The 50,921-nt window shown below is 41.6% G+C and carries 57 protein-coding genes and 1 riboswitch (1 of these 58 only partly in view); of the genes, 13 read left to right on the top strand and 44 right to left on the bottom strand.

Annotated features, from left to right (window positions below):
* Positions 1 to 282 precede the first annotated feature (282 nt).
* From SST62_RS0102400 to SST62_RS0102385, 4 genes are all read left to right on the top strand, one after another.
* The gene (locus SST62_RS0102400) at positions 283 to 495 is read left to right on the top strand and encodes a CsbD family protein (protein ID WP_002942806.1); all 213 of its coding nucleotides are present in this window, start codon (positions 283 to 285) and stop codon (positions 493 to 495) included.
* A 168-nt stretch (positions 496 to 663) separates the two neighbouring features.
* Positions 664 to 1,098 carry a low molecular weight protein-tyrosine-phosphatase gene (locus tag SST62_RS0102395; protein ID WP_029186168.1) on the top strand — a complete coding sequence of 145 codons (435 nt, stop codon included), beginning with the start codon at positions 664 to 666 and terminating at the stop codon, positions 1,096 to 1,098.
* Positions 1,099 to 1,229: 131 nt separating this feature from the next.
* Entirely contained in the window at positions 1,230 to 1,652 is a 423-nt protein-coding gene (locus SST62_RS0102390) for a membrane protein (RefSeq protein ID WP_029186167.1), read from the top strand.
* The gene (locus SST62_RS0102385; protein ID WP_029186166.1) at positions 1,642 to 3,441 is read left to right on the top strand and encodes an acyltransferase family protein; all 1,800 of its coding nucleotides are present in this window, start codon (positions 1,642 to 1,644) and stop codon (positions 3,439 to 3,441) included. The genes SST62_RS0102390 and SST62_RS0102385 overlap by 11 nt, the downstream gene beginning before the upstream one ends.
* A gap of 192 nt (positions 3,442 to 3,633) precedes the next feature.
* On the opposite strand, the gene SST62_RS0102380 is transcribed toward SST62_RS0102385, so the two are convergent.
* The 15 genes from SST62_RS0102380 to SST62_RS0102305 form a co-directional block, all read right to left on the bottom strand.
* Positions 3,634 to 4,287: a phosphatase PAP2 family protein gene (locus SST62_RS0102380; protein WP_029186165.1), complete on the bottom strand. Its 654-nt coding sequence runs from the start codon at positions 4,285 to 4,287 to the stop codon at positions 3,634 to 3,636.
* A 24-nt stretch (positions 4,288 to 4,311) separates the two neighbouring features.
* Positions 4,312 to 4,869, bottom strand: coding sequence for an ECF transporter S component (locus SST62_RS0102375; protein ID WP_029186164.1), 558 nt, complete (start codon positions 4,867 to 4,869; stop codon positions 4,312 to 4,314).
* 59 nt (positions 4,870 to 4,928) lie between these two features.
* Positions 4,929 to 5,264: riboswitch (FMN riboswitch) on the bottom strand.
* 49 nt (positions 5,265 to 5,313) lie between these two features.
* Positions 5,314 to 5,859: a tRNA (cytidine(34)-2'-O)-methyltransferase gene (locus SST62_RS0102370; RefSeq protein WP_029186163.1), complete on the bottom strand. Its 546-nt coding sequence runs from the start codon at positions 5,857 to 5,859 to the stop codon at positions 5,314 to 5,316.
* 376 nt (positions 5,860 to 6,235) lie between these two features.
* The gene (locus tag SST62_RS0102360) at positions 6,236 to 8,011 is read right to left on the bottom strand and encodes an oligopeptide ABC transporter substrate-binding protein (RefSeq protein WP_029186162.1); all 1,776 of its coding nucleotides are present in this window, start codon (positions 8,009 to 8,011) and stop codon (positions 6,236 to 6,238) included.
* 647 nt (positions 8,012 to 8,658) lie between these two features.
* Positions 8,659 to 8,898: a membrane protein insertion efficiency factor YidD gene (gene yidD, locus SST62_RS0102355; protein ID WP_029186161.1), complete on the bottom strand. Its 240-nt coding sequence runs from the start codon at positions 8,896 to 8,898 to the stop codon at positions 8,659 to 8,661.
* On the bottom strand, positions 8,895 to 9,629 hold the full coding sequence (locus SST62_RS0102350) for a pseudouridine synthase (protein WP_029186160.1): 735 nt from the start codon (positions 9,627 to 9,629) through the stop codon (positions 8,895 to 8,897). Before SST62_RS0102350 ends, yidD begins: the two co-directional genes overlap by 4 nt.
* Positions 9,619 to 10,188, bottom strand: a complete 570-nt coding sequence (gene scpB / locus SST62_RS0102345; protein ID WP_029186159.1) for an SMC-Scp complex subunit ScpB — start codon at positions 10,186 to 10,188, stop codon at positions 9,619 to 9,621. The genes SST62_RS0102350 and scpB overlap by 11 nt, the downstream gene beginning before the upstream one ends.
* On the bottom strand, positions 10,172 to 10,891 hold the full coding sequence (locus tag SST62_RS0102340) for a segregation/condensation protein A (RefSeq protein ID WP_029186158.1): 720 nt from the start codon (positions 10,889 to 10,891) through the stop codon (positions 10,172 to 10,174). The genes scpB and SST62_RS0102340 overlap by 17 nt, the downstream gene beginning before the upstream one ends.
* Positions 10,891 to 11,622 carry a site-specific tyrosine recombinase XerD gene (gene xerD / locus SST62_RS0102335; RefSeq protein WP_029186157.1) on the bottom strand — a complete coding sequence of 244 codons (732 nt, stop codon included), beginning with the start codon at positions 11,620 to 11,622 and terminating at the stop codon, positions 10,891 to 10,893. Before xerD ends, SST62_RS0102340 begins: the two co-directional genes overlap by 1 nt.
* The gene (cbpB, locus tag SST62_RS0102330) at positions 11,619 to 12,077 is read right to left on the bottom strand and encodes a cyclic-di-AMP-binding protein CbpB (protein WP_029186156.1); all 459 of its coding nucleotides are present in this window, start codon (positions 12,075 to 12,077) and stop codon (positions 11,619 to 11,621) included. The genes xerD and cbpB overlap by 4 nt, the downstream gene beginning before the upstream one ends.
* On the bottom strand, positions 12,074 to 12,601 hold the full coding sequence (locus SST62_RS0102325; RefSeq protein WP_029186155.1) for a metallophosphoesterase: 528 nt from the start codon (positions 12,599 to 12,601) through the stop codon (positions 12,074 to 12,076). The genes cbpB and SST62_RS0102325 overlap by 4 nt, the downstream gene beginning before the upstream one ends.
* The gene (locus tag SST62_RS0102320) at positions 12,574 to 13,575 is read right to left on the bottom strand and encodes a nucleoside-triphosphate diphosphatase (RefSeq protein ID WP_029186154.1); all 1,002 of its coding nucleotides are present in this window, start codon (positions 13,573 to 13,575) and stop codon (positions 12,574 to 12,576) included. The genes SST62_RS0102325 and SST62_RS0102320 overlap by 28 nt, the downstream gene beginning before the upstream one ends.
* Entirely contained in the window at positions 13,572 to 14,366 is a 795-nt protein-coding gene (gene racE, locus SST62_RS0102315; RefSeq protein WP_029186153.1) for a glutamate racemase, read from the bottom strand. Before racE ends, SST62_RS0102320 begins: the two co-directional genes overlap by 4 nt.
* 89 nt (positions 14,367 to 14,455) lie before the next feature.
* Positions 14,456 to 14,692, bottom strand: coding sequence for a YneF family protein (locus SST62_RS0102310; protein ID WP_024402640.1), 237 nt, complete (start codon positions 14,690 to 14,692; stop codon positions 14,456 to 14,458).
* A gap of 102 nt (positions 14,693 to 14,794) precedes the next feature.
* Positions 14,795 to 16,042 (bottom strand): diaminopimelate decarboxylase, encoded by a 1,248-nt coding sequence (locus SST62_RS0102305; protein ID WP_029186152.1) that lies wholly within the window; start codon positions 16,040 to 16,042, stop codon positions 14,795 to 14,797.
* Between the two features lie 134 nt (positions 16,043 to 16,176).
* Here SST62_RS0102305 and pepC point away from each other — a divergent pair, with 134 nt between their 5' ends.
* Positions 16,177 to 17,508: an aminopeptidase C gene (gene pepC, locus SST62_RS0102300; RefSeq protein WP_024391151.1), complete on the top strand. Its 1,332-nt coding sequence runs from the start codon at positions 16,177 to 16,179 to the stop codon at positions 17,506 to 17,508.
* 49 nt (positions 17,509 to 17,557) lie between these two features.
* On the opposite strand, the gene SST62_RS0102295 is transcribed toward pepC, so the two are convergent.
* Genes SST62_RS0102295 through SST62_RS0102285 form a run of 3 tightly spaced genes read right to left on the bottom strand, consistent with a single transcriptional unit; the run spans position 17,558 to position 19,550 of the window.
* Positions 17,558 to 18,259: a Bax inhibitor-1/YccA family protein gene (locus tag SST62_RS0102295; RefSeq protein WP_009910586.1), complete on the bottom strand. Its 702-nt coding sequence runs from the start codon at positions 18,257 to 18,259 to the stop codon at positions 17,558 to 17,560.
* A 21-nt stretch (positions 18,260 to 18,280) separates the two neighbouring features.
* Positions 18,281 to 18,763 carry an HD domain-containing protein gene (locus SST62_RS0102290; protein WP_024405584.1) on the bottom strand — a complete coding sequence of 161 codons (483 nt, stop codon included), beginning with the start codon at positions 18,761 to 18,763 and terminating at the stop codon, positions 18,281 to 18,283.
* Positions 18,764 to 18,809: 46 nt separating this feature from the next.
* Positions 18,810 to 19,550 (bottom strand): TrmH family RNA methyltransferase, encoded by a 741-nt coding sequence (locus SST62_RS0102285; RefSeq protein ID WP_029186151.1) that lies wholly within the window; start codon positions 19,548 to 19,550, stop codon positions 18,810 to 18,812.
* A gap of 130 nt (positions 19,551 to 19,680) precedes the next feature.
* Here SST62_RS0102285 and SST62_RS0102280 point away from each other — a divergent pair, with 130 nt between their 5' ends.
* Positions 19,681 to 19,962, top strand: coding sequence for an acylphosphatase (locus SST62_RS0102280; protein ID WP_002942735.1), 282 nt, complete (start codon positions 19,681 to 19,683; stop codon positions 19,960 to 19,962).
* A 66-nt stretch (positions 19,963 to 20,028) separates the two neighbouring features.
* Positions 20,029 to 20,943, top strand: coding sequence for a membrane protein insertase YidC (gene yidC, locus SST62_RS0102275; RefSeq protein ID WP_024399634.1), 915 nt, complete (start codon positions 20,029 to 20,031; stop codon positions 20,941 to 20,943).
* Positions 20,944 to 21,400: 457 nt separating this feature from the next.
* Here yidC and greA read toward each other — a convergent pair whose 3' ends face one another.
* From greA to rsmH, 24 genes are all read right to left on the bottom strand, one after another.
* A complete protein-coding gene (greA, locus tag SST62_RS0102270) occupies positions 21,401 to 21,883 on the bottom strand; it encodes a transcription elongation factor GreA (RefSeq protein ID WP_029186150.1) in 483 nt (160 codons plus the stop codon).
* A 73-nt stretch (positions 21,884 to 21,956) separates the two neighbouring features.
* Positions 21,957 to 23,774, bottom strand: coding sequence for an endolytic transglycosylase MltG (mltG, locus tag SST62_RS0102265; RefSeq protein ID WP_029186149.1), 1,818 nt, complete (start codon positions 23,772 to 23,774; stop codon positions 21,957 to 21,959).
* A gap of 71 nt (positions 23,775 to 23,845) precedes the next feature.
* Positions 23,846 to 24,331 carry a GNAT family N-acetyltransferase gene (locus SST62_RS0102260; RefSeq protein ID WP_029186148.1) on the bottom strand — a complete coding sequence of 162 codons (486 nt, stop codon included), beginning with the start codon at positions 24,329 to 24,331 and terminating at the stop codon, positions 23,846 to 23,848.
* A gap of 55 nt (positions 24,332 to 24,386) precedes the next feature.
* Positions 24,387 to 25,718: a UDP-N-acetylmuramate--L-alanine ligase gene (gene murC / locus SST62_RS0102255; protein ID WP_024378795.1), complete on the bottom strand. Its 1,332-nt coding sequence runs from the start codon at positions 25,716 to 25,718 to the stop codon at positions 24,387 to 24,389.
* A gap of 1 nt (position 25,719) precedes the next feature.
* Complete coding sequence (locus SST62_RS0102250) at positions 25,720 to 26,382, bottom strand: hypothetical protein (RefSeq protein WP_029186147.1); 663 nt, start codon at positions 26,380 to 26,382, stop codon at positions 25,720 to 25,722.
* Between the two features lie 78 nt (positions 26,383 to 26,460).
* The gene (locus SST62_RS0102245) at positions 26,461 to 29,553 is read right to left on the bottom strand and encodes a DEAD/DEAH box helicase (protein WP_029186146.1); all 3,093 of its coding nucleotides are present in this window, start codon (positions 29,551 to 29,553) and stop codon (positions 26,461 to 26,463) included.
* 139 nt (positions 29,554 to 29,692) lie between these two features.
* Positions 29,693 to 30,001: a hypothetical protein gene (locus tag SST62_RS0102240; protein WP_024408236.1), complete on the bottom strand. Its 309-nt coding sequence runs from the start codon at positions 29,999 to 30,001 to the stop codon at positions 29,693 to 29,695.
* A gap of 1 nt (position 30,002) precedes the next feature.
* Positions 30,003 to 30,341 (bottom strand): hypothetical protein, encoded by a 339-nt coding sequence (locus SST62_RS0102235; RefSeq protein ID WP_029186145.1) that lies wholly within the window; start codon positions 30,339 to 30,341, stop codon positions 30,003 to 30,005.
* Positions 30,342 to 30,419: 78 nt separating this feature from the next.
* Positions 30,420 to 31,730, bottom strand: coding sequence for a ribosome biogenesis GTPase Der (der, locus tag SST62_RS0102230; RefSeq protein WP_002942705.1), 1,311 nt, complete (start codon positions 31,728 to 31,730; stop codon positions 30,420 to 30,422).
* An 18-nt stretch (positions 31,731 to 31,748) separates the two neighbouring features.
* On the bottom strand, positions 31,749 to 32,462 hold the full coding sequence (locus SST62_RS0102225) for an NADPH-dependent oxidoreductase (protein WP_029186144.1): 714 nt from the start codon (positions 32,460 to 32,462) through the stop codon (positions 31,749 to 31,751).
* On the bottom strand, positions 32,459 to 33,358 hold the full coding sequence (gene dnaI, locus SST62_RS0102220; protein ID WP_029186143.1) for a primosomal protein DnaI: 900 nt from the start codon (positions 33,356 to 33,358) through the stop codon (positions 32,459 to 32,461). Before dnaI ends, SST62_RS0102225 begins: the two co-directional genes overlap by 4 nt.
* Entirely contained in the window at positions 33,358 to 34,509 is a 1,152-nt protein-coding gene (locus tag SST62_RS0102215; RefSeq protein ID WP_029186142.1) for a replication initiation/membrane attachment protein, read from the bottom strand. The genes dnaI and SST62_RS0102215 overlap by 1 nt, the downstream gene beginning before the upstream one ends.
* Positions 34,496 to 34,987 carry a transcriptional regulator NrdR gene (gene nrdR / locus SST62_RS0102210; RefSeq protein WP_002938341.1) on the bottom strand — a complete coding sequence of 164 codons (492 nt, stop codon included), beginning with the start codon at positions 34,985 to 34,987 and terminating at the stop codon, positions 34,496 to 34,498. Before nrdR ends, SST62_RS0102215 begins: the two co-directional genes overlap by 14 nt.
* 71 nt (positions 34,988 to 35,058) lie before the next feature.
* Positions 35,059 to 36,189 (bottom strand): AI-2E family transporter, encoded by a 1,131-nt coding sequence (locus tag SST62_RS0102205; protein ID WP_024394981.1) that lies wholly within the window; start codon positions 36,187 to 36,189, stop codon positions 35,059 to 35,061.
* Positions 36,190 to 36,278: 89 nt separating this feature from the next.
* Positions 36,279 to 36,968, bottom strand: a complete 690-nt coding sequence (locus tag SST62_RS0102200; protein ID WP_012027645.1) for a response regulator transcription factor — start codon at positions 36,966 to 36,968, stop codon at positions 36,279 to 36,281.
* Between the two features lie 81 nt (positions 36,969 to 37,049).
* Positions 37,050 to 38,477, bottom strand: a complete 1,428-nt coding sequence (gene gndA / locus SST62_RS0102195; RefSeq protein ID WP_029186141.1) for an NADP-dependent phosphogluconate dehydrogenase — start codon at positions 38,475 to 38,477, stop codon at positions 37,050 to 37,052.
* 96 nt (positions 38,478 to 38,573) lie between these two features.
* Positions 38,574 to 39,113, bottom strand: coding sequence for a YceD family protein (locus SST62_RS0102190; RefSeq protein ID WP_029186140.1), 540 nt, complete (start codon positions 39,111 to 39,113; stop codon positions 38,574 to 38,576).
* A gap of 9 nt (positions 39,114 to 39,122) precedes the next feature.
* On the bottom strand, positions 39,123 to 40,040 hold the full coding sequence (gene trxB / locus SST62_RS0102185; protein WP_029186139.1) for a thioredoxin-disulfide reductase: 918 nt from the start codon (positions 40,038 to 40,040) through the stop codon (positions 39,123 to 39,125).
* A 13-nt stretch (positions 40,041 to 40,053) separates the two neighbouring features.
* Complete coding sequence (locus tag SST62_RS0102180) at positions 40,054 to 40,278, bottom strand: DUF4059 family protein (protein ID WP_029186138.1); 225 nt, start codon at positions 40,276 to 40,278, stop codon at positions 40,054 to 40,056.
* Positions 40,279 to 40,295: 17 nt separating this feature from the next.
* Complete coding sequence (locus SST62_RS0102175; RefSeq protein ID WP_029186137.1) at positions 40,296 to 41,639, bottom strand: DEAD/DEAH box helicase; 1,344 nt, start codon at positions 41,637 to 41,639, stop codon at positions 40,296 to 40,298.
* Positions 41,640 to 41,855: 216 nt separating this feature from the next.
* Positions 41,856 to 42,854, bottom strand: a complete 999-nt coding sequence (gene mraY / locus SST62_RS0102170) for a phospho-N-acetylmuramoyl-pentapeptide-transferase (protein ID WP_002937990.1) — start codon at positions 42,852 to 42,854, stop codon at positions 41,856 to 41,858.
* Between the two features lies 1 nt (position 42,855).
* Entirely contained in the window at positions 42,856 to 45,105 is a 2,250-nt protein-coding gene (gene pbp2X / locus SST62_RS0102165; RefSeq protein WP_029186136.1) for a penicillin-binding protein PBP2X, read from the bottom strand.
* Positions 45,105 to 45,428, bottom strand: a complete 324-nt coding sequence (gene ftsL / locus SST62_RS0102160; RefSeq protein ID WP_002937992.1) for a cell division protein FtsL — start codon at positions 45,426 to 45,428, stop codon at positions 45,105 to 45,107. Before ftsL ends, pbp2X begins: the two co-directional genes overlap by 1 nt.
* Positions 45,429 to 45,438: 10 nt before the next feature.
* Positions 45,439 to 46,389, bottom strand: a complete 951-nt coding sequence (gene rsmH / locus SST62_RS0102155) for a 16S rRNA (cytosine(1402)-N(4))-methyltransferase RsmH (protein WP_029186135.1) — start codon at positions 46,387 to 46,389, stop codon at positions 45,439 to 45,441.
* A 270-nt stretch (positions 46,390 to 46,659) separates the two neighbouring features.
* Between rsmH and SST62_RS0102150 the strand changes: the two genes are divergently transcribed.
* The 6 genes from SST62_RS0102150 to SST62_RS0102125 are packed head-to-tail and all read left to right on the top strand — an operon-like array spanning position 46,660 to position 49,344.
* Positions 46,660 to 46,848 carry a helix-turn-helix transcriptional regulator gene (locus SST62_RS0102150; protein ID WP_002942681.1) on the top strand — a complete coding sequence of 63 codons (189 nt, stop codon included), beginning with the start codon at positions 46,660 to 46,662 and terminating at the stop codon, positions 46,846 to 46,848.
* Positions 46,849 to 46,863: 15 nt separating this feature from the next.
* The gene (locus SST62_RS0102145) at positions 46,864 to 47,082 is read left to right on the top strand and encodes a hypothetical protein (protein WP_029186134.1); all 219 of its coding nucleotides are present in this window, start codon (positions 46,864 to 46,866) and stop codon (positions 47,080 to 47,082) included.
* Between the two features lie 3 nt (positions 47,083 to 47,085).
* Positions 47,086 to 48,168, top strand: coding sequence for a DUF3278 domain-containing protein (locus SST62_RS0102140; protein WP_029186133.1), 1,083 nt, complete (start codon positions 47,086 to 47,088; stop codon positions 48,166 to 48,168).
* Positions 48,169 to 48,180: 12 nt separating this feature from the next.
* On the top strand, positions 48,181 to 48,519 hold the full coding sequence (locus SST62_RS0102135; protein ID WP_029186132.1) for a hypothetical protein: 339 nt from the start codon (positions 48,181 to 48,183) through the stop codon (positions 48,517 to 48,519).
* Positions 48,516 to 48,863, top strand: coding sequence for a hypothetical protein (locus SST62_RS0102130; RefSeq protein ID WP_029186131.1), 348 nt, complete (start codon positions 48,516 to 48,518; stop codon positions 48,861 to 48,863). The genes SST62_RS0102135 and SST62_RS0102130 overlap by 4 nt, the downstream gene beginning before the upstream one ends.
* A gap of 52 nt (positions 48,864 to 48,915) precedes the next feature.
* Positions 48,916 to 49,344: a NusG domain II-containing protein gene (locus tag SST62_RS0102125; RefSeq protein ID WP_029186130.1), complete on the top strand. Its 429-nt coding sequence runs from the start codon at positions 48,916 to 48,918 to the stop codon at positions 49,342 to 49,344.
* Between the two features lie 41 nt (positions 49,345 to 49,385).
* Here SST62_RS0102125 and menA read toward each other — a convergent pair whose 3' ends face one another.
* Together menA and SST62_RS0102115 are read right to left on the bottom strand one after the other, a co-directional pair.
* Positions 49,386 to 50,342 (bottom strand): 1,4-dihydroxy-2-naphthoate polyprenyltransferase, encoded by a 957-nt coding sequence (gene menA / locus SST62_RS0102120; protein ID WP_029186129.1) that lies wholly within the window; start codon positions 50,340 to 50,342, stop codon positions 49,386 to 49,388.
* Positions 50,335 to 50,921, bottom strand: the 3' portion of a protein-coding gene (locus SST62_RS0102115; protein ID WP_029186128.1) for an FAD:protein FMN transferase. It continues 463 nt past the right edge of the window; 587 of the gene's 1,050 nt are visible here — the last part of the coding sequence; its start codon lies beyond the right edge, outside the window; the stop codon is at positions 50,335 to 50,337. The genes menA and SST62_RS0102115 overlap by 8 nt, the downstream gene beginning before the upstream one ends.

Here is a 50,921-nt window from a genome sequence, read left to right as displayed (position 1 = left end):
TCGGGAAAAAGTACGCATTTTTGATATAAAAAGAAAACCTCTCTAAACCCTTGATATGCATAGGGTTAGGGAGGTTTTTGTCGTTTCAAACTGTCAAAGACGGGATTATTATAAATAAAAGAAGAAAAAATTGCAAGAATTATCCCTCATCCTCCTCTGACCTATTGACAAACAAATCCCTTGCTATATTAACTTATATACGTTAGACTAGTAAGTAAGAATAGTATGTGATTTTCTTTTTAGAAAGTCATCGCCCCATCTGTATATATAAGGAGGGATTTTATGTCAGAAGAAAAATTTGACGCAAAACTAGAACAGCTATCTGGCTCTGCAAAAGAGGTAATTGGTAAGCTGACCGGCGACAAGGAAATCGAAGTTGAAGGACTTGTTGAGAAAGGAATTGGCAAAGCAAAAGAGCTAGTCGAAGATGCAAAAGATGGGCTTGAAGGTGCCATTAACGGCATCAAAAATGCTTTTGACAAAGAAGAGAAATAAGCAAAGAGTTCAATATAGGTAGGATTCTCGTGCACTGTTTGATAATGAACATTACACTCAATTTGGTCTTTTACCTGTAGCCCGAACAAAAATATGCAAGAGAGGGGAACTCAGGCATTTACCTGTCGAGTCTGCCCTCTCTTTTCTTATGCCACGAAAGGAGAATCTATGAAAAAAATCGTTTTTGTCTGTCTTGGAAATATTTGTCGTAGCCCTATGGCTGAATTTGTCATGAAAGATTTGACAAATCAATTTCATATTGAAAGCCGTGCTACTTCAAACTGGGAACATGGTAATCCTATCTACCCTGGAACTCAGAAAATTTTCCAAAAGCACAACATTCCCTATGACCAAAATAAATCATCACAGCAAATGAGCCAGACAGATTTCGAAGCATTTGATGTCATCATTGGTATGGACAGCAATAATATCCGAGATTTACAGAAAATGGCACCAGCACATGCTCAAAATAAAATTTTTCAATTCGCAGAAAAATCCGTACCAGACCCTTGGTATACTGGAGATTTTGACGAAACCTACGAAATGGTAAAGAAAGGTTGCCAAGACTGGTTGGACAGGTTACAGGCATTTGACCAAGAATAAGATTTTTTATGTAATATTTTTGTAATATTTGTAAAAAAATGGTAAACTATTTCTGACTGAACTGATAATTTCTTACTGTATTCTAGAAAGAACTGATTAGCGTCGGTCAAATCCTATGAAAGAGTAAAACAATGAAAGAGTTCAAATTACCTAGTATAAAATGGCATGATATAACAAGTCATTTCACCCGTCCAAAACTTGAAATCCTCTCCCTTATTATCATCCTCATCTGTGCCCTCTCTGTATTTACAGGGCGAATTGCCAGCAAGCAAACCATGACTTTCAATAATGGCGCCCTGCAGTACAACGGTTATGTGGTTGCAAATAAAATGAATGGTCAAGGAAAATTGACCTTTGATAATGGAGATGTCTACGAAGGACAATTTACAAATGGAATTTTCCACGGTCAAGGAACCTACACATCTGCAAGTGGGTGGGTTTATACCGGGCAATTTAAAAACGGCTATGCCGATGGAAAAGGAAAATTGACCACCGAAGGACAAGCTACCTACGAAGGAACTTTTAAACAGGGGATTTATCAATATGAAAATTAAATGGTTATCCGTTATACGTGTGATTGGATTAGTCTTTGTCCTACTCTATCATTTCTTTATCAAATATTTCCCAGGTGGCTTTGTAGGGGTTGACCTCTTCTTTACCCTGTCTGGATATTTGACAACCGCCCTTTTGATTGATGAGTTTGCAAAACATAAAAAAATAGATATTGTCAGCTTTTTCAGAAGAAGATTCTATCGGATTCTCCCCCCTCTGGTTTTAACGATTCTTTTGGTTCTTCCACTTGCTCTGCTTGTCCGCAATGATTTCATTGCCAATATCGGCAATCAGATAGCCGCTGCGCTCGGATTCATGACAAACTTCTTTGAAATTCTATCAGGTGGTAGTTACGAGAATCAATTTTCACCTCATCTATTTGTGCATACTTGGACCCTAGCCATAGAAGTTCAGTATTACCTTGTCTGGGCTGGTTTAGTTTGGTATCTGACTCGCATCTCCAAAAGTGTGGGGCAACTACGTGGATCAATTTTTCTAACATCTATAAGCCTCTTCTCGCTAAGTTTTTTAGCAATGTCTATCTCAAGTTTCTTTGTGGATAATTTCTCAACCATTTACTACTCAAGCTTCACACATACCTTCCCATTCTTCCTCGGAAGCATTCTCGCAACCATCGCTGGTATCGGAAATACAACAACTGCCTTCCAGCAACAAGTGAATACATTGAGTATCAAACAAGCTATAGGTCTGTTTCTTGGAGGACTAGGAGTAGAACTTCTTCTTCTCTTTACTCTTCAATTCAGTTCCATCTGGACCTATCTAATTGGTTTTCTTCTATCCAGTTTAGCTACAGCAACTATGATTTTTGCTGCTCGGGTACTTCACGAGAAAACCGAAGATGTCAAAGAACCTGCAATTATCCTCTTCTTTGCAAGTATTTCTTATGGTATCTACCTCTTCCATTGGCCCTTGCTCATTATCTTTACACAACTGACAAATGCCTCTATCGCTGCGGGATTATCCTTTGTTTTTTCTACTATCCTATCAACTATCTCCTTCTATATTCTAGAACCATATATTGCTGGTAAAGTAGGAAGTTTGTTTGGATTACCAATGGACTTAAAACCCTATAAAAAATGGCTTCTTAGCAGCTTTGCTTGCTTGACTGCAATTAGTTTAGGTATCTGTCTGTTTGCACCAAAATTAGGAAGTTTTGAACAAGAGAGCATGGTTAGCAATCTTTACCAAGCTCAGACCCAACTAAATACAACACGATCTGCTGCTGAAAATGCTAAAGCTACTAGTTTTGAAATTCAAAAAGGAGTTATTATCTTTGGCGATTCTGTTACTGTTCGCGCAAGTTCTGCCATACAGACCGCGCTACCAGATGCACAGATTGATGGAACTGTCAGTCGAAATCTCTCTGAAATTGCTAAATTGATAAATCTTTATAAGCAAAATAATAGCTTGAAAGAGACTGTAGTTGTAGCCCTAGGTACAAATACTACGGATAATTATCAGGAACTACTAGACCAACTAGTCAAAGATTTTCCTAAAGGACGTCGCCTTATTTTTGTCACTCCTTACGATGGAAACTTCACTCCAAGCGAATCCATTTCCTATCAAACAGGTCAATACGAGAAAGAATTGGCTGAAAAATATGATTACATTTCCATTGCAGACTGGTATCAAGTTGCAAAGGATAATCCACCAATTTGGTACAATACCGACCTTGTTCATTTCAATCTTGAAAGTAATGGAGGCGAAGTCTTTGCCCAAACGATAAAAAATGCTGTCGAAGCCGTTGCTGATGGCCCAATCAAAAACTAGATTTATACATCATCATCCTCTGAGAATTTCTCGGAGGATTTTTGCACTATTTTCCGAGAAGTCCAGCGCGAACTCTAAGAAATGACCTGTGCCTAAGCTCAGTCTCAATAAATCTTGCGAAATAAGCCACTTCTACAAAGGATGACAAATTAAAACTCCTACCTTTTACAGTAGGAGTTGGTGTCAAATTGACTATTTTTGCTTACTTTGGAAACGCCATTCAAAGCGTTTTTGGTCATAAAACGGATACATCATTTGTAAAAGAGTGACGGCAAGTAGCCAACCGCCGATAATATCTGTCGGATAGTGAACCCCAATATAGATACGGGATACAGCTACCAGGACAGCAAGTAGAATCAACACGGCTTGTAGCACAAGTCTAGCTATGCCTTTCTTCATCCTCTGGTGAACAATAATAACAACTGCTCCTGCAATCATCATAGTTGATGCAGTATGCCAGCTAGGAAATGAATAACCGATGGTATCAATCAACCATTCAATACTTGGACGCGGACGTTGGTAGACATATTTCAGGGCTGTGGATGCCACACCCATCGCCGCAAAACTAGCAAGTAGGAAATAAGCTTCTATCTTCCATTTTTTATAGTAGTAAAAGATAGCAGCTAGAATCAAGGTAATAGCTAAAATAATAACCGTATTTCCTAAAACAGTAATAGAGGTCCAAAATTGACTGGCTCCACTTGGTAAATTTCCACGAATGGCTGACTGGACAGGCGAGTCAAAACCTGCTAGGGTAGTAGGATAAAATTTTACTACATAGCCCAATATCACAAAGGCCAGAGCAAAAAAAGATGCGTTTCGTAAATGGATTTGTTTATTCTTCATACAATATAGTTTACCTTATAAAGGTTAAACTTTCTTTAAAATAGGTTGGGCTGCTTTGTAACAGATATAAAATATTGCTGAAAGCACAATCCCTTGTAAAAGATTAAAAGGAAGTACCATCATCAAAAGATAGTTAGTCAGACCCAAGATTTCTTTAATATCAAAGTTTGCAAAGGCTGCATAGACAGGCACCGCATAAACGTAATTTAATACCAGCATCACTGCAGTCGAACCAATTGTCGCAACAGCGGCTGCTTTTAAATAATTTTTTATCGCTTGGTCATTTTTCCAGAAATAAGCTACTGCTAAAATGAAAACTGACATAGCTGCAATATTCATCGGTAAGCCAATAATTGTCGATGGTCCCTGATTATTTAAAATCAGTTTGAGAAAAGTTCGTACCAAAAGGATAGCAAAACTAGACTTCATATCTAGAATAAGCAGACCAAATAAAATCGGTACGAGAGAAAAATCCACTTCCAGGAAACTGGCTGTTGGAATCAGCGGAAATTTCAAATACATGAGCAGAAAGGATACTGCTGAGAGAATGGCGATAATCGTCATTTTGCGTGTGTTTGTCATAAGGTTCCTCCAATTTTTGAAAATTGAAGAAGCGTGGAAGAGCAGGCAAAAAGCCTCCACTTCGTCTTCTCCCATCCAGACTTTACTGTCGGTTGTGGAATTGCACCACATCAGCTTTCGCTCGCAGACTGTACGTGTCTTTCTTTCTATTTTATGGCTTCGTTAAGTCGGCTTGACATACCTTAGTATAGTCTGCACCTCCTTGCCTAGCCCTAAAATGAAACAAAAACACTTTTTTTGAGTGTTGCTTAAGATTTTTCTATCAGTCTAGGCGACAAGGCGAAGGCATAACTGGAGTTAGGCGAGCCTGGTCAACGACGAATGAGAGAAAAAGAAAAGCAAGAATCAAAAAAATCACTGCCGGTCGGGAATCTCACCCTGCCCTGAAGACTATTTCATCATACCAAAAAAGCCTTGCATTTGCAAGAGCTTGGTAAGTTTTCACTATTTTAACTTGTCCCCCTCATAGGTGTGAACCAAATCTAGACCAGCGAACTGTTGCTGCCGAAGAGCCTCATATACAATCATACACGCTGTATTAGAGACATTAAGACTACGCACATGTTCATCATTCATTGGAATACGGATAGCCTTCTCTGGATGTTCACGCATAAAATCTTCTGGCAAGCCCTTATCTTCACGGCCAAATAAGAAATAATGAATGTTCCCATCATTATAGTCTTCATCCGAATAGGTTTTATCAGCAAATTTAGATACTAAGTGAACACGTCCTTGTTTGCTGGCATAATCCATAAATTCTGCTAAATTGTCATAAAAGCGAACATCTAACTTATCCCAATAATCTAGTCCTGCACGTTTCATCTTACGGTCATCAATTGGAAATCCCATAGGCTTAATGATATGGAGAGGACTATTGGTTGCAGCACAAGTTCGAGCAATATTGCCTGTATTCTGTGGAATCTGTGGTTCAAATAAGACAATGTGGTTTTTGGCTGTTTCTTCTATATACTCTAATGTTTCAATATTCATAAGGACCCCTCTGGTGACATTTCACTAAATACGAATACCCTTCGAAAATCAAATCCAAACCATGTCAGCTTCATTTTGCCGTATACCATGCTTGTTTTCTAGTTTCTTTTTTTGATTTTCATTGAGTAAAAAGACTCGATTGTCTCCTATGGTAAGAAAGACAAAAAAATAGCCACACTGCCCGGAGTCAAGCTCAGCAAACAGCATGGTGAATGATGATTCATTCACTTAACTCACAACAGGTTTGAGTTAAATCAATGAAATCGTGATACTATTGTAGCTTAAAGAAGGCTGAAAATCAAGAGTTTTGCCCCATTTTTTTCAAATTTTCATAGAAAATGAAAAAGGAGAGCAAATAAACTCCCCTTTCTTACATTTATTCTGCTGCAATCCCTTTTTCCGCAGTCAACTCAAGATTTTCATGGCCTGATTTACTGTCCGAACCGATATAAACGTCGTAATATTTAACGCGTTTGTTAACGGCAGTAATACTTTCACGTTCAAAGGTTGGAATTGCAAAGGCTTGTTCGAATGCATATTCTTGCCAAGCTTTGTAATTTTCAATATTTTTCTGTTCGTCAAATGACTCAGCAGAGGTAATTTTATTTAAAAGTGCTGTGTTTTCATCTGAAACGAAGCGAGTATAGTTGTACATCGCTTCAGGTCCCCACAATGATGTCGGGTCTGGATCTAGGCCGGCAATCCAAGCTGCAAGATAGACATCAATCCCCTCATCATTGGCAGCAATTGATTCATAGAAAGTATTGTACTCAATAGTTCTTCCTGTATAGAGTTCCACATTCAAACCAATTTCTTTCCACCATGTAAGGTATTGCTGTACCATAGTTTCTTGCGTTTCGGTTGATTTCTGTGCTGCAACACTGATAGTAAGCGATTTTCCATCAGCATCTTCACGCATACCGTCTCCATCTACGTCTTTATATCCTGCCTCATCGAGAAGTTTTTTAGCCTTTTCAGGATTATAACTATAGCCAGCTAGTTCTGAATCGTGAACATCTCCAAAGAAAGAGATAATTAGTGAGTTTGTCGGATGATACAAGCCGTTATATAATTTCTCTCCAATCACCGCATTGTCCAACGCATATCCCATTGCTTGACGCAATTTAACATTATTCATCTTAGCATTAGGATTGGTCACATTCTTACCACTAGCATCATCGTACTTACCAAGATTGAAGCCAATATAATTGTAAATACCATCCAGACTACCTAGCAAAGTAATATTTGATAAGTCCTTGTAAGATTCGTACTGGTCTGTTGGCATATCAGCAATATCATAATTGCCTGCTCTCATTTCTGCAACAATCGTATCTGGTGAAACAATATCAATCCTGTAACTGTCTAGCTTAACTTTCCCTTTAAAGTAGTACTCATTTGGTACATAGGTCACCGACTCGCCATTGACAATTTCCTTGACCTTATAAGGGCCCATACCGACAACTTTTGCCGTACGAGAATACTCACTTGATTCCCAATCTTTGACTGCAATGTCTTTAAAAATGTGTTTCGGCATGACTAAATAAGGTACTCCCCCACCAGCATACATCATGGATGGAGACATGTCTTTCACTGAGAGAATTACCGTATAGTCATCAACCTTCTTAACACCTGAAATTTCACTTGCTGTTCCAGCCTGAAATTCTTCAAAGCCAATGATATTTGTATAGGTAGTGTCTGCACGAACCCCTGTATAGTCTGGACTAGCTAGTTGTTCGATTGTGAAAATATAATCATCGATGGTGAAGGCTTGCCCATCGGACCACTGATAGTCCTTGCCTGTCAAACTAACGGTAACTGTCTTTGCGTCTACATCAAACTCTGCCTTAGCAAGGCCTGAATCGTCTAACTTACGAGCTGAATCATATCCAAACATAGAAATATCAACCATGTCTGCAAAGGTTGAATCTACCGCCGTTTGTGATAATTCATCAATTAAGATACCAGTCGAAGGCGCCGAAGCTACCAAGGCATATTTGAGACTCCCGCCTTCAATAGTTTGTCCTTCGTTTGTCACTTCTGAGTTAAATGTCAGAGCAACATCGCTCGTCTTTTCTTTAGTTTGACAAGCTGTTAACGCTGCAATAGAAAGCAGACCGATACCAGTTAAAGCGATGTGTTTCATTCTTTTCATATCTCTACCCCATTTATTTATTTTGAATAGTATAGCACGATTTAGCATAAATATGCAACTATCTGACCAAGAATATTCGCATTTGAGTACGCTCACTTTCTTCCATTCTAACTAAAAATGATCAGGTATGAAGGTCAAGGCGAACTCCCCCATCCCTACTGCTTCTTAGTTTTTAATGATAGTCCACTAAACTCATAACTCAGTAAACTAAGCTAGGTATCGTTTTTTCTCTGATGATAAAGTATTATATAGTCATTAATTTATCTTTGATTCCTTCGAAGAGCGGAGGCTGAGCAAAAAGACCAACCTCGCTTCTCAGAGTTCGTGTCAACATCTGAGCGCAGTGGTTGATTGGCTTTAACAGTCCAGTGGACTGTTAATATTGAGGTGAACTTGTTTCGGCCTATCTCCAGCCTTCAAAGGCTCCCGAACCTTTGAAGTGAGTACTAAAAACAAACTAATACTCAATGAAAATCAAAAGTAGCCTAGAAAACGAAGTCGAAGATAGAACTCTGTTACTTTCTTATTTCAAGGTAACAGGCTGAAAACTTCCACTGGAGCTTTTCACTCATCAAGGCTCTTGACAACGGATAATTTTGATTTTCGAAGAGTATAAACAACTAGAAATAACAAAAAAGTAGGTTGCCCTACTTCTGCCTATTTCTTTTCAGACTAAACCTGTCCGGCACAGGATCTTCCCCACCTTCCACAAAAGGATGGCAACGCCCAATACGAGCCAGGCCCATCAAAAAGCCCTTGAGACCATGTTTTTGCAAGGCCTCAATCATATAAGTGGAACATGTCGGCTGATAGCGACAGGAGGGCGGAAAAAGGGGAGAAATAAATTTCTGATAGAATCGGACCAAGCCAATGAGTAGCTTTGTCATTTTTTCTTGACCGGCTTGGTAACTGCTAGCGTATGCAGTTTACTGATGTCTTTTTTGTTGAGCTTGCGGTATTCTCCTGGACGTAGGCCGGTCAAGTCCAAATTCCCAAAGCGGGTACGAGAGAGTTTGTCCACCTGTAAACCAACTGCCTCAAACATCTTCTTAACTTGGTGATTGCGTCCCTCATGGATGGTCAACTCCACCACAGAACGATTTTTTACAGGGTCTACCTTGATGATCTCGTAAACAGCTGGTTTGGTTTTCTTGCCATCAATGACAACACCACGGGTCAAGGGACGCAGGACTTCCTTGTTAGCAACCCCTTTGACACGCGCCAAGTACACCTTATCAATCTCATTACGAGGGTGAATCATCTCATCCGTAAAATCACCATCATTGGTCAAAATCAAGACTCCAGATGTATCCCAGTCCAAACGACCAACAGGATAAATCCGCTCTTTGACAGTTGGCAACAAATCCACAACGGTCTTTCGTCCCTTGTCGTCTGACACACTGGAAATAACACCTTTCGGCTTATGGAGTAGGTAATACACTTTCTCCTCGTTGTAAATCGGCTGGCCTTCTACTTCTACCTTGTCTCCCGACTTAATGGTCGTTGCCAATTCACGAACAACTTGACCATTAACAGTTACCAAGCCTTGCTTAATCAATTCTTCTGCCTTACGACGACTGGCTACACCAGCGTGGGCAATGTATTTGTTAATTCTCATCTTCTAACTCATTTCTTTCTATGAATAGCTCAGTTTCTTGCTCAACCAAGTCGATTTCAGACACATCTGGCAATTCTTCTAGGCTATTAATTCCCATGTAATCCAGGAAATAATCCGTCGTGACATAGAGATTGGGTCTACCAAGAACCTCTTTCTTCCCATTCTCACGGATAAGGTCAAAGGCCTGTAACTTACTGATGGCACCGCTGGAATTGACCCCACGAATCTCATCGACTTCAATCCGTGTAATAGGCTGTTTGTAGGCAACAATCGACAAGGTTTCCAAAAGAGCTCTGGACATGGTCTGGTTGATGGGTGTCTTAGCATAAATCCGCAAAAGGTCGGCATACTCTTTCTTCGTGACCAACTTGTAGCGGTTGGAAGATTCTAAGAGAGCCAAACCTGAGGCCTTGTCGGCCATGTATTTTTCACTGAGTTTTTCTAATTGCTGGCTGACAGCTGTGGGCTGCAATTCCAGCATCTCTGCCAAATTGCGTAAGCTCAAGCCATCCTCACCTGCTACAAAGAGCAGGACTTCGATTTCAGCTAAGCGATTCATTTTCACTCCTTACTAGATAAATATCTCCAAAGGTTTCTGCCTGTTCCAGAACAATCTCATGAACCTTGACCAATTCCAAGGTTGCCAGAAAAATGGTAATGACCTCATTGATGTCCTGGCTTTCCTTGAAGAGCTGACCCAGTTCAATCCGTGAACTAGCTTGAAAACGACTGCGAACAAAGTCCATCATGTCTTCGATTTTATACTCATCACGGGCAATGGTCGCATGGGACTGACGGAGACTGGCCTGTTTTTCAGCCATGACCTTCGAAAAGGCTAGGAAAATATCAATAACTGTCTTGTCTTTGGCTAGCTGAACATCTTCATAAATCAAGTCCAGCTTGGGTTTTGAAAAATAATTGGCCCGTTCATCATGCTGTTCCCCCATTTTTTCACTGAGAAGCTTGAACTTGCGGTATTCTTCCAACTGGTCCAAGAGGTCCATTTCTGGGTCATCTTCAGGGTCTGTCTGCTCGACAACTTTTGGTAAGAGCCTACGGCTTTTGATGACCATCAACTGACTGGCCATGACCATATACTCTCCTGCCACCTCCAAACGCATGGCCTGTAAGGTGGCAATGTAGGCAAGGTATTGCTCAATGACCTCTGTAATTGGAACCTCGTAAATATCCATTTGATACTTGGACACCAGGTGAAGCAAGAGATCCAGAGGTCCTTCAAAATCTTTTAATTTTATATCCATTATCTAAATTTTTCCAAACTCATGCTTGTTTTTAGTCCCAACTGCTTGGCGATTTGGTCCAAGGATTTGCCCTCATCTATCTTGCTCAGAATGTACTGTTCTCGTAATTTTTGAGCTGTCCAATCCGGCTTACCGATGGACCGGACAAATTCTGTCAGACGATTGAAAAACCACTGACGAGAATAGGTCTGCCCTTTTTTGTCAAAGACATACATTCCAGTCAGATGCCCTTCCAAATAAACAAGTAATTCCTTGGGCAAGGTTAGGACACGCTTAGTCGCCCCTTTCTCAACTGTCAGGACTTGAAAATCCAGATTGACCTGCTGGCTAGTCAGCTCTGCTATTTCACTAGGAGTCAGCCCTAGTAAGGCAATCAAAAGAGCAATCAATTGCCCATCAAGCCTAGAACTGTCTTGAAAGAGGAGAGAAAGATCCTCACGCTCCAGCTTTTTTTTGACACTGGCTGGACCTGTAAGAGCCTGCAGCTTGTAAAACCTGTCCAAACGACCTCTTTCATAGAGAAAGTAGAGAAATTGATTGACCGTTGAGAGTTTTCTCTTCTGAGCAGTAGGTTTCAAGTCTAGAAGTGACTGCTGATAGACCAAAAGTGACTGCTGATGGATATCCCCCTTAGTTTGCTCCACAAATTGCAGCAGGTCATAGGTATAGGATTTTTGACTATTGACACTGACCTTTTTACTCTGGATAAACGCTTCTATGGCCTGCTTCATTTCTTACCTTCTTTTGATGGTAGGGGGAAATTATGCAAGAGAGCATTGATTGCCTTTAAGATGGATTTTCGTGTAATGATTCCCATAAATTCTCTATTTTCCCCAAGGACGGGTAAGAAAGATTGATCTACTAGCTTGCGCATCACTTCTGTCAAATCATAATCCAGACCAACAGTCTCTTCATCTGTCTTTACAATCACAGAAATATCTCTGTTTAACTCATCATCCGATAGTTCATTTTCAGCTTGATATTTAATGATTTCCGTCAAGCCAATGGTGCCGAAGAAACGACCATCTTCTGTTACCACAGGTACGCGAGAATAAGTCATGTGGCTGAGTAACAGCTTGGCATGGTCAATATTATGCGTATCAATAATTACTGCCAATTTATCTGCTGGTGTCAAGAAAGTTTCTTCCTGGTCCAATAAAAAGGCTTCAAATTCTCTTGCAATCATCTTGAAATATCCTTTGTCAATGCTGGGTAAAGTTGGTGCTGTCGATTGTAGTAATCCACATGGAAGTGATCATCATAGATGGTCACAAGAGCATAGAGGCATTCTCTGACCAAACCACGAGGTTGACTAACGGAGCCAGGATTGAGGAAGAGGGTCTTGCCACGCACTTCGGCATCAGGCACATGCAGATGCCCATACAAACAAATATCCGCATCAACTTCCTGAGCCCAATAATCCAACCGCTGCCAGCCGTAATTAATGCCATAAAGATGACCATGGGTCTGAGCAATGGTCACATCACCCAATCGGGTAATGAGCTGGTCAGGGTAGCCACCAAAGTAGTCGCAGTTGCCATTGACCACTTGAATATCATCCCACAAGCTATCTTGACTATCTAACTCTGAATCGCCATTGTGAAAGATAGCGTCTACCCTGCCAAGATAATGGTTTTTAATCTCTTCTACAATCTGTCTATCCCCATGAGAATCACTCATGACTAGGATTGTTTTGCTTTCTCCTGCCATACTGGAAATGCCTCCACTAATTTTTCTAGTGCTTGTGCACGATGGGAAATCTTATTTTTTTCTTCTAGGGTCAATTCTGCCGAAGTCTTGCCTGTTTCGCCTACGAGGAAAAGCGGATCATATCCAAACCCGTTTTCCCCACGGAGTTCCATACCGATAAAGCCTTCCCAGTCCGCTTCGACAACCAAACTCTCACGATTTGGTGCTGCCATAACTAGAGTACAATGGAATTGTGCCGAACGATTTTTCAAGTCGAAGACCATGGCCAACTCGTGTAAGAGCTTGGCATTATTGAGCTCATCTGTGGCATCCGGTCCTGAAAAACGTGCAGACCAAACTCCTGGCAAACCACCGAGAGCATCAACCTTCAAGCCTGAATCATCAGCCAAGACCATCTTGCCAGTCAGCTCTGCTATGGTTTCAGCCTTGAGCCGTGCATTTTCCTCAAAGGTCATACCTGTTTCTGCTACATCTGGCAGGTCAGGATAGTTGTTGAGGTTCTCAACCTGGTAGCCAAAACGCTCAAAAAACTTACGGAATTCCTTGGTCTTACCTTCATTTTTAGTGGCAATCAAGATGGTATCTCCCACGCTTACCAAGCCCTTGTCTTGACCGAAGAAATCAGACATAGCCACACCATCCTTTGGTAAATGAACCAAGAGCAATTTGTCAGCTTCTGTCACCAGAATAGCTCCTTGGTGTTGGAGAACCTGCAAGTCACGACCTGTTTCTGTCTTGATGATTTCCACTATAAAGCGAAAAAGCTGGAAATCAGATTGTTTCCTTACGATTGTCACATCATAGCCCGAAAGAACTTCATTATCAGTTGGAGGGTTTAGGCGAGTCAAAAGCCTATTGAGGTAAAAATGTTCTTCATCACTCACATTTCCAATACCAGCAATCGAGTTAAAACCCTCCCACTTTCCAATAAACCAATTGTGCTCATCTCTGTATTCGTATATCTTGTCTGTCATAGTTCTACATGCTCCACATAAATATCGATGCCCATCCAGCTTTCAGCAATTTCCTTGAAAGCTGCTGGACTAGCTGTTGTGTAAAATCTGTGCTGAATATCCTTTTCGGTTCGGCTGCGGTTGATTTGAAAATAATTTAATAAAACAGAAATATCACGCGCACACTCTGCACCACTATCGATCAACTTGACATCCTTGCCCATGGCATTCTGGATGATAGGGCGAAGCAGGGGATAATGAGTGCAGCCCAAAACCAAGGTGTCCACTTTCCCAACAAGTGGGCGAAGTGTCTCATAAACAACCTTTTTAGCAAGACTGGATTGGTGGCTATTGGACTCAACCAGAGGGGCAAACTTGGGACAGGCCAGACTGTCTACCTGCGTTTCTGGAGAAAGGGCCTGAATTTTTTCACGATAGATATCAGATTGAATAGTCATAGCCGTTCCTAAAACACCAACCTTACCAGTTTGCGTTGCCTTAATAGCTGCCGATGCTCCAGGCAAGATAACTCCCAAAACAGGAATATCCAACTTTTCCTTGACTTCTTCCCAGGCTACCGCTGTTGCCGTATTGCAGGCAAAAACAATCATTTTAACATTTTTTGTCAAAAGGAAATGGACCAACTGCCAAGTATATTCTCTGATTTGTTCTGCTGGACGGGGGCCATAAGGTGCCCGTGCCGAGTCTCCGATATAAACGATTTCTTCATGGGGAAGTTGACGCATTAACTCACGCGCAACCGTTAATCCCCCCACACCTGAATCTAAAAAACCTATTGGTCGATTATCCATACTACTGAGAATAGCCAGAAAATCTGACTAGCCTTTCTTTTCTACTCAAAAAATGGGATCTGGGAATGAATATCCCAGTCCCAGTTTGATTATTTTTTCTTGCTTGCCACTTTTTGTTGGCTCTTGATTTGGCGAAGTACTTGTTGTACTTTTGCTTCGCTTGGTTTTTGACCCATTTGGCTCATCATCAAACGCAAAGCATTTTCATCCAAAACTGGCTTGTCAGCAATGTAGTTTTCAACTTGTTTGCGTGACAAGTAAATACCCAAGGCTACACCACCTGCAAATGCCAATACAATTAATAAAATAGCTAAACCGATGTTCATCTGTCAATCTCCTGACTCTTCTAAAAATAATTCATTCGGAATTGCCCTACGACAATCTCTTAATGAATCTATTATACCAAATTCAGCAGTCTTTTCCAAGACTTACCTGTCAAATTCAAAACCGTAAATAGTTGCGAAATAGTCCTCAGGAGTTTCAGCTCGACGAATCATCCGCGCTGTGCCGTCTTCCTGCAAAAGAATTTCTGAAGAACGCAGACGACCATTGTAGTTGTATCCCATAGAAAAGCCGTGGGCACCACTGTCATGGATGACCAAGGTGTCTCCTACTTCTGCGCGTGGTAATTCACGATTGACTGCGAACTTGTCGTTGTTTTCACAGAGGGAACCAGCCACATCCACCACTTCGATTGGGGCATCTGGGCGCGTGATGTTGGTGATATGGTGGTAGGCACCATAGAAGGCTGGGCGCATGAGGTTGGCAGCTGATGCATCGACACCGATATAGGTCCGATAGGTTTCCTTACGATGGAGCACCTTTGTAATCAAGTGACCGTGTGGCGCCAACATAAAGCGTCCCAATTCCGTAAAGATTTTGACGTGTCCCATACCAGCTGGCGTGAGAATTTCCTCGTAAACCTTACGAACACCCTCACCAATGACAGCAATGTCGTTTGGTTCTTGTTCAGGACGATAGTTGACACCAATCCCACCTGACAGGTTGATAAAGTCCAAGGTCACACCTGTTTCCTCACGGATTTCCAAGGCCAATTCAAAGAGTTGACGAGCTAAGACAGGGTAGTAATCATTGGTAACAGTGTTTGAGGCCAGAAAGGCATGGATCCCAAACTGCTTTACACCCAGTTCTTTTAGCTCCTTATAGCCTTTCATCAACTGTTCCTTGGTCATCCCAAATTTAGACTCTTCTGGGTGGTCCATAATGTCCGTTCCCAGCGAGAAGACTCCTCCTGGATTGTAACGGAGGCAGACCGTCTCAGGAATCCCAGCAACATTTTTCAAAAATTCAATATGCTCATAGGCATCCAGGTTAATGGTCGCCCCAACTTTTCTGGCATAGACAAATTCTTGCGCTTGGGTATCATTTGATGTAAACATGATGTCTTTAAAGCCCAATTTCTCACTCATCAACACTTCTACATCCGTTGCACAGTCCACTCCACAGCCTTCTTCTTGAAGAATTTTCAAAATAGCTGGAGTTGGAGTCGCCTTGACCGCAAAATATTCCTTAAAGCCCTTGTTCCATGAAAAAGCCGCATTGAGGGCACGGGCCTTCTCACGAATACCTTTTTCATCATACAAATGGAAAGGTGTCGGAAATTGCTCCGTAATGGTGTCTAAAACTTCTTTACTAACAAATGGTGTCTTGGTCATCTCTCTACCTCATCAAATATTTTTCCTATTATATCACAAATATGTGAGGAACTGTAGCTTTCAACTCCACCAAATACTTGCAAAATAAATTATGAGCGCTATAATGTGAATATCATTAAAAAAAGGAGTAATATATGTCAACATTAGATTTTGATTTTACAGAACGCTTGTATGCCAACTATCTAGCTAATCCAAGCCTACAGGCAACCGAAAATGCCGTGAGCCACAACGGACTTTTGAAATCCTTAGAAACACGCCAAAGCGCCATCGACAATGACTATGTCTTTTCAATCGATTTGACCAAGGACGCTGTTTCAAACCAAAAGGCTTCTGGACGTTGCTGGATGTTTGCTGCATTGAATACCTTCCGCCACAAGCTCATCTCTGACTTCAAACTGGAAAATTTTGAGCTATCACAGGCCCATACCTTCTTTTGGGATAAATATGAAAAGTCCAACTGGTTCCTCGAACAAATCATTGCCACAGCTGACCAAGAAATTGGTAGCCGTAAGGTAAAATTCTTATTGGATACCCCGCAACAAGATGGCGGTCAATGGGATATGGTTGTTGCTCTATTTGAAAAATATGGTGTGGTACCGAAATCCGTCTATCCAGAATCTATCTCATCCAGTGCCAGCCGTGAACTTAATCAGTACCTTAACAAATTGCTCCGTCAAGATGCACAAATCTTGCGAGACCTCCTTGCCAAAGGAGCTTCCTCGGAAGAAGTTCAAGTACAAAAAGAAAACTTACTTCAAGAAATCTTTAACTTCCTAGCCGTCAACCTTGGACTCCCTCCACGCAGCTTTGATTTTGCATATAGAGATAAAGACAATGTCTATCACCGTGATACAAATGTAACACCTCAGGCATTCTACGAGAAATACGTTGGTTTGAAACTATCTGACTATGTCTCTATTATCAACGCTCCTACAACTGACAAACCCTACAATAAATCTTATACAGTCGAATTGTTGGGGAACGTTGTTGGCGCCCCTGCTGTCCGCTACCTCAATGTAGAAATGAACCGGTTTAAAGAACTGGCTATTGCCCAACTCAAAGCTGGTGAGTCCGTTTGGTTTGGTTCCGATGTCGGTCAAAGTAGCAACCGTCAAACTGGTATTATGGCAACCAACACCTACGACTTCTCTTCAGGTCTGGGTATCCATTTCCATCAAGACAAGGCCGGAAGATTAGACTACTCCGAAAGTTTGATGACCCACGCTATGGTCTTAACTGGTGTTGATTTAGACGATAATGAGCAACCTCTCAAATGGAAAGTAGAAAACTCTTGGGGTGACAAGGTTGGTGACAAGGGATACTTCGTCGCATCAGATAGCTGGATGGACGAGTATACTTATCAGATTGTTGTCCGAAAAGAATTCCTCACACCAGAAGAACTAGCAGCTTATCAAGCTCAACCACAAGTCCTTGCCCCATGGGATCCAATGGGAGCTCTAGCATAACAAACGACATATAAAAAAAGAGGGCACCCCTCTTTTTTATATGTCATAATTAGTCTCTACTCAAACCACCAAAGATACGGAGTAAGTTGAGGAAGAGGTTGATGAAGTCAAGATAGAGCTGAAGCGCCATGGATACGACCCAACCTTGGCCAACATTACCACCAGTTTGTTCGAAAACATTGCGGATACGTTGGTTATCATAAGCAATCAAACCTGAGAATACCAAAACAGAAATGATAGACATCATAAAGCTTAGACCTGAGCTACGAAGGAAGATATTAATAACACTTGCAATAATAATTCCCCATAGAGCTGCACGCAATGCCTGGGCCATACCAGAAAGATCTTTCTTCGTTGTCATCCCAATTACAGCCATGATAGCAAACATGAGAGCCGCTGACACGAAGGCGAGCACAACTGTTTCGCTAGTATAGAACATCAAAATCATGCTGATGGTAATCCCATTTGTTACTGAGTAGGCAAGAAACATTGGTAGAGCCATTGGGCTATTTTTAGCTGCCATTGCTGAAGCAGAAACAACCAAGGCAATCTGACCAATCATAATCAGCATCATGATGATGGAACCTGCACTCAGCAGACTAAGCAATAAAGATTGAAAGACGGTCACAGCCAAGAAAGAAACTAAAGCTGATAGACCAATTCCCATGGCAACCACACCATAAATTTTACCGAAGAAACGGTTGAGGGCGGTATTATCCACCTGATTAATAATAAATGAATCGTTATTCATACTATTCTCCTTTAAATCATTTTATTGAAACCGAAAGACCTTACGATTTTTCCACTTGTGTTGTAAGGGCAGACTCCACTCTCTCACAGCCCAATACTTATCCACACATGTCACAATCCAAGATTCCTTGTAGCGAGGAGGAGCGATTGTCGCACCAAACATATGCTTCACAATGATGTCTTCTTCTAGTTTATTGAGTTGAATGAGTTTCTGAGCATTGCGTTTAGCAATTCGTGGATGAACCCAAGCATGGCTCTTGTTGAATTTGGTATCTCTCCAATCATAGAAGAATAAATCATGCAATAGACCACCACGGGCTGTTGACTTGGCATCCCAACCAAATTTTTTCGCAATCTTATAGCTTGTATAAGAGACATTGATGGAATGTTCCAAGCGCGTGGAGTAATAATGATGAGGGATTTTCCCCAATTTTTGCACCTTGGGTGTGGCAATCAAGTGCCCCACATAGTCCATGTATTCTTTATCTTGTTTATATGCAACCATTCGTTAACCTCGTTGGAATATTATACCACACTATAGTACACTTGGCTTAAATAAAGCTAAACAATAAAATTCCTGCTGCAATCGCCACATTGAGGCTTTCCGCCTGCCCTGGCATGATAATATGGACAAGTTGATCCGCCTCATCGGCTACAAAAGTTGAAATTCCTTGACCTTCATTTCCCATGACCAAGGCAAAACTCGGATTTGGCGTAACTTCCTTATAGTCAACCGACTGACTAGAGAGGGTTGTTGCCAAGATTTGTATCTGATTGCTTTTTAAAGCAGAAAAAATAGCAGTCATCGGCATTCGATAAACTGGCAAGTGGAAATGACTCCCTTGCATGGAACGCAGAACTTTCATATTGTAAATATCTGCCGACTTATCCGATAGAAATACTCCATCAAAACCAGCTGCATCAGCTGTACGAATCATGGTACCAACATTTCCAGGGTCCTGCACATCCTCCAGAACCAAAAATTTTCCTGTTAAGACATCGGGTAAGGTCTGATTTGGTAAGGACAGTTGAGCTACTACCCCTTGCGGTGTCCGTGAGTCTGCCAAATCCTGCATAATATCTGAACTGACAACTGTTACATTGGATAAGCCAGCAACCCGATGAACATATTCTTCTGATACCAAAATATGTTCAATAGGTACTTTGGCTGCCAAAGCCTCCTCCAACAAATGCCAACCTTCAATCAAATAAGAAGAAGTACGGTATTTTTTCTGTTGTAATTTCTTAACCTGCTTGACCAAATGATTGGCCTTTGAGCGAATGATCTCCATGAATGCCCCTTTTTCTTTTACTGCTCAGCAACTTCAATTTTCCAACGGCTAAATCAATTATCTTGATTTTTGAACAGTCTTACCCAACCATGATATAATAAAGTAAATGTCTTGTCAAAAGGAGAAACTTATGCGAAAGGTAAAAATGATTGCATCTGGTCGTGTGCAAGGAGTCGGCTTTCGTTGGTCTGTTCAATTTTTAGCTGTGGAAATAGGCGACATCTACGGCAGAGTTTGGAATAATGATGATGGAACTGTCACCATTTTAGCCCAGTCAGATAATGCTGAGAAGCTCAGCCATTTTATCCATGAAATTCGGAAAGGGCCTTCTCGTATGGCCAAAGTCACCTATCTCGATGTCACCCTAGCCAACTTCGAAGACTATAAGGATTTTCAGGTGGCTTATAGATAAAACTTGTATATTTTGAACAAAAAAAGTAAAATAGAATGTATCTTGTAAAAAAAGGAATGTATCATTTTGAAAAAGAATAAACGAATTTTATTAACAGGTCTAGCCCTGTCTACGCTAGTATTTCTATCAGGATGTGTGCAGACAAAGAACGGTGTTCCTACTGGTGAAGGTTGGGTCTACAACTTCCTTGTTGCCCCAATGGGAAACCTGATTAAATTCTTCGCGGAAAACCAAGGACTCGGTTTCGGTGTTGCTATCATTATCGTGACATTGATTGTTCGTCTCTTCATCATGCCACTAGGTATTTACCAATCTTGGAAATCAACCTATCAGTCTGAGAAAATGAATTACCTCAAACCAATTTTAGGTCCAATCCAAGAACGCATGAAAAATGCAAGTTCCCAAGAAGAGCAATTGGCTGCCCAACAGGAATACTTTGCTGCTCAAAAACAATATGGTGTCAGCGTATTTGGTGGAATGGGCTGCCTTCCTATCTTGATTCAAATGCCATTCTTTACGGCACTCTTCTATGCAGCTCGTTACACGGAAGGAATCTCAGAAGCAACCTTCCTTGGCATTGATCTCGGTTCTGCAAGTCTCATTCTAACAGCTATTGCTGGTATCCTCTACTACGCTCAATCACTTCTGATGCAAGTCGGTATGGACGAAGAACAGAAGAAACAAATGAGAGCTGTGGCAATCATGAACCCATTGATGATTGTTATGTTCTCTTGGTCTTCACCTGCTGGTGTTACCCTCTACTGGGTAGTCGGTGGATTTATCGGTCTTATTCAACAAGCTCTTACAAACTTCATCTTGAAACCACGTATCCGTGCTAAGGTTGAAGAAGAATTCAAAAATAATCCTCCAAAACCATATAAATCAACTATCAAGGATGTAACTCCTAAAGCATCCGCTATCATCGAAGAAAAAACTTCTAAGAAATCAAACCGTAACGCCGGTAAACAACGTTCTAGATAAAAAATCGCAACCATCTGTTTCAGATGGTTGTTTTCTTATATAGTATGTTTAGTTTACTTTTTGAACTTGCTCCAACTATCTGGGAAATAGTTGGAGGTTGGAAATAGGGAGTGGGAAAGATCTCAAGCATTCATAGAAGAGTTTGTCAACAATTTTTCTTTTTAAGTTGTTGATACTCATTTAAAATCAAAAATAGCCACCTACCACTCAAAGTGGATATGGAGCGTTTCGATTTTGTTATTTTTTTAGAAGAAAACAGCTACTTGAAATCCACAATCCTCAACTCAAACTTATAAATTAAGGTTTCACATGTTATAAGTAGCTTAGACTTGCTATTTTTGATTTTTATTGAGTATGAGCTGAATCGAACTCTGTTCGCCTCAGTGCTCGTCGAAGGAATCAAAGATATACTAAACGACTATACAAAAAGAGAGAATCTTTCGACTCTCTCCACACCTTATTTCGTTTTTTCAACCTTCAAGATTTTTACATCATAGCTACCAGCAGGTGTTTCAATTGTTGCAACATCTCCTGTTTTTTTACCAATCAAAGCATGGCCAATTGGGCTTTCATTTGAAATCTTGTTTGCAAAGGCATCTGCACCTGCAGCACCAACGATATGATAGACTTCTTCTTCGGTCTCACCAATTTCTTGAACAGTCACAGTCTTACCAATTGCCACTTCATCCGCAGCAACTGCATCACTGTTTACGATTTCAGCATAGCGAATTTTTGTTTCGATTGTTGAGATTTGACCTTCAACAAAAGCCTGTTCATCTTTAGCTGCTTCGTACTCAGAGTTTTCTGAAAGGTCTCCGTAAGAACGAGCAATTTTAATACGTTCAACAATTTCTGGTCGACGAACTAGCTTTAGTTCCTCTAGTTCTTTTTCTAGTTTTTCCTTTTCTTCCAAGGTCATTGGATATGTTTTTTCTGCCATTTGTCTTTCCTTTTCTTTTATTTTTCATGAAAACAAAATTATGTGGAAAACCACATAATTTTGTTGTAAGAATTTACTCATTATTAAGATGTGCATTTACATACTTAGCAACGTTTTGGTTATGTTCATCAATATTATTTGTAAAGTAAACAATTCCAGTTGTAACATCTGCTACAAAGTAAAAATAGTCTGTCGTGTTGGCATTAATCACTGCCTCGATAGCCGAAAGGCTTGGACTATCCACTGGTCCAGGCAGCAATCCTGGTGTCCAATAAATGTTGTATGGTGACTCAATTGATGTATCAATCGCTGCATCTTCTGCCAAAGTTGTTTCTTGACCAAGTTTACCCTGAGCATACAAGATTGCAATATTGGATTGTAGAGGCATTGCTGCATTCAAGCGGTTAAAGAAGACACTTGCAATGTTTCGACGATCTTCATCAGTCGAACCTTCTTTTTCAACCAAAGATGCCAAGGTAAGAACTTCATTTACAGTCAAATTCTTAGCAGCAATCGTTTCATAATATGGTTGTAAACGATTATCCATCGCGGCAATCATTTGCTCAACGAGCTCTTCGATAGTTGTTTCATCGCTGTATTCATAAACCGCTGGGAAGAGGTAACCTTCCAACTGATAAATAACTCCACTATCAGCAGCTGGTAAGCTGGCAAACAATTTTGGATAAGTAGCAACCATTCGATTAATAAAATCTTGGTTGGTCACAGTAGCCATAAATTGTTCTGTGGTAAATGGTGTTTTATCATTTTTATCTTCTGTCTTGGTATTATCTGTAATAGCCTGAGCAATTTGTGTCAGTGTATATCCTTCGACAATCAAAATCTTACCTGCGGCTTCTTTTTGAGCTGTCGGAGTGCCACTTTCTTGAAGTGCTTTGGCGATGTCATCCACAGACATATTTTGTTTTAAATTATAAAAACCACTTTGGAAATTATTATAGCTCTTAATTTTAGAGTAGTAATTAAAAATAGTAGCATTCTTAATCAACTTGTTATCAACTAAAATTTTACCAATTTCTAAAGTTGAAGAGCCTTCTGGAATCTCTACCTGAATTGCTTCTGTAGCTTTGGTATTGACTGGTTCTAGACTAGATTTTACCCACATATAGCCAGTAAGACCTGTCACTAGAACCGCCACTACAATAATCGACATGATAACAGAGACAATGCGTTTAGCAGCTTTATCCTGTTTTTTACGACGTTGCTTGTTTGCTCTGTGCGACGATGATCGTCTAGACTGCGTTGGTTGCATCTGCTCTTCTGTCGCTGCAACTGGAGCTACTGCCTTCGTTGCAACAATTGTTTCTTCCAGTGAGATAACCTCTGTATCACCCGTTACAGCTGATACATCTTCCGTTGGAAATTCCAAAAATGTATCTTCCAAAGAAGACTTCTCTGAAAGAACAGGCTCAACTGGTTCGGAAACCAACGAACTTGATGGAGCCTCATCAAATTCTACAGTATTAGCCGCTACAAGGTTTCGTAGCTCTTCCAAGTTCCGCTCCACCGTATCTTGAGGAACCGGACTTGAAATGACTTCTTTTTCAATCACAAAAGTCTCTGGAGTAGCCAAAGTTTCTGATGTTGGCTTTTCAATACTTTCCGTCATCACTTCTGATTCTTGCTGTTCTTCTGGCAAGTATGAATCAGGGAAAGCAATACCTTCTACTTTTACAATTTCAGTCTCTCTATGGGGGGCTTTTTCTTCGGCAAGACTAGGCTGGAGCTCGTTGATAACTTCATTACGCTTATCAACAAGAACTTCCGCTGATTGTTCCGCCAAACGTTTCACCTTCAATTCTTCCAAATCTCGTAAAATTTGATCGCGGAAGCTTGAAGACTGCGTGTTTTTTTCATTCGTATCCTTTGTCACGCTGTTACTCCTTTCACACAGTTACTATACATTATATCTTAAAGGCTTATGAATTGCAAGAACTTCCCTTTCTACAAGGCTTTCCAGTACATATCACTCCACATTTGTCCTCCAAATTGCGACAAGGAGGGGCCAAAGTCTTCAAACTGGTTCATTTCATAGTAGCCAATCAAATACTCCTTACAGGTCAGGGAAACTCCTTCAAATCCTCCTGCTAAAGCCACTTCTTTTATGGCTGCCAACAAAAGAGTCCCCACTCCCTGTCCCTTATAGGTATCCGCTACGGATAGACTGGCAATAGCTAGGTGACTGCCTGTCGGCATGTCACTCTCTGTCAAGTAAAAAATATCGTCTGTAACAGTCTGCGAAACAGAAGGACAGGACAATAAATATCCTGCTATTTCCCCATCGTGTTCCATTATTAAACAGGTTTTACTCAAAGCATTCAGATAAATGGCGAGAACAGACTCAGCTATCTGTTCTCCTTTGGAAAAATTGGCATTTTCAATCAAAACAACTTGTTCTAAATCCGAAGGAGTAGCAAAACGAATTTCCATAATTTTCTCCCTTATATAGCGGAAAAACAGGGGCCATAGGCCTCCGTCTTTCTTTTTATTGGACGTTATTTGTAAGATTTGACAAGAGTCTTTCGAAGGAATATTCATAGGACTGAATATCACCAGCTCCCATAAATACATATACTGCATTGTCATGGTCTAAAAGTGGTGAAGTATTTTCAACTGTAACAAGTCCACCTTTTTTGTTGATTTTAGCCGCCAAATCTTCTACCTTTACCTGGCCATTGTCTGTTTCACGCGCTGATCCATAAATTTGAGCAAGGTAAACTGCATCTGCTCCATTCAACGCATCTGCGAACTCATCAAGAAGCGCAATGGTACGAGTGAATGTATGTGGTTGGAAGATGGCTACCAACTCCTTGCTAGGATACTTCTGACGTGCCGCATCAATGGTTGCAATAATTTCCGTTGGATGGTGAGCAAAGTCATCAATGATAACAGTATCATTGACAATTTTCTCCGTAAAGCGACGTTTGACACCTCCAAATGTCTTCAAGTGTTCTGCAACCAGTTGCAAATCAAAGCCAGCAATATAGAGATTGGCAATAACAGCTGTTGCATTCATCACATTATGCTTACCAAAGGTTGGAATTTGGAATTCTCCCAACTCTTCTTCACCATGGCGAACTTTGAATTGTGAACCACTTGTAGAAGGCTTCAAGTCATAGGCAACAAAATCATTATTATCTTCCAAGCCATAATAGTAGATTGGAGCATTTGCCGTGATACGACGAAGTTGCTCATCTTCACCAAAAACGAAGAGAGCTTTTTTTACTTGCTTCGCATAATCATTGAAAGCATTGAAAACATCCTCTAGACTAGTGAAATAATCTGGATGGTCAAAATCAATATTGGTAATGATGCTGTATTCAGGATGGTATGGGGCAAAGTGACGTTCGTATTCATCGGATTCGAACACAAAATACTGAGCATTTGCCGAACCGCGACCAGTACCATCACCAATCAAGAAGGAAGTATCTGTGATATTGCGCATAACATGTGCCAATAATCCCGTTGTAGAGGTCTTACCATGGGCACCAGCAACACCGAGGCTCGTAAAACCTTTCATAAATTCACCTAGAAATTCATGGTAACGTTTGTAGGTATAGCCCTGGGCATCAGCATAAGCGATTTCCACATTGTTATCTGGACGAAAAGCATTACCAGCAATCAATTCGACATCTGCTGTAATATTTTTCTCATCAAATGGTAAAATCTGAATCCCAGCTTGTTCAAGCCCGCGTTGTGTAAAGTAGTATTTCTCTACATCACTACCTTGAACCTTATGCCCCATTTGATGCAACATAAGAGCAAGTGCGCTCATACCTGACCCCTTAATTCCGATAAAATGATAGGTTTTTGTCATGTTATTCCTCTTCTATATGTGTCAAATTCAATTCTTGTGCCACTTGGCGATCTCGTTGTTGTCTGCGCTCAGGATAATTATAAACCTGACTCTTTCTTAAAAAGTCATACGAATTTTTCTTTATAACCTGTTCCTGTTCTCTATCTTCTTTCTTCAAAGAATAGACAGCTGGCATATCAGCGAGAATATAGTCTGTCTGACGTAGGTTGTCCGCCAAACGTGTCAACCGACCTGCCTTAGATTCAGTTGTTGCAACGACAGGAGGTTTCACCACAACTTTAGCTGGTGCTGGTTTTTCATCTCTTAAGTAGGTTGCTGATCGTTTTTTCTTCAAGTCTTCTCTAGCCTGTTCACGAGCCAATTGCCCCTGTGTTTTCACTGGAGAAGGCTTCGTTTTAGTCAGTTGCTGAAGGCGTTCCTTGCGAGAATAATGGCTTGGCTTAGCTTCAAACAGAGGAGGCAGGAGCTCATCTTCCGTTTGTGCTACTGGTTTTGTCGACGCAACTCGCTGTGAATCGGTAGACCAGCTAAATTCCTTTTCTTGATAAGGTCCCCTGATATTGCTAATCAGGTCGCTCTCATCATATAAACTCATAATTGGATTTTCTCCAACTAGTACCTCATCATCTGCGACTAGTGGAAATCTTTTTTCATGTCTAATCATAAGTCATCCTTTCGAACCCTTATTATACCATACTTAGGCCTTATTTCCTAATTCTACGCTGAGTCAACTGATTCCGTATCACTCAATCCCTAAAATCTCGCGAATGTCCTCAACCGTCAAATTCGCTCGGCTTTCATTGCCATCAAGGACCGTTTTGACAAGGTTCTTTTTATTTTCTTGCAATTCTTGAATCTTCTCTTCGATTGTCCCTCTAGTAATCAGGCGATAGCATTCAACCTTTTCAGTCTGCCCCATGCGATGAGCCCGACTGATAGCCTGAGCTTCCACGGCAGGATTCCACCAAAGATCGACTAGGATGACTGTGTCTGCACCTGTCAAATTCAAGCCAACGCCACCTGCTTTCAAGGAAATGAGAAAGGCATCTCGACTTCCTGCATTGAAGGCCTGTGTCATGTCTTGGCGTTGGTTAGCAGGGGTTGAACCAGTCAGAGTATAGGATGTCATCCCAATTTCTTTCAGCTGTTCTTCTATTTTTTCCAGCATATTTCTGAATTGGGAGAATATCAAGACCCTGTGTTCACCTTCTTTTAGCTGCAAGAGTAATTCTTTCAAACTATTAAGTTTGCCACTCTCACCACTAAACTCTTCCATGAAAAGGCTGGGTGTATCGCAGATTTGACGTAAGCGAGTAATTCCTGATAGGATTTCTATCTTGCTACGATTGATTTGAGCATCATCTGCGCCAGCTATTTGAGTCCGCATTTGTTGAAGCTGGGCTAGGTAGATGGCTTTTTGTTCATCTGTCAGTTCATTAAGTACATTGACTTCTATCAAATCAGGCAATTCCTGAAGAACGTCTTCCTTATGACGTCTGAGAACGAAGGGTTGAATGGTCCGCGCAATGTCCTTGGCTGCTAATTTACCGAAGTCTTGTTTGCCTGGCAATAAACCTGGTAAGACAATTTGGAAAATGGACCAGAGTTCCGTCAAATGGTTTTCAATCGGCGTACCTGAGAGGGCAAAGCAATTCCCAACCTCAAACTCACGCAGTAGCTGTGCAATCTTAGATTGGGCATTTTTCATGACCTGCGCCTCATCTAAAATGAGGTAGTCAAAGCGTTCCTGTCTATAGAGCGCGACATCCTGTCTGAAGGATGGATAGGAGGTAACTAAGACTTGGTGACCATTGGCAATGATCTCTTCACGCTGTTCCTTGTTTCCATGGACAACTGCCACATCTAAACTTGGAGCAAACCGCTTGCACTCATCTAACCAGTTATAAATCAAGCTGGAAGGTGCCAATATTAAAACTTTGGAATCTTTTGTCATTCGACTGGACAGAAAGGCAATAGTTTGCAAGGTCTTTCCAAGCCCCATGTCGTCAGCTAAAATTCCACCAAAACCATACGTATCCAGCATAGTCAACCACTTAAGCCCTGTCTGCTGATAATCCCTAAGCGACGTTGTTACTTCCACATCAGGAAGCGGGAACAAATCTGGCTGAGCTAGATAGCTTGCCATTTCCTCAAATTCCTTGGAGAAACTGACTTGGTTAAATTGTGCCAAGGATTGAGCCAATTGGTAACCGGCAAGAGCATGGACTTGTACCTGCCCCTCCTTACCATGACGGACCCGCAGATAGACTAGGGTTTGACTGATTTTCTTGGTTTCCTCATCAAAAACAAATACCTTACCACTCGGGCTAGTATAGTGGTCCTCTTGATTCAGCAAGGCTGTAATCGCCTGATCGATTTCAGATTGTTCAATACCTGATAAGTCAAACGAAATATCCAAAAGTGAGCCGTTACGCACAATTTCTAATTGAGGTTTGGCTTCAATATATAAAGCCTGGAGCCTTTCTGCTAGATAAACCTGCCCCATTTTTTGTAATATAGGCAATTGTTGTTGGAAAAATGGATAGAGCTCCTGCTGACTAAGAGCCGCTCTCTGGGCATGATATGCCCCCCTAAAGCCAGCTAGACGAATAGCCTGATAGACCCTCTCCAAATGTTGGAAATGGCTGGCAAAAGGCAGGAGAGCTAAATCCTCCTCACTCCTTACCTTACGTCCATCAAAATCCAAAACCAATTGGAGTGATAAACTTTCATTTGTCTCCATCTGAATATGAAATTCTGGCTTGAAATCATGAATGATGAAGCGTTTAGGTGCCTTAACAGTCCCAATTGTCTGCAAATCCAGCAAGCTTAAAGCCAAACGATTTTGGTCAGGGAAATCTACCTGCACCTTTCTCAAACCTGATTCAGTTGGAACAAGTTCGGAAATTTGGTAAATCAGATGTTCTTGATGGCGATTGACACTATAAACCGTGCCATTTACTAAGAGATAACGCCCATGAAAAAGAGGTCGGACTGGTTTTTCGTGAATAACCATTTCAATCATCTGCGTGTGAACGGTCACCTCAAAATGATAGAGTCCTTCCTCCCCTGTCAACGGAAGAACTATCAAGGAGGAATAGGACTGCTGTTGATAGGAAAAGTTAAAATGTTCTAGCTGATTTAACAGCTCCAACCCCTCCTCAAAATAGGCTTGTGGCAGACGAAAATGTCGTCCAAAATGAGTAAGAATATCCGAATCTATACCAACTTTCTCTGGTACCAAGGCCCAGAGAAAATCCAGGAGAGCCTGACTTGGTTCATCAAAATTTTCATAAGTAACTTGCTCATAATAATTTTTCCCTATTTGATAGTGACCGTTGGCTTTCACAATGCGCAAAAAAGCTCCGATGTCCCGCACAATGTACGAACGTGTATCTGGCAAGCGGGTAATTTTCAAGGTCCAATCTATCTGACGATCATAGGGCAATAAGTTCCCTTCAACTGATAACTGATACTTAAGCCCCAGTTCTGGTTCTGGTCGCAAAATTTCATCTAAAAAGAGACCGCCAAAATAAGTCCGACGGACGGTTTCCTTATGTTGTTCACCATCTTCTTTCAAAGACTGCTTCATATCCTTGCCTGAGGCATCATTTTTTAAAAAATACTCCGTGGCAGCTAGGTGTTGACAGTAGCCCTTACTTTGAAATAACTGGCAACTACACTGTAAATCGCTATCTGCATCGCCGTAAGTGAAGCGCTCACCAGCAATATCCAGCACCATCTTTCCATTCTCACTATGAAGAACAGTCAGTTTCCCAGCCTCGTACAAATCAATTCCTTCTTGGCGAATCCGCCCTGGCATCATGCGACCCATTCTAACTCCTTTATCCTTCAACCAATCATCAGCTCTTCTGTAAAATGTATCTAAAATGTTATCTTTTCATTATAGCATATTTTCAATTTGAATTGTTTAAATAGGTATCAAAAAAACACCAGCTGGTAAACTGGTGTCTCTAATGAATAGCTAAATAATAAATCGTTGCTTGCCACATTTTCAAGATTGTTTTTCCGCTTTTCCAAAACCAAAATAGAGCAAATAGCAGGAAAACAACTGCCACTACTACGTTAATCAAGCCTTTTCCATCCAAGAAAAACTTGAAAAAGAAGACAGTCACACAAGTAAGCAAGGCAAGGAGTAAGACATGAATCAGAACTCCCAACCAACCTAGCCAATAGCGAATTCCAAAGGGAGGGTGTTTCTTTTCATCGAAGTCTGCCAATCCAGTCAAAAACTCCACTAGCAGCTCACCAAAAAATTCCATACTAGCCTTCCTTTCCGACCTGTCGGTAATACTTGGTTCGTCGAATTAAGGTTTTGATAGCCCTAGCCAGTAGAATCGTCAACACACTTGCTCCAAATACCAAGAAAAGAAAGATGCCAACCAAGAACCTGTCAAAATGGTTGAAAACCATGATGGATCCAGCTGCGTAGGTTACAAAATAAACCAAAAGAGTCACTAAAAATACCAATATACACGCAAAGACTCCAAACCAGTAACGAAGACCAAAGGGCTTGTACTGCTTATCTTCATAGTCTACTAGTAGAAGAGCAGGAACTGTTAGAAATGCAAACAACATTAGAATGACATTGCCCGCTATCATGGAATCACCTCCTTTTTTTCATTGTAGCATTTTTTACATGGCATGCAAAGAAAAAAGAGGTTTCCCTCTTTTCATTTCTTACTTCCGTTTTCGTGCAATCAAATGAATTGGTGTTCCTTCAAAGACAAAGGCCTTGCGGATTTGATTTTCCAAGAAACGCATATAGGAGAAGTGCATGAGCTCTTCTTCGTTGACAAAGACCACAAATGTTGGTGGCTTGGTCGCAACTTGTGTCGCGTAGAAAATCTTGAGGCGTTTACCTTTATCAGTCGGTGTTGGATTGATGGCAATGGCATCCATGATGACATCGTTAAGAACAGCCGACGGAATGCGGGTATTTTGGCTTTCACTAATAGCCTTGATCATCTCAGGCAATTTGTGCAAACGTTGCTTGGTCAAGGCTGACACAAAGATAATCGGTGCGTATGACAAATACTGGAACTGGTCACGAATATCATCTTCCCACTGCTTCATGGTGTGGTTGTCTTTTTCAAGCGTGTCCCACTTGTTGACCACGATAATCATTCCCTTACCAGCCTCATGGGCAAAACCAGCGATGCGTTTATCGTACTCACGAATGCCTTCTTCGGCATTGATAACCATCAATATGACATCGGAACGTTCAATGGCACGCATGGCACGCATAACAGAGTATTTCTCCGTATTTTCATAGACCTTACCAGACTTGCGCATCCCTGCGGTGTCAATCATGGTAAATTCCTGACCTTCTGGGTCTGTAAAGTGCGTATCAATAGCATCACGAGTCGTTCCAGCAACAGGCGAAGCAATCACGCGCTCTTCACCCAAAATAGCGTTAATCAAGCTGGATTTACCAACGTTTGGACGACCAATCAAGCTGAACTTGATAATATCTGGATTTTCTTCTACTTCCTGAGCTGGTAGGTTTTCAATGATAGCATCCAAGACATCCCCTGTTCCGATACCATGTACAGAAGATACTGGATAAGGATCGCCAAGTCCGAGTGAATAGAAATCGTAGATATCATTACGCATTTCAGGGTTATCGACTTTATTGACAACCAAAATAACTGGTTTGTTTGTCTTATAAAGGATACGCGATACATACTCGTCAGCATCCGTCACACCTTCTTTGCCTGATACGACAAAGACGATAACGTCCGCTTCATCCATGGCAATCTCAGCCTGATGCTTGATTTGCTCCATGAAAGGTGCATCCACATCATCAATACCGCCTGTATCAATCAAGGAAAATTTACGATTCAGCCACTCACCAGTAGCATAAATACGGTCACGGGTCACACCTTCAACGTCTTCTACGATAGAAATACGTTCCCCCGCAATACGGTTAAATAAGGTTGATTTACCAACATTGGGACGTCCAACGATGGCGATAGTTGGTAGAGCCATAGCTCCTCCTCTTCTAGTTTACAATAATTTATTTTTTTCTAATAGAGCCCTCGTTTCAGGCTGCTCTGGCTGACCAAACTGGGCAATCAAACGCTCCGACCAGGTTTCTGTCTGACGGGCACCTGCATAGTCTGTCTGAACTTGGTCGTAGGCTTGAATGACTTCCACACCTTGCTCCACATATTCTTCTTGGAAAACAATAACTTCACTTGCCAAACGTGGTTTGACAGGATGGTTTTGGGCTGGTCGACCCAGGGCAATACAGAAAATTGGATAGGTATAATCTGGCAAGTTGAACAGCTCTGCTATTGCCAAGGCCTTATGGCGAACCATACCGATAAAGACGCCACCGTAACCTAAGCTTTCCGCTGCCAAGAGGGCGTTTTGCCCTGCTAGGCTCGCATCAACAGAAGAAATCAGGAGATTCTCTGTTCCTTTGACATCAAAGTCTGAACCATGGAGTTGAGCCGCCTTGCTGGCACGATTATGGTCGCCCACAAAAACCAGAATGGCCTGAGCCTGCAAGATAGCTGGCTGAGGTACCAAATCGTAGAGAGCCTGTTTTTTCTCCTCCGACTGCACCACAATGATGGAATAAGACTGGAAATTCTTCCAGCTAGATGCAGCTCGTCCTGCTGAAATAATAGCTTGCAGATGTTCCGTCTCAATGGGCTCTTCCGTAAAACGACGGACGGAAGTATGGTTCAGCATCAAATCAATGGTTTCATTCATCGGCGGTTATTTCCTTTCAAATGCAAATCGCGAGCCAGATAGCGAATCCGCTCCATAACCCGTTTGGCCTGCCAGGTCTCATCACCAGACTTACCAGAGGCGAAATGACGCTCCAAATCATCAAGGGAAAAATTGGACGTAAAGAAGGTCGGTAAATTCTCCTGCATACGGTATTGCAGAATGACCTGCAGAACATCGTCACGTACCCACGGACTATGTTGCTCCGCTCCAATGTCATCTAGCACCAAGACCTGAGCCATCTTGATTTCATCAATCCGCTCCTTGACAGAACCATCCTTGATGGCATTTTTTATATCGACAACAAAGGTCGGATAGTGGAGCATGGTGGTAGATTGAAGATGGGTCTTGGACAACAAATTGGCTAAATAAGCCATCAAATAACTTTTACCAATACCGAAATTGCCATAGATGTAAAGACCTTTTGGCTTTTCTTCAAAGCGTTTGACAAAATCCGCAATGGCCAACATGACTTCCACACGATTTTCATCACTCTTATCAATATCCGCCACGGTTACATTTTTCAAACTTGCCGGCATGTTAATGAGCTGGATACGGTTCTTGATAGCTTCCAAACGACGGTATTCGACCAATTCTTCTGTCTCAAGATAGGAAACATCCGCGTAGCCCTCATTCATAACCAAAACTGGTTGATACCCCTTAGCAATATAGGATTCATCCTGTTTGACAAAGAGGCCCCGCTGGCTGATATATTCCAAAAACTTAGAAATGGAGAGGGTGATTTCCTGCTGGGTCAAACCTTCTTTTTTGATAAAAGCAGCGACTTCAGGATCATTCACTATCTCCTTATAGAGTTGCTGATAAGATTTTGGACTTGGATTGGTTGTTTGCGACAACCTGTCTTGAACTGATTTCATCAGCTACCTCCTTTGTTTTCCATTTCTTCTAATTCGCGATAAAGAGCAGCTAATCTAGCTTGACCTTCCGCCGTTTGTCCTTGTTGAACCTCTTCCTTACTCCACTCAGGCACATTGGTTTTGGTTTCTGGCTTGGGTCTACTTTGTGGTTGACCAGCTTTCAAATCCCTGAGATAGACAACAGCTGCCTCTGCACTACCAATTCCCTTGTAGGAAAAATCATTGCCCAGCTTCATTGCGTATTTTTCATTCAGATTGGCTGAGTCCACCTTGTTAAAGGTATAGAGAACCAAGACATTGATAACTTCATCAAGCAGACCCAAATTGGCCAAATCCGTCAAACATTTTCGTTCTGTTGCGGTCACCGCTGCCTTCCGTTGCTCCTTGATAAAGGACAGGAAGGTTAGGCTGGATTTTGATTTCGCTTCACGAACAATAGCTTGTTCTTGGGCAGTGAGGCTGGCGTTTTCTTTTGGCAATGACTGGCGTGATTGCTGCAAACGTTTGGTCGAGATTGTCTGTCCAATAGCTGTTGCTTTAGCCTGACGATAGGTTTCCAACCAGGTCCACTCTGCCTGCTCTGCTATGTAACTAAGCGCAATAATATCCTCAGCTTCATCCTGAAAAAGAAGCTTGTCCTTGGCCATCAAGGCCTTGAAGGCAGACCAGTCAAAATCATGTTTCGGTTCAAAAACAACTGGAGCCTGCCCATCCATTGTAAAGACCTGAGAAAATGTTTTTGAGATATTCTGTTCCTGATTGGGTAGGTAAACAAGCAGATTCTCCATACTTGACTCCCCAATCTTCCTTGCCAACAAGTTCTTATACAAGGGTTTCGCTAGAAAACTTTTTACGGTCAGAGGGGCTTGTAGCACCAAACCTGTTAATTCATCTGCACGATAGAGTTCTAGGAGCCCCATGGCAGTCAGAACATCCAGAGCCTTCTCCAAACGATGCATCCCAAAATCCATGTGATTGAGAATGACAGTCCATTTGTAACGGCCTTGCTCTTGATCGGCAAAACTATAAAAGTAATAATAAAGCGCTAATGCATCAAAACCGATAATCGGCTGGTAGCATTGGCTAAGACTGACAATATCAGGTGTAAACGGGCTGATTTTTATATAGGCAAATAAATCATTTGGTTTCATCTTTTTTTCCCGGTTTTACCTTACTTCCTTTGGAAATCATCTGCTTAAGCAAATTTTCTAGCTCTCCAACATCTTTGAAAGAACGATAAACCGATGCAAAACGCACATAGGTGATTTCATCCAATTCGACCAATTCTTCCATTACCAAATTCCCAATGACATCGGATTCTATTTCACTATCACCTTGTGCTCGAACCTTCTGTTCAATCCGATTCACCACTTCATCAATATCATCGGTTGACACAGGGCGCTTTTGAGCAGAACGAATAATCCCATTGAAAATCTTTTCACGTGAAAACTGCTCTCTAGTTCCGTCTTTTTTCACAACGACTAGAGTTTTCTCTTCAATCCGTTCATAGGTGGTAAAACGTTGACCACATTGATCGCAGGAACGACGACGACGGATGGTATTGCCATCTTCAGCCTGACGACTATCAATGACACTTGATTTCAAACTCTGACATTTTGGACAACGCATACTCTTTCTCCTACATAAACTTTATCACTTCAGTATAGCATAAAAATGACAAAAATAAAAGAAAGCGAGAATTACTCACTTTCTACCAATAATTCACCTTGCTTCTTCAATCGACTGGCAACCCATTCACGAACCAAGCGGTAGACAACCGCAAAAATTGGGGTAAAGAAGACCATACCAAGTAGGCCAAACAAATTACCACCAATCAGGGCTGCAGCCAGAGTAAATAGGGTAGGAAGACCAACTGATTGACCAACCACGCGCGGATAAATCACATTCCCTTCAATCAACTGAAGAATCTGGAAGAGTACGATAGACCAGAGTGCCAAGAGCGGATTTTGTACCGCCACAAAGAGAGCGCTAATCAAACACGCTGAAAAGGGACCGATATAAGGTACAAACGATAGGACCCCAGCTAAAATACCAGCCATGCTGGCATAAGGAATTCCTGAGAGCGAATAACTAACAAAGACAAGTGTCCCAATAATACACGCCTCAACAATCTGACTCATCAAGAATCGGTCATAGGTATCAACAATAACTTCTCCAATATAGTTCACTACTCTGACAGCCTTCTCTGGCAAGGTAGCCTGCAAGAACTTTCTCGTCATCGCCTGCAAGTGTTCCTTGCTCCCTAAAATCGCTAGAGTGAAGAAGAAAGCCATTATCAACGTCATAGTGTTCGAAAAAATCCCCGTCACATTGGACACCAAGCCAGATAAAATCGGTGTGACCAAACTTGAAATAAGTGTTAAATTCTTCAACTGATCCAAAAAGCTGGCAATCTGGTCTCCGATTTGTCCCGACAAAAGACCATTTGATTCAAGAAAATTAGTTAGGGCATTTACCGATTTTGGAATGGCTGTGCTACTAACCGAAACCAGTTCTGAAACAGTCGTCACCAATGTAGGAAGAACAATCACCACCAGTCCTGTCACAATTAAAGCAAATCCAATTAATACTCCAACAATTGCCAAAGACCGCTTGGATTTCTTTAAAAAAGAAATTTTTTCAAACTGATCTTCTAATTTTTTCATGGGAACATTGAGGATGAAGGCAAAAATAGCTCCAATAAAAAGCGAATTCATACTGCCTAATAATTGTTGAATAGCCCCATAAATACTTGACCAGTTGAGAACAGCTAACAATGTCGCTCCAGATAAGAGTATCAATATGACTTTTTCTTTAAATGATGTATTCATAACTTTTCCATTCTTACTTATTGGCTATTATTTTATCACACGCTTATAGAAAAAGAAAGAGGGAAAGCTTCCCTCCTCTCTACTCTAAATCAATCGCGCATGGCATATCCGACACCACGAACCGTTTTAATATACGAATCTTGATGTGGCAAATCCAGTTTACCACGTAGATAGCGAATATATACATCGACGACATTGGTCTCAGAAGCCGCTTCATATTTCCAAACACGCTCAAGAAGTTGTTCTCGACTAACAGGCTCTGGGCTATTCATTAAGGTCGCCAACAGATCATACTCTCGGCGGGTCAAATTAATCAATTCATCACCTCGAGTCACTGTTCGATTTTGAAAATCAACCTTCAAATCACGATAGGCCGCATGCATGTGAACCTGTTTACAGTTATTGTCAATAAAATCACGACCACGAAAAATCGCAGAGATTTGCTCCACTAAATCACTGATGACGAAGGGCTTCACTACGTAGGAAACAGCATAAGAGAGGACTTCTTCCCCATATTGACTAACTTCTGTCGGCTCAACTACCACAATCATGACCGTGGCTGGTTTTATCGCTAACAGTTCCGTGGCCAATTCCTTACTGGACATGTCTGAAAGCTGAAAACTCATCAGAATCAAGTCAAAATCCGTTTCATGTGCCAAGGACATAGCCTCTTTCCCTGTCGATGCATAATCAACAAGATAGTCTTTTTTCTGCAATTCCATGGAAACAAAATGCGAGAGATTGCGTTCTTTACCAGCAATCAAAATTTTCTTAGCCATTGTCCATCCTTTTCTATTCTTTCAAATGGTGTAGGAATCGTATTATGACTAGAAAGAAGGGCGCTTCCACGCCCATCTTTTCTATTTTGATTCGCTATACCAGTCGTAATGGAAGATTCCTTCTTTATCTTTACGGTTATAAGTGTGAGCACCAAAGTAGTCACGTTGTGCTTGAATCAAGTTCGCTGGCAAGTTTTCAGCACGGTAGCTATCGAAGTAGGTAATAGCTGCTGAGAATGTTGGTACAGGAACTCCTGCTTGAACTGCCAAGGCAACGACATCACGAACTGCCTGTTGATACTTAGCTGTTACATCAAGGAAGTACTCATCCAAGAGCAAGTTTGCCAAGTCTTCATCACGTCCGTAGGCATCTGTGATTTTTTGCAAGAAGCGAGCGCGGATGATACAACCCGCACGCCAGATTTTTGCAATTTCACCAAATGGCAAGTTCCAGTTGTTTTCTTTTGATGCTACGCGCAATTGTGCAAAACCTTGTGCATAAGACATGATTTTTGAGAAGTACAATGCTTGACGAATTTTTTCTACCAATTCAGCCTTGTCGCCTTCGTATGCAAACGAAGCTGGTTTTGGAAGAACCTTACTTGCTGCCACACGCTCATCTTTGTAGGTTGAGATATAGCGAGCAAATACGGATTCTGTAATCAATGACAATGGCACACCCAAGTCAAGTGATGATTGGCTTGTCCATTTACCAGTTCCCTTGTTACCAGCCGCATCCAAAATGTAGTCAACGATTGGTCCATCTTGACCTTGGTCGTCTTTACGTTTCAAAATATCTGCTGTGATTTCAATCAAGTAGCTATCCAATTCGCCTTGGTTCCACTCAGTGAAGATGTCAGCCATCTCATCAACTGACAAGCCAAGCAAGTGTTGCATGAGGTCATAAGACTCCGCAATCAACTGCATATCGCCATACTCGATACCGTTGTGGACCATTTTCACGTAGTGACCAGCTCCATCTGGACCGATATAAGTCACACATGGTGCTCCATCTTCTGGTGCTTTTGCTGAAATCTCTTCCAAGACATCTGCCACCAATTCGTAGGCTTCTTTTTGACCACCAGGCATGATAGATGGACCTTCAAGGGCACCTTTTTCACCGCCAGATACACCTGTACCGATGAAGTTAATACCTGAGTTTGCCAATTCTTTTGAACGACGAATAGTGTCTTCGTAGAAGGTATTACCACCATCGATCAAGATGTCACCTTCATCCAAGTGTGGCAAGAGCGCTTGAATGGTTGCATCTGTACCAGGACCAGCTTGAACCATAAGCATAATGCGACGTGGTTTTTCGATAGATGCCACAAAGCTTTCCACATCGTAACTTGGTACCAAGTTTTTACCTGGGTTGCTTGCAACAACATCTTCTGTTTTATCAGCAGAGCGGTTGTAAATGGCTACTGAATAGCCACGTGATTCAACGTTAAGCGCAAGGTTGCGGCCCATAACGGCCATCCCTACAACACCAAAATTTGCTTTAGTCATTTGTTTACTCCTCTAATTTGTATCTCTTTTATTATACACCGAAAGCTTAAAATTGACAAGAATTTTCAGATAATTTAACTATCTTGCCAATCTGAGTTAGTCCTCATCTCCAAATAAGCCTTGTAATTGGGCAAAAGGACTATTGGCTTCTTTTTTCTCTTGAGCTTTTTGTTGAAAATCTTCCTCAGTCATTAAAGCCCAAGCTTGACCAGATGGTAGTTCCTGTCCAGCTTCTTCTTCAGGTGTCAAGACTTTGATTGGTATAGCCAGTAAAATATTATCTGCTACACTCTCATCAAGGACAATGTGGTCATCTTCTACTACCAGCACCATATCCTCATCAATCAAATCTTGTTCTTTAAGAACTGCTTCATTAGCAACGAAGAGTTCATTGACGTTTTGGACCTCATGCAAAACAACTGGTTGCAGAGAACGACTGGATGCCAAGGTAATATCATAAGTCATCTGATAGTCCAAGAAAAAGAAACCTGATTCAAAGCGGATATTTCCAGTGACTTGGACTGGCGACAAGCCTAGAACTTCACCATTTCGAGCCTGCAATTCTTCCTGTAAGTCTAAAGTTTTCTCAAAAGAAATTCCATCTGGATTTTTCTGAATATCGTAAATATGAAACATTGAATTCCCCTATTCAGCTAGTTCTGTGATGTAGTTATAGACTTCCTGACCAGCAACTGCTCCATTTCCAACAGCAGTCGCAATCTGACGGAGTTGATTTTGGCGGATGTCGCCAATGGCATAAATACCAGGCTGGCTGGTTGCCATTTTTTCATCAGTGATAATCCATCCCGCTTCATCTGTAATGCCCAAATCCGCAACGGAATCTGTCATCGGATCCAAACCAACGTAAACAAAGACACCACCAAAGTCCAATTCACTGACTTCCTCTGTTTTCACGTTTTTAATTCGGACACTTTGAACCCGTAAATCATCTCCCTTTATTTCTTCAACAACGCTGTCCCAAATGAAATTGATTTTTTCATTGGCAAATGCACGGTCTTGGATAACTTTTTGGGCACGGAGTTGGTCACGTCGGTGAACAATGGTCACAGATTCTGCGAATTGTGTCAAGAAAAGGGCTTCTTCTACCGCTGAATCACCGCCACCTACGACCAAGAGTTTCTGACCACGGAAGAAGGCACCGTCACAGACCGCACAGTAGGAAACACCACGGCTATTGTAAGTATCCTCTCCAGGAACACCCAACAAACGGTGTTTAGCTCCCATAGCTAAAATGACTGTTTTGGTTTCCAGTACACCGTCTTCTGTAATGATTTTCTTAATCGGACCATCTTCTTCAATTCGCACCAAGGTCCCAAAAATATGATCTACTCCGAATTTTTCCAGAGGTTCAAACATCTTCTCAGCCAAGGCAGGACCTGAAATATGGTCGTAGCCAGGATAGTTTTCAATTTCCGCGGTATTGTTCATCTGACCACCATAAATACCACGTTCCAAAAGAGCTACCTTTAAATTGCTACGCCCTGCATAAAGAGCTGCAGTCATCCCCGCAGGACCCGCACCAATTACAACTGTATCGTACATATACTTTTTCCTTCTACACTTTAAACATTAATAAGATTCCCACCACTCCAAAGGCTACAATGGGAATTGTCATCACATTAATCATCAACAAATCAAACAAGAAATCTTGTCGTTCTTGCAAGGTTTTATCCACACCCTTTGTCGCACGCCAGATAAACCAGACCAGACTAGAAGTGATAATCAACAGGGAAGCTATTAGCAATCCTTGTAAATAAAAACTTAGAATGTTTTGTAACATCTTTTTCCTCGATTACTTTAAAAGGTTTGACGCTTGGCTTTACGTTCTGCACGACCTTTTGCACGCGCTTCAACTCGCTTGGTCTTGCGACGTTTTTCATCAACAGCCCATTGAATTTTCTTCTTGTAGCCCGGTTTGACTTTTTTCTTTTTCTTCTTGACCAAGCCAATCATTTCCAAATCTAGTTTTTCACGAGATTTTTCACGGTTAGCACGGCGGTCACGGTCGTAGGTATCGACAAATTCGCCATTTTTCATTTCTTTTGGCAAGAATTTGATATTGAGTTTTTCTAGCTCTCGAATATCTGCATCATCGCTTGGCTGATAAAGGGTAATGGCAATGCCTGATAAACCATTACGACCTGTGCGCCCCACACGGTGAACAAAGAAGGAAAGGTCCTGAGGAATGGCATCATTGATGACATGGCTGACACCTTCAATGTCAATACCACGTGCTGCCAAGTCTGTCGCTACAATATATTGATAATCCAAGTTCTTCACCTGGTTCATAATCCGCTTGCGTTCACGTGGAGGAATGTCCCCATGAATCTTTGCAACGCGTAGACCATTCGCAGTCAAATAGCTATGCAATTCATCTGCACGTGTCTTTGTATTGACGAAAATCATGGCCAAGTAAGGTTGCATGAGCTTGGTTACTTCCAAGATTTGAGCATTACGGTCACGCCCCTTGGTTGAAATCAACCAGTTTTCAATGGTATCTGAAATCACCGTATGGGTCTTGATTTGTTCCATGACTGGATTGGATAAGTACTTTTTCAAAAACGGTTGGAGTTTCTGCGGAATGGTCGCTGAAAAGACCATAAATTGCAAGTCTTTTGGCAGGCTGCCAGCAATCTTATCAACTGTTTCTAAAAAGCCCATGTCCAAGGTCATATCTGCCTCATCCACCACAAAGGTTTTGGCTTTATGGATAGCAAGGTCACCTGATTTGACCAAATCATAGATACGCCCCGGTGTCCCGACAACAATATGAGGTTGACCAGCTTGGAGCTTGTCAATCTGACGGTTCTTGTCTGTACCACCAACATAATTGGTCACACGAACTTCCATGTCCGAATGACTAGCCAACTGACGAGCCGCTTGATAAATCTGAGTAGCCAGTTCTCGTGATGAAGCTGTAATAACAGCCTGAACTTGGTCCAATTCTTCATTTAATTTTTGGAAAATCGGGATCAAGAAGGTATGGGTCTTACCCGAACCTGTTTTTGATTCCCCAATCAAGTCTCGCCCTGACAAAACAACAGGAATCAATTTCTCCTGAACCTCTGTCGGCTGGACAAAGTTAATTTCTTTCAAAGCCTCCTGAATATAAGGCTTGAGTTTCATATCTGTAAATTTCATAGTTCCCTCTTTGGAAGCTGTATTCACAAGCAAAGTGCTTATATAAGAGATCATTTTCGCTAATAAAGTCGTTTTACCGATTGTACTTTGAAAAAACTAACGATGAGTAGTTTGAAAACTAGTCCTATATGGAAACCTTGAACTGTGAATACAGGTTCTTAATTATACTGCCTTCTATTATAGCACAAAAACAGCATTTCTGCTGTTTCTGACATTTTATAGATAAAGAATAGCTAGGGTAATCAAGCTCATGATGAGACCGACTGACCAGAGGAAAAAGTCAACTTTCCACTCGCTCCATTTTTCAGCTTTTCCGGTCAAACCTCCAAGCTCCAAATGGTGATGAAAAGGAGTCATACGGAAGATACGACGACCTTCTCCAAAGCGTTTTTTGGTGTATTTAAAATATGAAACTTGCAACATAACAGAGGACGTTTCAATAACATAAACCAGACCGATTAGAAGAAGTGTCCATTCTTGACGGAGGGCAATGGAAATAGTCGCTAGCATGCCACCAAGTGCCAAACTTCCCACATCACCCATAAAAATCTTCGCTGGTTTACGGTTATAAACAAAGAAACCGAGCAAGCCACCAATCATGGTCACACAAACTAGAAGAATATCAAATTTTTGCTCATTGAAGGCGATGACAGAGTAAGCTAGAAGGCTGATAACAACTGAGATAGAAGCCAATCCATCAATACCATCTGTCAAATTAACTGCATTTGAAAAACCGACCAGCCAGAACAGAACAAATGGGAAATAAAGAACTCCCAAATGTACCATGTGACCAAATACATTCAATTCTCCGCCACCTGCTCCTCTTACGTGTACAAAGTAGAAGACAATACCTCCTAAAATTTGTAGAGCAAGCTTTTGTTTAGGATTAAGACCTTCATTTATTTTACGGAAAATTTTTAAAAAGTCATCCAAAAATCCTACTACACCATAAAGGGCAAGGATGAAGAGGATGGCAAGGACACCACCCGTCAACAGTTGAAAGGCCGTTGCAAACAACAAGCTGACAAGAATCGCAACAACGAGAAAAACTGTTCCCCCCATTGTTGGTGTACCTGCCTTAAACTGATGTTGTTTCACATCTTCGTGCATCTGTTGCCCCTCGATGCGTTTGGCTTGATAAAATGTAATAAATCGTGGGATTAAGAGAACGGTTGCTAGAAAAGCTACCAATCCCGACATAAGTGCGAATTGCATGTTAGTCTCCTAAGGTTATTGTTATTTTCTCGGTTTTATTCAAAGCGGTACCAACCTCTACACTTTGGTCGACTACTTTTGAACCCGTTCCTTTATAGGTCACTTCGATACCAGTCCATTCAGCAAATATATCCATATTCTCTTTGGTGATTGCGTACAGGTCTGGCATTTCTTCGAATTTATTTGTCAGGAGTAGAACCTGTTGGTTGGCGATTACGTTACTTCCTTTTTCGACTGAAACTTTTTTAATTTCAGCACCGTTTCCAAGGATAACTGGTTGAACTAATTGACGGCGAAGTTCCTCAGCCGACTCGCCTGGTGCCTTACCAATGAGGTCTGGCAATTGATACTCTGTCTCATTAGCAACCCGGGTCAATGCTGGCGCAGGTGAATCCAGATTCAAATTGTCTTTCAACAGCATCGCTTCTTTCAATGTAGGACTGACAATGTCACGCCAAGACAGGACATTTAATACTTCCGGTTGGCGAATGGTCACATACATGATAAATTCAGGGTCCTCAGCAGGGATCATGGCTACTACAGAGTTGATGTAGGCACCTTTAATATACCCTTGACCATCTTCGCTGGCAATTTCCGCCGTACCTGATTTAACTGCAATGTCATAGCCATCAACTTGAATTGCAGGCCCCTGTAAGTCATGTGAGTAGAGCGTACCATAAACAGGGTCCGTACCGACATTAATCATATAGCGAAGTGTATCATCGGCAGCTTGTTCAGAAACTGGATTTCCCACTTCTTCTTTCGAAGAAACTCTAGCTGTATCTGTATTAGGATTATAAAGAGCTGAGATGAATTTAGGCTCTAGCATAATACCGTTGTTCGCAATGGCGGTAAAACTACGAAGCATCTGTGCCTGGTTTGCAGAAATACCCTGACCAAACGATGACATGGCGATAGAAACAATGTTGTCCCCTGGTACCATTCCTGGCGCCTCGTCCCCCATACCAAAACGCGTTGGGTAGCCAAAGCGGAATTTAGCGAGGTAATTTAGCCATTTTTCATCTCCCATCTGTTGCTGCAATAAGGTCATCCCAACGTTACTGGATAGGGAGAAGCCTTGCGCATAATTGAGAGTCACAGCTGAATAACCTGCATTGAGGGTCCAGTCATTGATTTTCGCGTCTGCGATAACGTACTCATTATTGGTATAATAGGCATTTGGGTCAAAGGTTCCATTATCGATAGCTGACGCTACTGTTAGCACCTTCATTGTTGAACCAGGCTCAAACGCTTCTTGGTATAAGAGTGACCGCTCTAGCAGTCCTTCTTGGCCTAGACCTTCTTTGGTATCTGAATCATAGCTTGGCCTTTGGGTCGTCGCCAGTATTTCACCCGTCTTGGCTGAAACCAAAGTTGCATTCGCATATCGCCCTTTGGCGTTATCAAAGAAGGTATTCATATTGGTTTCAAGAGAACGTTGCAGATCGGCTGAAATTGTCGTATAGACATCCTGCCCATTTACTGTCTCCGTTTCAACCTTTTCTGTTCCAGGTAGGACACGGCCTTGGCTATCTTTCTCGTAGATAACCTTTCCATCTTGACCAGCCAGAATATCATTCAGATAATATTCCAAACCACTCACACCCTGTAAACTATGACTACCATCCTTGTTTTCAACCGGATTAGCTAACCCGACAAAAATTGAAGCAAAATTTCCATTCGGATACATCCGTCCTGGACTAGCGTTAAAGGCAATCCCTTCAATACCTGCCGCCTTCATCTCTTCTTGGATTGAAGACATCGTACTATAGGAGATGTTCTTGCCTAACGTCCCAAAGTATACCTGCTTCAGTTCAGGTTGATTCAGCTGCTCCATAACATAAGCCGTCTCCATTCCGAGATGCTTTTTAAAGATTTCTGCTACTTTGCTGAACTGAGAAGACTGCACATACAAAACTTTTTTCAGTTCTGACACATATTCTGTGTCAATGATGGCATAGACTGTATAGGTCGTTGAATCTTCTGCAATAGGAATTCCTGTACGGTCGTATATCGTCCCCCGTTTAGCTTGAACGGTAACTTCACGCTGGTGTACCGCATCAGCTCTTTCTGACAAATCCACCCCAAATTTACTATCGGTTCCGATAATATAGGCAAAGTTAATTAAAAAGAGAAAAAAGACGAAAACCGTCAAAAGAAGTAGGCTCTGTCCTACTCTTCGACGATTTTTTGACGGAACATATCGTTTTTTCAAGACATACCGCAAGAGTTTATTATTTCTTCTGGGCATTATTCGGCTACTCCAATATTGTCATTATTAAAAGTTAATCCAGCTTTTTCAGCAATTTCCATCAATCGAGCTGAACGTGTCAATTCATTGACAGCTTGCTTTGCATCGTTGATTTCAATCTGTTTTTGGCTAATATCTTGATTGACTTTGGCCATCCCAGATTGAAGCTGCAAAAGCCGCGTTTGCATAAAGATAATTCCTATGGCAAGGGCTAATCCAGATAATACGATGCTTGAATAGAAGGCTTTTTCTACACGTGTGAAGGTTCTAATTTTATCACCGATAACCCGCATAGTGGCTTCTCTACGTTTTTCTTGCAACATAGACTCTCTCCTATTTATGTACTTTCTTAGCTACACGCAGTTTGGCTGAATGCGCGCGATTATTTGCCTCTAATTCTTCTTGACTAGGTAAGATAGGCTTACGATTGACCAATTCAAGTGGCGCCTTCAAGTCATCTGGAATAAATGGCAAGCCTTTTGGAACATCAATCGTACTGGCTTCTTTGAAGAGTTGTTTGGTCAAGCGATCTTCTAAAGAATGGAAAGTAATAACAGAAATCCGTCCATCCAAAGCCAATAAGTCAATGGCCTGCTGGATAGATTCGTCTGCTGCACCTAATTCATCGTTGACTTCAATCCGAATAGCCTGAAAAATCTGCTTGGCAGGGTGGCCCTTCTTCTTAAGTTCCTTGGCTGGCTTAGCAGATTTGATCAGTTCTGCCAACTCAGTTGTCGTTTCAATAGGTTTGATGGCACGTGCCTGTTCAATCTTACGAGCAATCTGCTTGGAAAATTTATCCTCACCGTATTTAAAGAAAATCCGTACCAAATCATGATAGTCATAGTTATTGACCACATCATAGGCCGTCAAATGTCCCTCACGATTCATCCGCATATCAAGCGGAGCATCTTGTTTGTAAGAAAAGCCACGCTCCCGCTCATCCAACTGCGGACTAGACACACCAAGATCGTAACAAATCCCATCAATCTCTGTCACCCCAAGCTCTGCCAAGCGAGTCTTGAGATTGCGAAAATTGTCCTTGATGAAGGTTACTTGCCCCTTTTCAATGTAGGTTGCCAAGCGAATGTGGGCATGGTCGATGGCCGTCTGATCCTGGTCAAAGGCATAGAGATGCCCTCCTTCCGTCAACTGACTCAAAAGGTACTCACTATGACCTGCCCCACCCAAGGTAGCATCTACATAAATTCCATTTGGTTTGATGTCTAACATATCTACTGTTTCGTGCAAAAGCACAGTAGTGTGATTAAATTCCTTGCTCATATCTTATTTATTGTACCACAAAATAAATCAAAAAGTTGTTGCAAACTTTTTACAAAAAATGTGTCAAATATAGTTGACAAGCTTTCTTGATGGGTATATAATAACATTACAGAAAAGTGTCGGATATAATTGACATCAACAGGGAGGGTTCCCACATTTTTTTACAGTTGTATGTCAGATATAATTGACAATCATTTAAAAGGATAGCCAACCTATCCTCTCATTTTTAGTCAAATGTGTCAGATATAGTTGACATAGAAAGGAGGGCACATGAACCGTGTCAAAGATTATCGCCTACTACTAGGAATTTCCCAGCTGGATTTGGCCAAGGCCATCGGCGTATCCAGGCAGACCATCAACATGATTGAAAACAACAAGTACAATCCCTCGCTAGACCTCTGTATTAACCTAGCCAAAGCTTTACAGACCGATCTCAATAGCCTCTTTTGGAATGAATAGAAAGGAAAAATTACCATGAAAAAGAATGTACGTCAAGCTCTTATCTCTACCCTTATTTTTATCCCGCTCTTTATCCTCTTTCAGCTTTGGGGCAATAGCGGAGCGGACATTTTGCACATTATCAGCCAAGCGAAATTCTGGGTGCAACTGCTAATTGCTGGGACAATCTATTTCCTTGGACTAGCTTACCTGCTGCCAGTTATTCGTCGAAAATTAGAAGAGGATAAGGAGTAAGCTATGAAAAAGGAAACATTTCAAGATAAATTGATCAAACGATTTTACGGTATCGCTGGTCCCCTAGATGAATACCGCAAACAAGAAGCCTTCCGACTAGGCAATACCTGCTTTATCCTGCTCTTTTGGGGCACCATGGCTCTTACCCTACTGGCAATTACCTTATACAAACGCTTCCCAGAAGTCGTTGCCTATGGCTACCCAACGGCTCTACTCCTATCCACTCTTTCCGCCAGTATGTATATGACATCCAAGATGCGTCACAGCCAAGTGGACAGTTTAGATGTAGAAGAACTGACTAGCAAGGAACAGAAACAACTCAAGGGAGCAAGTATCAAATTCGCCCTCTATTTCACTACCGTTATGTACATCTGGGTGGTTGTTTTCGGTGCCTGGATGGAGGGGCTCAACCCTCTCGACCAGCTATTTGACCTCCGAAAATTCCTAGCTGCCTGTCTAGGTGGTGTTTTCACGGGCATTGCTCTTGAAATCATGTTACGCAAACGCATGAAAAAGGCAGAAAAACTAACTGTCAGCTCTGCTATTTCCAAAGAAGAACCCAAGTGGCTCCAAAATATGATACGGCACTTCTATGGCATCCGTGGTCCTTTAGACGAGTACCGACGAACCAAGGCTGATGAGATTGGGGGGATTGCCTTTATCTACCACTTCTACTTCCTTGCTCTCGGAAATGCTGTCGCCTACTTCCTAGCTATCCGCTATCCTGTGGAGGTTGCCACCTATTATCCAATGACAATTGCTCTCTTTAGCTTTATCTTGCTAGGTGTAGTCAATATGCAGACCCTCCATGCTGACTTGCCCCAATATGACTTGGATGAGCTTAGCCCTGAGGAAAGACAAGCTCGGCCCCTAAACCCACTTCTTTGGGGACTGGGAGTTGCACTGCTTTCGACCGTTTTTGCTGGAGTGGCAGACCTCTTTAGCCTCAAGCTTCCCCTACTGGCTTCCATCTTGCACACAAAATCTCTCCTCTTCGGTGGCACGATGGGTCTCTTTGCTAGCATTGCCCTGTCTGCCTTTGCCTATCTGCATAAACTGGAAGCAGAAACTACTAAGAAAAAATAAGGAGCTAACACCATGAATAAACCTCCTACTCCAAAACAAACCTGTCGATTTTTCGTTCTCTTTTATAGTTTACTTTCTGCCCTCTTCATCTACTCTTATCTCGTCAATGAGCCGATTAGTGGTTCCTTCTTGCTCATGCTACCGACCATTCAGATGACCAAATCCTATAAAAAATCAGAAGGAAAACGCTACTTTCTCATCCAAGCCATCTTTGCCCTATTTGCCATGACCTTGACCTATTCCGTGGGCATTTGGCTAGAACATGTCAAACCACGTGTCCTCATCCTTCCTGCTGGATTTGCTCTAGCTATTCTTTATCGGATTTATTTCAAAAAGGAGGAAGATAGATGAACGTTGACAAATCGAAACTCATACTCACTTTGATTGTCCTCTCCTATACAGCAATTTGCAGCCTATATATACATAGCTACCTGACTGGGGACAATCCATCAATTTTTTTCTTACTGTTCACTATACTTCCATTCTTAAATAGCGACCGGCAAACTACCAGTCCAGAATCAAATGCTGTCCAAAAAGCTATCTATCTTTATCGCAAACCACTGATCTGGTTTCTCTTTGCAGGCTTTGCCCTAACCTTTTCCATTGGACTGTTCACTGGGAAAATCCAGCCACTGCAAGCTGGATTCTGGGGAATGTTAGCCATCCTACTCTTTGTTGGACAATTAAAAAAGTAATCCACATTCAAGATTTTACAAAGCAAATTTTTTTCTATACAATAGACTGTATATGACAATCAAATCTATTCTCAAACAACTCAAATTATTTGATTATATCTTAATCGGATTCACCCTCATCTTATCCTTTCTTCCAGCATTTTTTACCTATACACATCTGACAACAGATACAAATGAGGCAAAAACGATTGCCTATGTCCGCATCAATGGTGAGGTGGTCGACCAATTTGAATTATCAAAGGACACACCACATCAAGAAAAGACCTACTATCCCAATGAAGGGCAATACAACATCATTGAAGTTGATGGCGAACGCATTCGGGTCAAGGAAGACAATAGCCCAGACCAAATTGCCGTTATGACCAGCTGGATTAGCCAGCCAGGAGAACTCTCCGTCTGCCTGCCACATAACCTGTTGATTGAAATCAAATCCGTCGGCGGAGAAAGCACTGACGAAGAAGAACTCATTTTACCACTATAACAAAGAAGACACAGCCTGATGAACGACTGTGTCTTTCCTTTTTAGAAAATAAGGGCTAAAGCAAGTATCACTACATATTGCAGCGCATAGAGTACAAAACTTTTTACTGCCTCGATAAAGGTTTCCCGTTTGACTTGCTTTTTCAAAAATGTTTCTAGACTCTTATAAGCAGGCCAAACACCGATTAAACCGATCAGTGCCCAGATAGGTAAAAATCCAGTCAGGCAGTAAATTATCCACAACAACCATGGTAAACTTGCCAAGAAAAAATACAATTTAAGAGCATTTTTCTTGCCAATATAGTAAACCAGAGTATACCGATGGTTGCGAATATCTTCTTCTACATCACAGGTATTGTTGGCCAACATGATATTGGCAATCAAGGTTACCAAAGGAAGGGACATGAAAATAATGTCTATTATTTTTGTCCAAGAGAATTGCACGGTCATCCACTGACCGCTCACTTGACTGGTCAATAGCCCAGCTGGGTCTTGGATAAAGACTGCTAGGAAGAAAATCCCAAATCCCATGGTTACTCCAGAGAAAACTTCACCCAGTGGCATTCTCGAAAGCGGTATAGGTCCAAAGGTATAAAAGATACCAATGAGGAAACAGAGAGCTCCCATCGGTAGGAGGAGCCAACTGGTTCGCCAAACAAGCACCAATGAAATAATCACTGAAAAAATTAGTAGGGCAAGGACGATTCCAATCATCTGACGGAAATCCAGAGAGAATTTTCCAATCACATTGCTTTCCTGACGATAGGTTTCATCCTTGGCCTTGTGGTAGTCCATGCTATTGTTGATGGCGGTTGTACACATATCGAAACTAAGGACTGCTAGAACAAATAAAAGCGTATTGAGCCAGTTAAAGGTTTGATAGCGATAGATAGCCCAAAGGATTCCCAAGGTCATCGGAAAAACACTTGCTACCTTGGTCTTCATTTCAACAAATTCTAAAAATACAGGTAAACTGAGCCCTTTGGTTGATTTATTCATTGACAAGATGATACTCCTCATTCGTTAATTCAAAACTTTCCTTCAAGCCATCACTCAGATGAACGCCTTGCTCCTTATCAATGAAAACAGCTTCTACACCATCCATCTGATTAATAAAGTCAAGACCTTTTTCCACACCTAGTAAGAAGAGAGTTGTGGATAAGGCGTCTCCCTGGACAGATGTTTTGGAAAAGACTGTCACACCTGAAATATCGTTTTCCACAGGATATCCAGTTTTTGGATCCAGAATATGGTGGTATTTAACACCGTCCACCTCTAAGAAGCGCTCGTAAATACCTGAAGTAACAACCGAGTCATGTGTCCCTGGTACAGAACCAACTGTGGCTCCACGCACTTGGTCTGGGTCTTGAACTCCAACATTCCAACCATTTTGTGTCGTTGGCGAATCCCCCATAACCACTACATTCCCACCTAGATTAATGATAGCAGTCGTAATCCCCTTGCTGGCAAACAATTCTCTAACCTTATCTGCAATGTACCCTTTAGAAATCGCACCTAATTCTAAGGTCATTCCTTCTTTGATAAAGACAGTCTTCTTCTCCTTATCTAAAGTAATAT

The sequence above is a fragment of the Streptococcus suis YS56 genome (assembly GCF_000440115.1).
In the GTDB taxonomy this organism is placed as follows: Bacteria; Bacillota; Bacilli; order Lactobacillales; family Streptococcaceae; genus Streptococcus; species Streptococcus suis_L.
Note: the sequence above shows the minus strand (reverse complement) of the source record. Positions and strands in the feature narration are given on the sequence as shown.

What these genes read in the sequence shown, in the direction of transcription:
- pbp2X (WP_029186136.1), bottom strand. Translation starts at nt 45,105, where the DNA reads ATGCCCAGAAGAAATAATAAACTCTTGCGGTATGTCTTGAAAAAACGA.
- SST62_RS0102325 (WP_029186155.1), bottom strand. Translation starts at nt 12,601, where the DNA reads ATGGCAGGAGAAAGCAAAACAATCCTAGTCATGAGTGATTCTCATGGG.
- ftsL (WP_002937992.1), bottom strand. Translation starts at nt 45,428, where the DNA reads ATGTTGCAAGAAAAACGTAGAGAAGCCACTATGCGGGTTATCGGTGAT.
- SST62_RS0102400 (WP_002942806.1), top strand. Translation starts at nt 283, where the DNA reads ATGTCAGAAGAAAAATTTGACGCAAAACTAGAACAGCTATCTGGCTCT.
- SST62_RS0102310 (WP_024402640.1), bottom strand. Translation starts at nt 14,692, where the DNA reads ATGAACATCGGTTTAGCTATTTTATTAATTGTATTGGCATTTGCAGGT.
- cbpB (WP_029186156.1), bottom strand. Translation starts at nt 12,077, where the DNA reads ATGATTGCAAGAGAATTTGAAGCCTTTTTATTGGACCAGGAAGAAACT.
- SST62_RS0102250 (WP_029186147.1), bottom strand. Translation starts at nt 26,382, where the DNA reads ATGATTAGACATGAAAAAAGATTTCCACTAGTCGCAGATGATGAGGTA.
- SST62_RS0102260 (WP_029186148.1), bottom strand. Translation starts at nt 24,331, where the DNA reads ATGGAAATTCGTTTTGCTACTCCTTCGGATTTAGAACAAGTTGTTTTG.
- SST62_RS0102190 (WP_029186140.1), bottom strand. Translation starts at nt 39,113, where the DNA reads ATGTTTCATATTTACGATATTCAGAAAAATCCAGATGGAATTTCTTTT.
- pepC (WP_024391151.1), top strand. Translation starts at nt 16,177, where the DNA reads ATGTCAACATTAGATTTTGATTTTACAGAACGCTTGTATGCCAACTAT.
- SST62_RS0102375 (WP_029186164.1), bottom strand. Translation starts at nt 4,869, where the DNA reads ATGACAAACACACGCAAAATGACGATTATCGCCATTCTCTCAGCAGTA.
- xerD (WP_029186157.1), bottom strand. Translation starts at nt 11,622, where the DNA reads ATGAAGCAGGCCATAGAAGCGTTTATCCAGAGTAAAAAGGTCAGTGTC.
- SST62_RS0102225 (WP_029186144.1), bottom strand. Translation starts at nt 32,462, where the DNA reads ATGAATGAAACCATTGATTTGATGCTGAACCATACTTCCGTCCGTCGT.
- scpB (WP_029186159.1), bottom strand. Translation starts at nt 10,188, where the DNA reads ATGAATCGCTTAGCTGAAATCGAAGTCCTGCTCTTTGTAGCAGGTGAG.
- SST62_RS0102235 (WP_029186145.1), bottom strand. Translation starts at nt 30,341, where the DNA reads ATGATAGCGGGCAATGTCATTCTAATGTTGTTTGCATTTCTAACAGTT.
- SST62_RS0102140 (WP_029186133.1), top strand. Translation starts at nt 47,086, where the DNA reads ATGAAAAAGGAAACATTTCAAGATAAATTGATCAAACGATTTTACGGT.
- trxB (WP_029186139.1), bottom strand. Translation starts at nt 40,040, where the DNA reads ATGTACGATACAGTTGTAATTGGTGCGGGTCCTGCGGGGATGACTGCA.
- SST62_RS0102145 (WP_029186134.1), top strand. Translation starts at nt 46,864, where the DNA reads ATGAAAAAGAATGTACGTCAAGCTCTTATCTCTACCCTTATTTTTATC.
- SST62_RS0102125 (WP_029186130.1), top strand. Translation starts at nt 48,916, where the DNA reads ATGACAATCAAATCTATTCTCAAACAACTCAAATTATTTGATTATATC.
- greA (WP_029186150.1), bottom strand. Translation starts at nt 21,883, where the DNA reads ATGGCAGAAAAAACATATCCAATGACCTTGGAAGAAAAGGAAAAACTA.
- SST62_RS0102395 (WP_029186168.1), top strand. Translation starts at nt 664, where the DNA reads ATGAAAAAAATCGTTTTTGTCTGTCTTGGAAATATTTGTCGTAGCCCT.
- SST62_RS0102205 (WP_024394981.1), bottom strand. Translation starts at nt 36,189, where the DNA reads ATGAATACATCATTTAAAGAAAAAGTCATATTGATACTCTTATCTGGA.
- SST62_RS0102290 (WP_024405584.1), bottom strand. Translation starts at nt 18,763, where the DNA reads ATGGTTGCATATAAACAAGATAAAGAATACATGGACTATGTGGGGCAC.
- SST62_RS0102130 (WP_029186131.1), top strand. Translation starts at nt 48,516, where the DNA reads ATGAACGTTGACAAATCGAAACTCATACTCACTTTGATTGTCCTCTCC.
- SST62_RS0102180 (WP_029186138.1), bottom strand. Translation starts at nt 40,278, where the DNA reads ATGTTACAAAACATTCTAAGTTTTTATTTACAAGGATTGCTAATAGCT.
- SST62_RS0102305 (WP_029186152.1), bottom strand. Translation starts at nt 16,042, where the DNA reads ATGACCAAGACACCATTTGTTAGTAAAGAAGTTTTAGACACCATTACG.
- SST62_RS0102350 (WP_029186160.1), bottom strand. Translation starts at nt 9,629, where the DNA reads ATGAGAATTAACAAATACATTGCCCACGCTGGTGTAGCCAGTCGTCGT.
- murC (WP_024378795.1), bottom strand. Translation starts at nt 25,718, where the DNA reads ATGACAAAAACCTATCATTTTATCGGAATTAAGGGGTCAGGTATGAGC.
- SST62_RS0102320 (WP_029186154.1), bottom strand. Translation starts at nt 13,575, where the DNA reads ATGACAGACAAGATATACGAATACAGAGATGAGCACAATTGGTTTATT.
- dnaI (WP_029186143.1), bottom strand. Translation starts at nt 33,358, where the DNA reads ATGAAATCAGTTCAAGACAGGTTGTCGCAAACAACCAATCCAAGTCCA.
- SST62_RS0102245 (WP_029186146.1), bottom strand. Translation starts at nt 29,553, where the DNA reads ATGGGTCGCATGATGCCAGGGCGGATTCGCCAAGAAGGAATTGATTTG.
- nrdR (WP_002938341.1), bottom strand. Translation starts at nt 34,987, where the DNA reads ATGCGTTGTCCAAAATGTCAGAGTTTGAAATCAAGTGTCATTGATAGT.
- rsmH (WP_029186135.1), bottom strand. Translation starts at nt 46,389, where the DNA reads ATGAGCAAGGAATTTAATCACACTACTGTGCTTTTGCACGAAACAGTA.
- SST62_RS0102135 (WP_029186132.1), top strand. Translation starts at nt 48,181, where the DNA reads ATGAATAAACCTCCTACTCCAAAACAAACCTGTCGATTTTTCGTTCTC.
- SST62_RS0102380 (WP_029186165.1), bottom strand. Translation starts at nt 4,287, where the DNA reads ATGAAGAATAAACAAATCCATTTACGAAACGCATCTTTTTTTGCTCTG.
- SST62_RS0102150 (WP_002942681.1), top strand. Translation starts at nt 46,660, where the DNA reads ATGAACCGTGTCAAAGATTATCGCCTACTACTAGGAATTTCCCAGCTG.
- menA (WP_029186129.1), bottom strand. Translation starts at nt 50,342, where the DNA reads ATGAATAAATCAACCAAAGGGCTCAGTTTACCTGTATTTTTAGAATTT.
- SST62_RS0102240 (WP_024408236.1), bottom strand. Translation starts at nt 30,001, where the DNA reads ATGGAATTTTTTGGTGAGCTGCTAGTGGAGTTTTTGACTGGATTGGCA.
- racE (WP_029186153.1), bottom strand. Translation starts at nt 14,366, where the DNA reads ATGGATAATCGACCAATAGGTTTTTTAGATTCAGGTGTGGGGGGATTA.
- SST62_RS0102360 (WP_029186162.1), bottom strand. Translation starts at nt 8,011, where the DNA reads ATGAAAAGAATGAAACACATCGCTTTAACTGGTATCGGTCTGCTTTCT.
- SST62_RS0102215 (WP_029186142.1), bottom strand. Translation starts at nt 34,509, where the DNA reads ATGAAACCAAATGATTTATTTGCCTATATAAAAATCAGCCCGTTTACA.
- der (WP_002942705.1), bottom strand. Translation starts at nt 31,730, where the DNA reads ATGGCTCTACCAACTATCGCCATCGTTGGACGTCCCAATGTTGGTAAA.
- SST62_RS0102340 (WP_029186158.1), bottom strand. Translation starts at nt 10,891, where the DNA reads ATGGATATAAAATTAAAAGATTTTGAAGGACCTCTGGATCTCTTGCTT.
- SST62_RS0102390 (WP_029186167.1), top strand. Translation starts at nt 1,230, where the DNA reads ATGAAAGAGTTCAAATTACCTAGTATAAAATGGCATGATATAACAAGT.
- yidD (WP_029186161.1), bottom strand. Translation starts at nt 8,898, where the DNA reads ATGACAAAGCTACTCATTGGCTTGGTCCGATTCTATCAGAAATTTATT.
- SST62_RS0102200 (WP_012027645.1), bottom strand. Translation starts at nt 36,968, where the DNA reads ATGGCTAAGAAAATTTTGATTGCTGGTAAAGAACGCAATCTCTCGCAT.
- SST62_RS0102175 (WP_029186137.1), bottom strand. Translation starts at nt 41,639, where the DNA reads ATGAAATTTACAGATATGAAACTCAAGCCTTATATTCAGGAGGCTTTG.
- SST62_RS0102370 (WP_029186163.1), bottom strand. Translation starts at nt 5,859, where the DNA reads ATGAATATTGAAACATTAGAGTATATAGAAGAAACAGCCAAAAACCAC.
- SST62_RS0102285 (WP_029186151.1), bottom strand. Translation starts at nt 19,550, where the DNA reads ATGGAGATCATTCGCTCAAAGGCCAATCATTTGGTCAAGCAGGTTAAG.
- SST62_RS0102295 (WP_009910586.1), bottom strand. Translation starts at nt 18,259, where the DNA reads ATGAATAACGATTCATTTATTATTAATCAGGTGGATAATACCGCCCTC.
- mraY (WP_002937990.1), bottom strand. Translation starts at nt 42,854, where the DNA reads ATGCAATTCGCACTTATGTCGGGATTGGTAGCTTTTCTAGCAACCGTT.
- gndA (WP_029186141.1), bottom strand. Translation starts at nt 38,477, where the DNA reads ATGACTAAAGCAAATTTTGGTGTTGTAGGGATGGCCGTTATGGGCCGC.
- SST62_RS0102385 (WP_029186166.1), top strand. Translation starts at nt 1,642, where the DNA reads ATGAAAATTAAATGGTTATCCGTTATACGTGTGATTGGATTAGTCTTT.
- SST62_RS0102280 (WP_002942735.1), top strand. Translation starts at nt 19,681, where the DNA reads ATGCGAAAGGTAAAAATGATTGCATCTGGTCGTGTGCAAGGAGTCGGC.